The sequence below is a fragment of the Streptomyces sp. NPDC087859 genome (assembly GCF_044742595.1).
Lineage (GTDB): Bacteria > Actinomycetota > Actinomycetes > Streptomycetales > Streptomycetaceae > Streptomyces > Streptomyces canus_F.
The window spans coordinates 57,672-112,572 of record NZ_JBIUUU010000001.1 but is presented as its reverse complement, the minus strand read 5'-3'; the positions used below and the strand labels follow the sequence as shown (position 1 = coordinate 112,572).

The following is a 54,901-nucleotide window of genomic DNA, read 5'->3' as shown; positions in this document are numbered from 1 at the left end:
GTCGGCCAGTCCGGGGACCAGCCGTACCACATCACGTCGAAGGAGTTGTCGACCTTCGCGATCTGGTCGTAGTACGTCGTCGAGTCGACCGGCTTGATGACCGGGGTGAAGCCGGCCTCCTTCAGCGCGTTCTCGATGACGACCTTGGTCTTGTTGTAGGTCGGGTCCTGCGGGAAGGCGTAGACGATCTTCACGCCCTCCTTGCCGGCTTCCTTCAGCAGCTTCTTCGCGGCGGCCGGGTCGCCCTGCGGCTTCTTCAGCTTGCCGTAGATGTCGAACTTCTCGCGGCCCAGGATGTCGGGGCTGAGGATCGTGGTCGCGAAGTCGCCGGAGGACGGGCCGCCGTAGATCTGACGGATCTGCTGGAGCGGCCAGGCCATGTTGAGGGCCTGGCGGACCTTCAGGTCGGTGACGCGCTTGGTGTTGATCGCGTAGTAGTACGTGCCGGTGAGCAGGCCGTTGAAGGTGCGCTTCTTCAGGTCCGGGTCGGTGAGGACCTTCTGGATGCGCTCGGCGGGCACGCCCTTGTAGATGGAGACCGCGAAGGCGTCGTTGCCCTGGGAGGCGATGAGACGGTCCGTGGAGTCCAGGGTCTCGATGCCGAAGGTGAACTCGAAGCCGTCCGGGTAGTTGTTGCGGATGGCGTCGGTCGCCGGGTCCCAGTTCTTGTTGCGGACCAGCGTCATCGACTTGTCGGTCGTGTGGTTCTTGATCTTGTACGGACCACAGGCGGCCGGGTTCTTGTCGTACTTCTCCTTGGTGTCCAGCTTCGGGGACACCGCGGCGTACGAGTGCATCGCCATCGTGAAGTTGAAGTCGGGGCGGGCCTCGGCCAGGTTGAACGTGATGGTCCGCTTGGCCTTGTCCGTCACGATCTCGGAGAGGTGCTTGCCCTTGTAGGGGCCCTCGTAGGCGTCACGCCACTTGCCGCCCTTGCCGGTCAGCGCGATCTGGACGTAGCTGGCGGACTCGATGATGTACGGGGCCCACAGCCGCTCGATGCCGTGACGCACGTCCTCGACGGTGAGCTCGCTGCCGTCCTCCCACTTCAGACCCTCCTTCAGCGTGAAGGTCCAGGTCTTGCCCGCGTTGGACATCGTGCCGGTGTCCGTGGCCAGGTCGCCGACGAGCTTCTGCGAGCCGTCCGCGGCGACCTTGTAGCCGGTCAGGCAGCGGTGCAGGAGCAGCGCGGCGGTCGAGTTGTACGCGTAGTAGATGCGACCCGGGTCCAGGTGCGAGAAGTCGTCCGGGGCCAGACCGTAGATCGTCCCGCCCTTCTTCGCCCCGGCGATCTCCGGCGCGGGGCCGGTCGAGTCCGCCGCGGTGCCGATCGTGACCTTGGAGTACGTCTTGGCACCCTCGGTCGCGCTGCCGCCGCTGCCGCCCGCGTCGCCGCTGCTGCACGCGGACAGCAGCGTCGAGCCCGCGGCCGCGACGCTTGTGGCTATGACGAAGTTTCTGCGGGAAAGAGACATGGCTGACCCGATTTCTTGTGGATAGGGATGGTGCTTGGGGTACTCCGGCCGGGCCCCGTCGCTCGGCGGAGTGGGGTGGCTCAGCGCTTCGTCTTGGGGTCCAGCGCGTCGCGGACCGAGTCGCCGAGCAGGTTGAAGGCGACGACGAAGATCACCATGGAGAGACCAGGGAAGAGCATGAAGGTGATGTCGTCCTGGTAGTACTTGGCGCCGAACTGGAGCATGACGCCCCAGTCGGGCGTGGGGTCGGTGAGTCCCACGCCGAGGAAGGCGAGCCCCGCCTCCGCCGTCACATAGGCGGGCAGCAGGAGCGTCGACTGGATGAGGATCGGCGTCCACAGGTTGGGCAGCAGTTCCTTGAAGATGATCCGGGCCGGTGAGGCTCCGGTGACCTTGGCGGCCTCCACGAACTCCCGCTCGCGCAGGGCGAGGACCTCGCCGCGCAGCAGACGGGCGATGGAGGCCCAGCCGAAGGCGGTCATCACGGTGATGAGGCTGGTGACCGTGAGCCAGATCGGGGTGTTCTCCTCCGGCGACACGAAGATCGCCAGCACGACCGGCCAGAAGGCGATGAAGAACAGCGTCTGCGGGAAGGCCAGCAGGATGTCGATGACCCGGCCGACGAAGTAGTCGGTGCGGCCGCCCAGGTAGCCGGCGGTGATGCCGATGACGACACCGAGCAGGGTCGTCAGGAGCGTGGCGGCGGTGGCGATGAGCAGCGAGTTGCGCATGCCGTAGAGCAGGAAGGTGAGGACGTCCCGGCCGAGCTGGGGCTCGACGCCGAACCAGAAGTCACCGCTGATGCCGCCGTTGGCCTTGACCGGGAAACCGAACTCGTTGAGCAGTCCCGGAGTGTTGATGCCGTACGTCGTGTACGGGTTCTTGCCGTAGAGCTTGGCGATCAGCGGAGCGCCGATCGACACGACGAAGAAGAAGAGGACCACGTACCCGGATATGACGCCTGCGCGGTCCCGTTTGAAACGGCTCCAGGCGAGCCGTCCCGGCGAGCGGCTCTCGTTGCCCTTGAGAGCCGAGGACTTCACCGGTGCCGCGCTGTCTTCGTCGGTCACCTCGAGTGAAGTGACCGGGGAAGGGGTTGGGGGGGTCATGATGCTCCGTGCCCTGTGGATCAAGGACTCCGCAGGGCGGTCCCTACGGGCTACGCCGGACTTTTTCAACGCAATTCATTCAAGGTCAATAAATTCTCGGTCGACTTGGGTGGCTCTTTACTTTCTTTACCTTTCTTTGACTAGCCTGTAGCTACGCGTGTAGCGTGCCGTGATCACCCTGTGTCTTACATCGGACCAACTGCCCCAATCGGTCAATGAGTTCGATATACGGACGTCAGAGTGTCGAAATCCGTACATAGGAGGGTCGCAATCCAACGGTTCGGCATCGGATCGTGAAGATCCATTGCGCCCTCCACGGAAGATCCATTGTGGCGAAGGTCGGACCTTCCCGGGCGTTCCCCTAATGGGGTGAGTGCATGTGCGGTCTGCCTGTTTTGCGCCGATATTGACCGGTAACGGAACAGTGCAGTCACACAGGAGGAACTCCATGCGCGGAGCCACGCACGCCAAATGGGCCGCATGCGCGGTGTCGGTCGCCCTCGCCGCCACGGCCTGCGGGGGCGGGGACAGTGACAGCGGCGGCGGCAGTGGCGACGGCGGCGCGGTGCTGAGCTCCTCCTGGGGCGACCCGCAGAACCCGCTGGAGCCCGCCAACACCAACGAGGTGCAGGGCGGCAAGGTCCTCGACATGATCTTCCGGTCCCTGAAGAAGTACGACCCGGAGACCGGCAAGGCCGAGGACATGCTCGCCGAGAAGATCGAGACGAGCGACTCCCAGAACTTCACCATCACCGTCAAGGACGGCTGGACCTTCAGCAACGGCGAGAAGGTCACGGCCAAGTCGTTCGTGGACGCCTGGAACTACGGGGCCAGCCTCAAGAACAACCAGAAGAACGCGTACTTCTTCGGCTACATCGAGGGCTACGACAAGGTGCACCCCGAGGACGGCAGCAAGCAGACCGCGCAGACCCTCTCCGGCCTGAAGGTGACCGGCGACCGGACCTTCACCGTCAAGCTCGGCCAGAAGTTCTCGACCTTCCCCGACACCCTCGGCTACCCGGCGTACGCCCCGCTCCCGCAGGCGTTCTTCACCGACCACGCGGCCTGGGTGGCGAAGCCGGTCGGCAACGGCCCGTACACCATCGACTCGTACACCAAGGGCTCGCAGATGGCCCTGAAGAAGTGGGACGGCTACCCCGGTGACGACAAGGCGCAGAACGGCGGCGTGACCCTCAAGGTCTACACCGACAACAACACCGCCTACACCGACCTCATGGCCGGCAACCTCGACCTCGTCGACGACGTCCCGGCCGCCCAGCTCAAGAACGTCCAGAGCGACCTCGGCGACCGGTACATCAACACCCCGGCCGGCATCATCCAGACCCTCGCCTTCCCGTTCTACGACAGCGACTGGAACAAGAGCGGGATGGAGAAGGTCCGCACGGGCCTCTCCCGCGCGATCAACCGTGAGCAGATCACCGAGACGATCTTCCAGAAGACCCGCACCCCCGCCACCGACTGGACCTCCCCGGTCCTCGGCGAGGACGGCGGCTTCAAGGAAGGCCTGTGCGGCGACGCCTGCGAGTACAACCCCTCCGCGGCGAAGAAGCTCATCGAGGAGGGCGGCGGCCTTCCCGGCGGACAGGTCAAGATCACGTACAACGCGGACACCGGCTCCCACAAGCAGTGGGTCGACGCGGTCTGCAACTCCATCAACAACGCGCTCGACAACGACAAGGCCTGCGTCGGCAACCCGGTCGGCACCTTCGCCGACTACCGCAACCAGATCACCGACAAGAAGATGAGCGGTCCCTTCCGCGCCGGCTGGCAGATGGACTACCCGCTCATCCAGAACTTCCTCCAGCCGCTCTACTACACCAACGCCTCCTCCAACGACGGCAAGTGGTCCAACAAGGACTTCGACAAGCTCGTCAACGAGGCCAACGCCGAGACCGACACCGCCAAGGCCGTGGGGAAGTTCCAGGACGCCGAGGAGGTGCTGCGGGACGACATGGGCGCCATCCCGCTCTGGTACCAGAACGGCAGCGCGGGCTACTCGGAGCGGCTGTCCGACGTGAAGCTCAACCCCTTCAGCGTCCCCGTCTACAACGAGATCAAGGTCAGCTGACCCGCCATGGGACGCTACGTCGTCCGGCGTCTGCTCCAGATGATCCCGGTGTTCATCGGCGCCACCCTCCTGATCTTCCTCATGGTCAACGTGATGGGCGACCCCATCGCGGGCCTGTGCGGCGACCGGCAGTGCGACCCCGCCACGGCCGCCCAGCTGGAGAAGGAGTTCGGCCTCGACAAGCCGGTCTGGCAGCAGTACCTGACCTACATGGGGAACGTCTTCACCGGCGACTTCGGCACCGCGTTCAACGGGCAGGAGGTCACCGAGCTGATGGCGACGGCGTTCCCCGTGACGATCCGTCTGACGATCGTCGCGATCCTCTTCGAGATCGTCATCGGCATCACGCTGGGTGTCGTCACGGGCCTGCGCCGGGGCCGGCCCGTCGACACCTCGGTCCTGATGCTCACGCTCGTCGTGATCTCCGTCCCGACGTTCGTCACCGGTCTGCTGCTCCAGCTCCTGCTCGGCGTCGAGTGGGGCTGGATCAAACCGTCGGTGTCGACGGACGCCACGTTCGGCGAGCTGATCGTGCCGGGACTCGTTCTCGCGTCCGTCTCCCTCGCCTATGTGACCCGGCTGACCCGTACCTCCATCGCGGAGAACAAGCAGTCCGACTACGTCCGTACGGCGGTGGCCAAGGGGCTGCCCCGCAGGAGGGTCGTCATCCGCCACCTGCTGCGCAACTCGCTGATCCCCGTCGTCACCTTCATCGGCACCGACATCGGCGCCCTGATGGGCGGGGCGATCGTCACCGAGCGCATCTTCAACATCCACGGCGTCGGCTACCAGCTCTACCAGGGCATCCTCCGGCAGAACACCCAGACCGTCGTCGGTTTCGTGACGGTGCTCGTCCTGGTGTTCCTGATCGCCAACCTGCTGGTCGACCTCCTCTACGCCGTACTCGACCCGAGGATCCGCTATGCCTGAGCAGCCGTACGACGACGGAGCGATCGCCCCGACCGGCATGGGCGGCACGATGGACCTCGCGACGGCGGAAGGGGAGACCCTGGAGGAGACACCCGACGGTCCCCAGGGAACGGGCCCGGCGGGCAAACCCCGCTCGCTCTGGTCCGACGCCTGGCGCGACCTGCGCCGCAACCCCGTCTTCATCATCTCGGGCCTGGTGATCCTCTTCCTGGTCGTCATCTCGATCTGGCCGTCCCTGATCGCCTCCGGCAACCCCCTCAAGTGCGACCTGGCCAAGGCGCAGGAGGGCTCACAGCCCGGACACCCCTTCGGCTTCGACGGTCAGGGCTGCGACGTCTACACCCGCACGGTGTACGGCGCCCGTACGTCCGTCACGGTCGGCGTCTGCGCCACGCTGGGGGTCGCGATCCTCGGCTCGGTCCTGGGTGGGCTGGCCGGCTTCTTCGCCGGGTTCTCGGACTCGATCCTGTCCCGCATCACCGACGTCTTCTTCGCGATCCCGGTGGTCCTCGGCGGCCTGGTCCTGCTGTCCGTGGTGACCAGCAACACGATCTGGCCGGTCATCGGCTTCATGGTGCTGCTCGGCTGGCCACAGATCTCCCGGATCGCCCGGGGCTCGGTCATCACGGCGAAACAGAACGACTACGTCCAGGCCGCGAAGGCCCTGGGTGCCTCCAGCTCCCGCCAGTTGCTGCGCCACATCGCGCCCAACGCAGTGGCCCCGGTCATCGTCGTGGCGACCATCGCGCTCGGCACCTTCATCTCCCTGGAGGCGACCCTGTCCTACCTCGGTGTGGGCCTGAAGCCCCCGACCGTCAGCTGGGGCATCGACATCTCCGCGGCCTCCGCCTACATCCGCCAGGCCCCCCACATGCTCCTCTGGCCGGCCGGCGCCCTCGCCCTCACCGTCCTCGCGTTCATCATGCTCGGCGACGCGGTCCGCGACGCCCTCGACCCGAAGCTGAGGTGACGGCGTCATGGTGCGAGCAACACCGGGTGCCCGAGTCCATCCCGCCCGGCGACGCGGTCCGCGAACGCCCTCGACCCGAAGGGACGGTGGGCGCCCGGCCCGTGCCGGGGTCCGCCCCGGCCGGTCGGGCCGTTCCACCGCCGGGACGGTCACCGAATCGGCGTTCGCCGTCCGCCAGGACCTGGTGTGCGACGCCCTCGACCCGAAGCTGAGGTGAGTCGGCGTCATGCTGCTCGAAGTGCGTGATCTGCAGGTGGAGTTCCGGACGCGGGACGGGGTCGCCAAGGCCGTCAACGGGGTCGACTACTCGGTGGACGCGGGCGAGACGCTCGCCGTGCTCGGCGAGTCGGGGTCCGGCAAGTCGGTGACGGCGCAGGCGGTGATGGGGATCCTCGACATGCCGCCCGGGCGGATCACCGGCGGCGAGATCCTCTTCCAGGGCAAGGACCTGCTGAAGCTGAAGGAGGAGGAGCGGCGCAAGGTCCGCGGCGCCGAGATGGCGATGATCTTCCAGGACGCGCTGTCCTCGCTGAACCCGGTCCTGAGCGTCGGCGACCAGCTCGGCGAGATGTTCGTCGTCCACCGGGGCATGTCGCGGAAGGATGCGCGGACCAGGTCGATCGAGCTGATGGACCGCGTCCGCATCCCGGGGGCGAGGGAGCGGGTCAAGCAGTACCCGCACCAGTTCTCCGGCGGTATGCGCCAGCGCATCATGATCGCGATGGCGATGGCCCTGGAGCCCGCCCTGATCATCGCCGACGAACCGACGACCGCGCTGGACGTGACGGTCCAGGCCCAGGTGATGGACCTGCTCGCGGAGTTGCAGCGCGAGCTCAACATGGGGCTCATCCTCATCACCCACGACCTCGGCGTGGTCGCGGACGTCGCCGACCGGATCGCGGTGATGTACGCGGGCCGGATCGTCGAGTCGGCGCCCGTCCACGACATCTACAAGGCGCCGGCCCACCCCTACACCAGGGGTCTGCTCGACTCCATCCCGCGCCTGGACCAGAAGGGCCAGGAGCTCTACGCCATCAAGGGTCTGCCCCCCAACCTCATGAACATCCCGCCGGGCTGCGCCTTCAACCCCCGCTGTCCCATGGCCCAGGACGTGTGCCGGACCGACGTACCCCCGCTGTACGACGTCTCCGAAGACCGCACGAGTGCCTGCCACTTCTGGAGGGAGTGCCTGAATGGCTGAGCCGATTCTGGAGGTCAGCGGGCTGGTCAAGCACTATCCGCTCACCACGGGCATCCTCTTCAAGAAGCAGGTCGGCGCGGTGAAGGCCGTGGACGGCGTCGACTTCGCCCTCGCCCGCGGTGAAACCCTGGGCATCGTGGGCGAGTCGGGCTGCGGCAAGTCCACGGTCGCCAAGATGCTGGTCAACCTGGAACGGCCGACCGCCGGCACGATCAAGTACAAGGGCGAGGACCTCGCCAAGCTCTCCGGCAAGGCCCTCAAGTCGGTGCGCCGCAACATCCAGATGGTGTTCCAGGACCCGTACACCTCCCTCAACCCCCGTATGACGGTGGGCGACATCATCGGGGAGCCGTACGAGATCCACCCGGAGGTGGCGCCCAAGGGGGACCGCAGGAAGAAGGTCCAGGACCTCCTGGACGTGGTCGGCCTGAACCCGGAGTACATCAACCGCTACCCCCACCAGTTCTCCGGCGGCCAGCGCCAGCGCATCGGCATCGCCCGCGGGCTGGCGCTCCGCCCGGAGGTGATCGTCGCGGACGAGCCGGTCTCGGCGCTCGACGTCTCCGTCCAGGCCCAGGTCATCAACCTGATGGACCAGCTGCAGAACGAGTTCGACCTCTCGTACGTCTTCATCGCCCACGACCTGTCGATCGTCCGCCACATCTCGGACCGCGTGGGCGTGATGTACCTGGGCCGCATCGTGGAGATCGGCAAGGACGCGGAGATCTACGACCACCCCACGCATCCCTACACCCAGGCCCTGCTCTCCGCGGTCCCGGTCCCCGACCCCGAGGCGCGGGAACACCGGGAACGCATCATCCTGTCCGGAGACGTCCCCTCCCCGACCAAGATCCCCTCCGGCTGCCGCTTCCGCACCCGCTGCTGGAAGGCCCGGGAACGCTGCGCCCTGGAGGTACCGGCCCTGGCGGTCCCGAGCGAGTTCCGCCTTCTCCCGGGCCCGGCGGCCCATGACTCGGCCTGCCATTTCGCGGAGGAGAAGCAGGTGGTGCCGCCGGACGAGCCACACAGCAACGGACCGGGGTGACATGGCGCACCCCGGTCCGTTTACGGCACCCGCACGGCCGTACGTTCTTTAGACTGGCCCGTCCGTATATCGGGATCGGGTCGGCCAAGTTGCCTGTGTGTTAACGCAGTTCGTGCGTGTTTGTGCGGTTACGGCAGCCCCAACGACCGCTTCAGGAAGTCGACCTGGAGCAGGAGCAGGTTCTCCGCGACCTGTTCCTGCGGGGTCATGTGGGTCACCCCGGACAGGGGCAGAACCTCGTGCGGACGACCGGCCGAGAGCAGGGCCGAGGACAGACGCAGGGTGTGGGCCGCGACGACGTTGTCGTCCGCCAGGCCGTGGACGATCATCAGGGGCCGGTGCGGCTCGGCGGGGGAGGAGAGGCCCTCGTCGGTCAGCAGGGAGCTCCTGGCGTACGACTCCGGTGACGCCGTCGGATCGCCCAGGTACCGCTCCGTGTAGTGCGTGTCGTACAGCCGCCAGTCCGTCACCGGCGCCCCCGCGATCCCGGCGTGGAAGACATCGGGGCGGCGCAGCACCGCGAGTCCCGCCAGCCAGCCGCCGTAGGACCAGCCCCGGATCGCCACCCGGGAGAGGTCGAGCGGATACGACTTCGCCAGTGCCTCCAGCGCCTCGACCTGGTCGTCCAGGGACACCGTGAGGTCGTGGTGGATCGCCTTCTCCCAGGCCGGCGAGCGACCGGGCGTACCCCGGCCGTCCGCGACGACCACCGCGAAACCCTGGTCGGCGAACCACTGCGAGGTGAGGTGCGCGTTGTGGGCGGCCAGGACGCGGGGACCGTGCGGACCACCGTAGGGATCCATCAAAACCGGCAACGGGGTCGCACCGTCGTGATCTTGAGGCAGCAGCACGGCGCATGGGATCCGCCGTGCGCCCCCCTCGGTGAGGATCATGCGCGGGGACATACCGGGATCTTCGGCGTACGACGTGACAGTCGACGTCTGCTTGCCGTCCCGCAGCACCTGCGCCCGCGACCCGGCCCGCCCCGGCGTCGCCGACACCAGCACCGTCACGCCCCCGGCGCGCACCGCCGAGTGCACACCCGGCTCCTGCGAGACGCGCTCCATGCCGAGTTCGTTCACCCGGTACACATGCACCTCGCCGGTCTCCGGCGCGGCCGCGCGCTCCCCGGCCGACGCCGAGATCAGCACGTCGTCGTCGGAGACGTCCAGCACCGCACGGACGTGCAACTGCGGCCCGGTCAGCGGGCGTTCGCCCACCGCGAGGACCCGGGCGCCCCCCTCGTCCGCGATCCGGACGAGCCGCCCGGAAGGGCTCCAGCAGGGCACTCCCGGGAAAAGATCAAGCCAAGTTGGATCTTCGTCGGCATGCACCATCCGCGTCGTCCCCGACCCTGGGTCCACGGCCAGGAACAGCTGGCTGCGCTGGTCCCGGGCCTGCACCAGCAACAGCGGAGCGCCCGCCGCTGACCAGTGCACATGCGCCAGATACGGGTAGCGCTTCCGGTCCCAGGACACCTCCGTGCGCGCCCCGTCGAGGCCGATCACGAAGAGCCGGACCTCCGCGTTCGCGGTACCCGCCGCCGGGTACGCGACGTGCTGTGGATCACGTTCGGGACGGGCCGGGTCGGAGATCCACCAGCGCCGTACGGGAGTGTCGTCCGCGCGCGCGACCAGCAGCAGGTCCGACTCCGGCGACCACCAGAACCCCCGCGACCGCCCCATCTCCTCGGCCGCGATGAACTCCGCGAGCCCGTAGGTGACGTGTTCCGACTCCGGCTCGGCCAGCGCCCGGTCCCCCTCGCCCTCGGCGCCCGTGACGCGCAGGGCGCCCTGTGTGACGTAGGCGACGAACCGGCCGTCGGGGGAGGGGCGCGGGTCGATCACCGGCCCCGGGACGGGGAGTTCACGTGCCGTGCCGGCCCGTAGCTCCGCTGCGAAGAGCCGTCCTGACAAGGCGAAAGAGGCCAACTCGACCGCCGTGTCGGTGGCGTAGCCGACGATTCCCGCCCCGCCCTCACGGCTGCGCTCGCGCCGCGCCCGCTCCTGCGAGGAGAGGTCCTCCGAGGCCCCGCCCAGCAGGGCGCGCGGGTCGGCCGCCACGCGCTCCCCGCCGTCCGCGGGGTCGAGCACCCACAGCGAACTCGCCCGGTCCGTACCGGAGGACGAGCGCAGGAACACGACACGGGAACCGTCGGGAGCCACCGCGAACGCGCGTGGCGCGCCGAGCGTGAACCGCTGGGTCCGGGCATGCCGGCGGGGGAAGGAGTCGGACGTCGTCGTCATGCTCCGACCATATTGGCCATGCGCCCCCTTGTGCGGCAGTGCGCCGACGGATGCGCGCGCACGGATAGTTATGATCACTAGCGCATAGTGGGTATGAACCTGCTGGCGCCTGTATGGATTTATCTGCCCCCCTGGTCCGACCCCCGCGCTTCTGGGATCTTTGGAGGTGAGCCGCCGTGGCACTTTCGATTTCGGCGGTGGTGCTGCTGGCGATCATCGTCTTCCTGCTGGTCAAGAAGTCAGGGCTGAAGGCCGGACATGCGGTGGTCTGCATGTTGCTCGGCTTCTACCTGGCCTCGTCGACCATGGCGCCGACGATCAGCGAGCTGACGACGAACATCGCGGGGATGATCGGCAGCATCAAGTTCTGACGCCTTTAGGGTGGGGTCCATGACGGAACCACCCGCCCGGCGTCTGCTGCTGGTGCACGCGCACCCGGACGACGAGTCGATCAACAACGGCGCGACGATGGCTCGCTATGCCGCCGAGGGTGCCCTCGTGACCCTGGTCACCTGCACACTCGGCGAGCGCGGCGAGGTCATCCCGGCCGAGCTCCAGCACCTCACCGGCACCGCCCTCGGCGAGTACCGGCTGGGCGAGCTCTCCGCCGCGATGCGTGAACTCGGCGTCCAGGACTTCCGTCTGCTCGGCGGCCCCGGCCGCTACCTGGACTCCGGGATGATGGGCCTCGCCGACAACGACGACCCCGCCTGCTTCTGGCGGGCGGACGTCGACGAGGCCGCCGCCCGGCTGGTCGAGGTGATCCTGGAGGTACGCCCCCAGGTGCTCGTCACCTACGACGAGAACGGCGGCTACGGCCACCCCGACCACATCCAGGCCCACCGCGTCGCCATGCGCGCCGCCGACCTGGCCGCCGAAGCGGGCTGGACGATCCCCAAGATCTACTGGAACCGCGTACCGCGCTCGGTCGGCGAGCAGGCCTTCGAGCGGCTGGCCGAGGTGCTGCCGGGGCTTCCCTTCGACAAGCCGGGCGTCCTCGACGACGTCCCCGGTGTCGTGGCCGACGAGCGGATCACCACCGAGATCGACGGTACCGCGTACGCCGCCGCCAAGGCCGCCGCGATGGCCGCGCACGCCACCCAGGTCACCGTCGCCGAGCCGTACTTCGTGCTGTCCAACGACCTCGCGCAGCCCGTCTTCACCACCGAGTACTACGAGTTGGTACGGGGCGAAAGGGCACTCGGAGCGCGCGAGACCGATCTTTTCGCCGGTACGGAGGCGACCTCATGAACGAGCCCGGATCCCTGCTCGCCCAGCCCCTGAAGGTGCCCCCCGCCGGGCGGGCGCTGGTGTTCGCCGGTCTCTTCGTGCTCGGCGCGGTCATCGGCGCCGCCGGGTCGCTGGTACAGGCCGGCTGGTTCCCGGGCGGGCTGCTGCTCGCGCTCGCCGGTGAGGCCGGACTCTGTCTGGGCGGCGCGCGTGCCGTCGGCAGCCGGGGCGGGGCCGTCGCGCCCGCCGCCGGCTGGATGCTCGCCGTCATCCTGCTCACCGCGAGCCGGCCGGAAGGGGATTTCCTCTTCGGCGCGGGCACCGGCTCGTATCTTTTTCTGCTCGGCGGCATGGCCACAGCTGTGATCTGCGCCACGCTTGGGCAGAGGCGGCAACCGGGCGGCGATGCCGTCCGACTTGGCAAGTGACGTACCACTTCGCCGCGACTGGGACGTGCGAGTCCCGTGTGGGTTTCCCCAGCGGTCGTGGGATACGCGCCAGAAGTGGCCAGTATGGTGGTGCGCGCCGCCGAGCCGCCCGCGCAGTTGAGGTCGACACGGCCGGTGGAGCCAACCGGGAGAACCTGCCTTGAGTCGTGAAACTGACAGTCCGTCCTCCGGGCCCAACGGGCGCGGCGGAGCCGCCTACCCTTCGGGCACGCCGCCTTACGGGACCCCCATGGCTTCCGACGACGGTACGGACGCGGTCCGTTCGGGCACGCAGTCCGAGGACCGCAAGACCGAGACCACGCTGACGACCCGGATCCGGATCAACATCCCCGGGTCGCGGCCCATCCCGCCGGTCGTCGTGCGCACACCGGTCGCGGATGCCGAGCCCACCGCGCCCGCCGCGGCCGAGGCTCCGACATCGGGGGCCCCCACGGGGGGCGTCGCGCCTCCGGCCGAGCCCGCGCCGCCCGCCGAGGAGAAGGCGAGCAACTGGTTCGCGCCGCGCAAGTCCGGCCCGCCCAAGGGCGGTCAGGGCGGCGGTGCGACCAACGGGGCGGGTGCGCCCGGTGGTTCGGGCGCGGCGCCCGCCGGTTCCGGTGCCGCTTCCGGCGGTGCGCGTCCCGGTCCCGCTGCCGGACGCCCCGGTGGTGTGGTCGGCGCCATGAGCGTGCCGGGAGGTTCCCGTCCCGTCGGCGGTACGAACGGTGCGGGGCTCCCCGGTGCGACCGGCGGCCCCGTGGCGCCCGGGCACGGCGGCGGCACCGGCTCCTTCGACGTGACCGAGGCGCTGGCCAACGGCTCCCGTCCGGGTGGCGAGCCGCGGCGCGACGATCTGCCGTACTTCGCGGAGAACGGCGACGGTACGCAGAACGGTCAGAACGGGCATGGCGGACAGGGTGGTTACGGAGCCCAGGGCGGCCCGGCCGGCGCGAACGGCTACGGTCCCTCGGACGACTTCAACAGCTCGACGGGCTCGCACAGCCTCGACGGCCTGAACGACTTCAACAGCTCCACCGGCTCGCACCGCTTCGACGCCTCCAACGACTTCAACGGCCCGAACGACTTCGCCGGCCCGAACGGCCGTGGCGGCCCCCAGGGGCCCGCGGGCCCGACAGGCGGCCCGGTCACCGGTGACGGTCCGGTCGTCCCGCCGGTCAGCGGCGGTCCTGGTGGGCCCGGCGGCCCTGGTGGCCCGGGCGCATACGGCGGCCCCGGAGCTCCGGGCGGCCCTGGCGGTCACCGTCGGCCTGGTGGACCTGGTGGACCTGGCGCTTCCGGCGGACCGGCTGGTCCCGGCGGTCCCGGCATCCCGGGTGCCCCTGGCGGCCCCGGCGGTCAGCAGCGGCACGGCGCTCCGGGCGGGCCCGGCGGTCCCGGTGCCCCGGGCGGCTTCGGCGGCCCCGGCGCTCCCGGCGGAATGACCGGCCTCGCGGGGCCGGGTGCGGGCACCCTCCCCGGTGCCGGTCCCCACGGCGGTCCCGGCGGACCAGGTCGTGCGCCCGGCGGCGGTCTCAGCGACGACACCGCGATCCTCACCCCGCAGAAGCCGGCCCCCGAACCGGGAACCCCCGGCTACGGCACCCCCGGCGCCCCGCCGGACAACGTCTCCGGGCACACCGTCACCAGCGGTATCCCGGTCGTGCCGCCCGGCACCCAGACCGCCCCGTTCGGGCCGGGCGCCCCGTCCGACGGGCCGATGCAGCACACGGCGCCGAGGCTCCCCGAGCCGGTGGCGCAGAACGTGCCCGCCTCGTCGAAGAAGGCCAAGAAGAAGGGCCGCAACAAGCTGGTCCTGGTCGGCACCGGGGTGTTCGTCATCGTGGCCGGTGCCTACGGCGCCGGGCTGCTGATGAACCGATCCGACGTGCCCAAGGGCACCACGGTGCTCGGCGTCGACATCGGCGGCGGCACCCGCGACGACGCCGTCAAGAAGCTCGACGCGGAGTTCGGCGACCGGGTGAACAAGCCGCTGAAGCTGTCGGTCGGCGGCAAGACCGTGGAGCTCAAGCCGGACCAGGCGGGCCTCCAGTTCGACGAGACGGCCACGGTCGCCGTGGCGGCGCAGAGCGACTACAACCCGATGTCCGTCATCGGCTCCCTCTTCGGCAACCACCGGGTCGTCGAGCCGAACATGCCGGTGGACGAGGAGAAGCTGACCGCCGCCCTGAAGGACGCGGGCGGCAACTCCGGCTCGGTGACCGAGGGCACGATCAAGTTCACCCCCGCCGGCAAGGCGGTCGCCGTGTACGGCAAGGCGGGCAAGGGCATCGACGTCGCCAAGTCGACCACCGCGGTGGAGGAGGCGTACCGCACCCAGGTGGAGACCGGCAGCGTCGGCGCGGTGCCGGTCGCGACGACCACCCAGCAGCCGTCGATCACGAACGCCGAGGTCGACCGGATGATGAAGGCGTTCGCGAAGCCCGCGATGTCCGAGGTCGTCACCATCACGGGCGGTTCGACGCCGATCCAGTTCGGCGCGGTGTCCCTGCCGAAGATCCTTGGGGTCAAGGCTGTCGACGGCAAGCTCGTCGAGACGTACGACCTGGAGGCGCTGAAGGAGGCGTACGGCTCCGTCTTCGACGGCGTGAAGGTCAAGACCGCGACCGGTGAGCGGGACGTCCTGCCGCAGGATGTCGTCTCCGTGCTGCGCAAGGTGCTGCTCGGCAAGACGACGGCGGAGCGCACCGGGGCGATCGACACGAACCCCAGCTAGCGGTCCTCGCACCCACGAAGGGGCACCCGGCACGCGCCGGGTGCCCCTTCGTCGTGGACGTCGTATGACATCTGTCATCCGGCAGTCGGGATCGCCGACACTGCCGGGCGAGGGGTCCGGAGCGCCACTCTGGATCACATGACAACGACGGCGGTCGAATTCGACCAGGTGCGCAAGGCGTACGGCGAGGTCCGGGCCGTGGACGGGCTGACGCTGGCTCTGTATCCGGGGGAGACCGTGGCCCTGCTGGGCCCCAACGGCGCCGGTAAGTCGACCACGCTCGATCTGCTGCTCGGACTCAGGAACCCCGACAGCGGCAGCGTGCGGCTCTTCGGTGGCGGAGCGCGTGAGGCGATCGTCGCCGGGCGGGTCGGCGCGATGCTGCAGAGCGGCGGGCTGATGGACGAGGTGACGGTCGCCGAGCTGGTGCGGCTCGCCTGTGATCTGCACCCGAGGCCCTACCGCCCCTCCGACGTCCTGGCCCGCGCCGGGATCGCCCAGCTCGCCGACCGCAAGGTCGACAAGCTCTCCGGCGGCCAGGCCCAGCGTGTCCGCTTCGCCCTCGCGACCGCCGGCGACAGCGACCTGATCGTCCTCGACGAGCCCACCACCGGCATGGACGTCACCACCCGCCAGGGGTTCTGGGCCACCATGCGCGAACAGGCCGACCAGGGGCGGACCGTCCTGTTCGCCACCCACTACCTGGAGGAGGCCGACGCGATCGCCGACCGCGTGCTGGTCCTGCACCGCGGCCGGCTCCTCGCGGACGGCACCGCGGCCGAGATCAAGGCGAAGGCGGGCGTCCGGCGGATCTCCTTCGACCTGGAGGCCCCGGTCGACGAGACCGCCCTGCGAGGCCTCCCCTTCCTGACCACCCTCACCGTCTCGGGTCCCACCGTCCGCATCCAGTCCACCGACGCCGACGCCACCGTCCACGCCCTCTACGGCCTCGGCGTCTACCCCCGCAACGTCGAGGTCGCCGGACTCGGCCTGGAGCAGGCGTTCGTCGCCATCACCGAGGCCGAGGAGGCCCGTACGTCATGAACAGTCTGATCAGGCTGGAACTGGCCCGCGCCCTGCGCAACCGCAAGTTCCTGTTCTTCTCGGTGATCTACCCCTCGATCCTGTTCCTGCTCATCGGCGGCAGCGCCGACGGCACGTCCAAGGTCGACGGGACGGGCCTGACCCTGCCGACCTACATGATGGTCTCGATGGCCTCCTTCGGCGCCCTCACCGCCGTCCTGATGGGCAACAGCGAGCGCATCGCCAAGGAGCGGGAGACCGGCTGGGTGCGGCAGCTGCGGCTGACCCCGCTGCCGGGCCGGGGCTATGTCCTCGCGAAGACCGCGAGCGCCGCGGTCGTCAGCCTGCCGTCCATCGTCGTGGTCTTCGCCGTCGCCGCGGCCGTGAAGGACGTACGGCTGGACGCCTGGCAGTGGCTCGCCCTCACCGGCGCGATCTGGGCCGGCAGCCTCGTCTTCGCCGCGCTCGGCGTGGCCATCGGCTACCTCGCGAGCGGGGACGCGGTCCGGCCGATCACGATGATCACCTACTTCGGACTGTCCATCCTCGGCGGCCTGTGGATGCCGACGACGACCTTCCCGGGCTGGCTGCAGGACATCGCCGAGTGGGTGCCCACGCACGCGTACGCTGCCCTGGGACAGGCGATCGAGCAGAGCCAGGCCCCGCACGCCAAGGACATCGCCGTCCTCGCCGTCTTCTTCGCCCTGTTCACCGGCGGTGCGGCCTGGCTGTACCGGAAGGACACGCTGAAGGCGTGAGGACGATGACCGACGACGGGCTGCCCGCGGAGCTCCGGGCGGAGAACTCGATCCGGGTGGGCCAGGCGCCCCGCAACCGGGCGGACGCGGTGCGCAAGCTCGTCTGGATACTGCCCTGGCTGATCTTCCTCGGCTCACCGGTGCGGGACCTGAACTCTGGCGACCACTCGACGGCCGCGACCGCGGCCGGCTGGGTGGCCCTGGCCTCCTTCACCGGCGTCTATCTGACCCTGGTCTTCCGGAACATGGGCCGGCCGTTCTCCGGACCGGCGGTCGGCGCCCTGGTCGCCCTGCTCGGCACGCTCGCGGTGGTCCTGTGCCTCAGCCTCGGCAGCGCCTGGATCGGTCTGTTCGTGTACGTCTCCGTCACGTGCGGCGCCACTCTGCCGCAGCGGATCGCGTACTGGGCGGTCGGGATCAACACCCTGGCGATGGTCCTGGTCGGCCTGCACGTGGGCTCGGACGACTGGAGCCTCATCCTGGTGGTGCTGCTCCTGGGCTTCGCGATGATGGGCGTGAAGCAACTGGTGCGGACGACCGTGGAGTTGCGAAAGGCCCGCGCGACGGTGGCCCAACTGGCAGCGAACGAGGAGCGGTTGCGCCTGGCCAGAGACCTGCACGACCTCCTCGGCCACTCGCTCTCGCTGATCACCCTCAAGAGCGAGCTCGCGGGCCGGATGCTCCCCGACCACCCCGGCAAGGCGGCCCGGCAGGTCGCCGACATCGAACAGGTCAGCCGCCAGGCCCTGGTCGACGTCCGCGCCGCCGTCTCCGGCTACCGGCGAGCCCGGCTGTCCGACGAACTCGCCGGCGCACAGGTCGCCCTGACCGCGGCCGACGTCACCGCGGAGGTGCCCGCCGAACCCGGCCTCGACGGCGTCCCCGAGGAGAGCGAGACCGCCCTCGCCTGGGCGCTGCGCGAGGCGGTCACCAACGTCGTACGGCACAGCGGCGCGACCCGCTGCACGATCGACGTCCTGCGGCGCCAGACCCTCGACGGGCCGGTGCTGGAACTCTCCGTCGAGGACAACGGCTCGGGAGGCTCGGGCAAGGGCCCCGGCAACGGTCTGACGGGCCTGACCGAACGCCTGGAGAAGGCGGGCGGCACCCTGGAGGCGGGCCGTACGAAGCATGGATTCCGCCTGGTCGCCCGGGTCCCCGCCGGCACGTCGGCGCCCGTAGGATCCGGCGCATGAGCCCTACGATCAAGGTCCTCCTCGCCGAGGACCAGTCGATGGTCCGCGAGGCACTCGCCGCCCTCCTCGGTCTGGAGGACGACATCGAGGTCGTCGCCCAGGTGGCCCGCGGCGACGAGGTGCTGGACGCGGTCCGTGCCCACGACGTCGACGTGGCCCTCCTGGACATCGAGATGCCGGGCGCCACGGGCATCGAGGCGGCGGCCCGGGTCCACAGGGAACTCCCGGCGGTCAAGCTGGTCGTCCTCACCACCTTCGGCCGCCCCGGCTACCTCCGCAGCGCGATGGAGGCCGGCGCCGACGCGTTCCTCGTCAAGGACGCCCCCGCGGCCCAACTCGCGGAAGCGGTACGCAAGGTCCTGGCGGGGGAGCGGGTCATCGACCCGACACTGGCGGCAGCGGCTCTGGCGGACGGCGCGAACCCGCTGACCGACCGCGAGCGTGAGGTCCTGAAGGCGGCGGAGGATGGCTCGACGAACGCCGAGTTGGCGACCAAGCTCCACCTGTCCCAGGGAACGGTCCGCAACTACCTCTCGACGGCGATCCAGAAGCTGGCGGTGAGGAACAGGGCGGAAGCAGCCCGGCTGGCAAGAGAGAAAGGCTGGCTGTAACCCACCCCAGGGGCGCGGGGAACTGCGCGACCAGCCACAACGAACCCGAAGCCGCCGAACAACGCGAACCCCTGTGGCGATGGGGCTAATTCAACATCGCCCGAGCCGCCAGAGCCTGCCCTCGAACCCTCTCCGCCGCCCCTTCGTCCACGGCCCCCACCACCTCGGCGTACGCATCCAACTCCGTGGCCCCGCCCAGGAAGTCCCCCCGCTGCACCAACAACTGCGCCCGCTCATACCGCAACCGAGCCGGATGCGAAGGCAACAGCAGCCCCAACTCCACCGCCCACAACGCCACATCCGACCGCTCCGGCCGAGCCGCCGCCCACGCCCGCACGTTGTTGAGGATCCGCAGCACCACATCCAGCGGATCCGCCGGCACCAGCATGGACGGCTCCAACGGCGCCCCCGTCGCCCCCGCCACCAACAGCTCCGCGTCGGACCCGCTCAGCACCCGCCCCCCGTCGAACGGATCGGCGAGCACCTGCTCCTCCTCCGCCCCGAACCCGACGACGAAATGCCCCGGCAGCGCGACCCCGTACACATGAGCCCCGGCCCGCCGCGCGACCTCCATCCACACCACGGACAACAGGATGGGCAGCCCACGCCGCCGCCGAAGCACCTCATGAAGCAGCGAGGACTCCAGCCGCTGGTAGTCGCTGGGAGTGCCCCGGAATCCGAACCGCTCCCCGAGCAGCTCCCGCAGGGACACCGCCCAGGACCGCGGCCCGCCGGGCCGGAAGGGCAGCTGCCCCGCCAGCCGGTCCAGTTCGATCTGCGCCGCGTCCATGCCCGTCTCGTCCAGCGTCCCGTCCGCCTCCGCGCCCACCAGCAGGCACAGCAGCGACAGATCGGGCCGCTCGGACCGCACCTCTTCGGCGAACCGGCGGCGCAGTTCGGCGGAGCGTTCCGGGGGCGGGGGGTAGAGGGGACGCATAGCTGGCTCGTGCCCGGTCACGATGATCCGTACCGGCCGCCGTCGGGAACCGCCGGTTCCCGGTAGTGGTGGTACGCGTGATGCGCCGCGAAGCCCATCCCGGCGTACAGCGCCCGTGCACCCGTGTTGTCCGACTCGACCTGGAGCCATGCGGCGGACGCACCCTCGTCGAGCGCGCGCCGGGCCAGCGCGGCCATCACCGTGGTGGCGAGCCCCCGCCGCCGCTGTTCGGGATCCACCTCGACGGCGGAGAAGGAGGCCCACCGCCCGTCCACGACACACCGCCCGATGGCGGCCGGAGCCGCCCCGTCCGAGGAGCCCGGCACGGTCGCGAACCACACCGAAGGACCGCTCCCCAGCACCTTCAGCGCCACCTCGCTCACGCCCTTGCGCTGGTACCGGGCGAGCCAGGCCTCGTCCGCGTCGCGGGCCAGCAGAACCTCGTCCGCCTCGGCCCGGTCGGCGATCGGGGCCAGGGCGCCGATCCACAGCTCGGCGGTCACCTCGCGCGTCCATCCCCGCCGCTCCAGCTCCGCGCACAGCAGTTCCTGCGTGCCCTCGGCGCCGGTCGCGGTCTGGATGTACGCGGGCAGCCCGCGCTCGCCGTACCAGCGCCGTACCGCCTCCAGCGCCCCGTCCAGCGGTATCCCCGGGTCGCCGATCGGGAGCACCGAGTTCGCCCGCCGGGTGAACCCCGACGCGGCCCGCAGCTCCCACTCGCCGAGCCGCTCGCTCTCCACCGGCCGCCACGCGCGCGTGGAGACGTGCGCGAGTTCCTGGTAGGTGGCGGAGGGGCCGCGGCGGCGGGCCGGGGCGCTCGGCACGACCTTGCCCGCGACCAGCGAGGATTCCGCGATGTGGACGGTCTCGCCACCCTTTCGTGTGATCAGCAGCACACCGCCGTCCCATGATGCGAGAACACCCACCGTGTCGGTGAACTTCTCACCCGGAACCGCAGGATCGTTCATGCGGCGTACGGAGACCCGTTTACCCACGTCAGCAGCGGTGATACGGACCTCAAGGCGCCCTGTCGCAGAGATTTCCACAGGTCAGTTCACCCCTCCTGTTCGGATCATGCCCAAGAACGGAGATACTAGGGGCGGGCATCGACGACGCCGCGCTCCCGCGCGCCAGGCGGCAGGGCCTGAGGAGGCCCGCCAGCGCCCTATCGAGGAGGAACGACAGCGTGACCTACGTCATCGCGCAGCCTTGTGTCGACGTGAAGGACAAGGCGTGCATCGAAGAGTGCCCGGTCGACTGCATCTACGAGGGCTCCAGGTCCTTGTACATCCACCCGGACGAATGCGTCGACTGTGGTGCCTGTGAGCCGGTCTGCCCGGTCGAGGCGATCTTCTACGAGGACGACACTCCGGAGGAGTGGAAGGACTACTACAAGGCGAACGTCGAGTTCTTCGACGAGCTCGGCTCCCCCGGCGGTGCCAGCAAGCTGGGCCTGATCGAGCGCGACCACCCCTTCGTGGCCGGACTGCCGCCGCAGAACCAGTAAGAGCGGCCCGCACTCGCGCGCCGCCTCGGTCCCGTACGGCTCGATCACCTCTGATCGCTGTGCGGGACCGAGGCGTTTGCCGTACGAGTGCTGTACCAGAAAGTGAGCCAGACACCGTGTCCGCAGTCTCCGACCGTCTCCCCACCTTCCCCTGGGACAAGCTCGAGCCGTACAAGAAGACGGCTCTCGCGCACCCCGGCGGCATCGTCGACCTGTCCGTCGGCACCCCGGTCGACCCGGTTCCCGACCTGATCCAGAAGGCGCTCGTGGACGCGGCGGACTCGCCGGGCTATCCGACGGTGTGGGGCACGCCGGCGCTGCGTGACGCGATCACGGGCTGGGTGGAGCGTCGCCTGGGCGCCCGCGAGGTGACGCACAAGCACGTCCTGCCGATCGTCGGTTCCAAGGAACTGGTCGCCTGGCTCCCCACGCAGCTGGGCCTCGGCCCCGGCGACCGCGTCGCCCACCCGCGTCTGGCCTACCCGACGTACGAGGTGGGCGCCCGTCTGGCCCGCGCCGAGTACGAGGTCTACGACGACCCCACCGAGCTGGACCCCGAGGGCCTGAAGCTCCTGTGGCTCAACTCCCCGTCGAACCCGACGGGCAAGGTGCTGGGCAAGGAGGAACTCACCCGGATCGTGGCCTGGGCCCGCGAGCACGGGGTGCTCGTCTTCTCCGACGAGTGCTACCTGGAGCTCGGCTGGGACGCCGACCCGGTCTCGGTCCTGCACCCGGACGTCAACGGCGGCTCCTACGACGGCATCGTCGCGGTCCACTCCCTGTCGAAGCGCTCGAACCTGGCGGGCTACCGCGCCGCGTTCCTGGCCGGTGACCCGGCGGTCCTCGGCCCCCTCCTGGAGATCCGCAAGCACGGCGGCATGATGACGGCGGCGCCCACCCAGGCGGCGGTGGTGGCGGCCCTCGGCGACGACGAACACGTCCGCGTCCAGCGCGAGCGGTACGCGGCCCGTCGCACGGCCCTGCGCGGGGCCCTGGAGAGCCACGGCTTCCGCATCGAGCACAGTGAGGCCAGCCTCTACCTCTGGGCCACCCGGGGCGAGTCCTGCTGGACCACGGTCGCCCACCTGGCCGACCTGGGCATCCTCGTGGCCCCGGGCGACTTCTACGGCGAGGCGGGCGAGAAGTTCGTCCGCGTGGCCCTCACGGCGACGGACGAGCGGGTGCGGGCGGCCGTGGAGCGGCTCGCGTAAGCGACGCGCATACGACGATGGGGTCCAGGGAGACAACCCCGGACCCCATCGCCGTGTCAGCCGGACATCAGCCGAGCGGGAGGCTCTTCACCGGAAGGGACTCGGTCGGCAGGCCGCCCTTGGTCAGGGAGTCCGTCGGCAGACCGCCCTTCGTCGCGGTGGACGCCGTGTCACCCAGGATGTCCCCGGCGGAGCCCGCCGCGTCGCCCGCCGTCTGCTGAGCGGCCGGCGCCGCCTTCTTCGCGACCTTGCCACTGGTCTTGCCCGCGGTCGGAAGCGCCTTCTTGACCGCGTTTCCACCGGTGTTGCCCGCGATCCCGGTGGCGTTCTGCGCCGCTCCGTCGACGGTGTTGCCGACGCTCGCCCCGTCCAGGGCGGTCAGTCCGCCGAGGTTCGAGGTGGGCAGTTCGGCGGGGGCCGCACTGGCGGAGCCGGCCGCACCGACCCCGGCTGCCGCTCCCGCAGCGACGAGCAGCGCGGCACGGGCGATCCTGCGGGTCAGGGGGAGGGACATGATGCTCCTTTGACGGGAGAGAACGGGGAAGTGTTCGACCGTGTCCGGCAGTTGATCACCGGGCTCGGACGCAGTGACTACCGCTCGAAGCCCGCGAAGGTTGCGGCGCCCCAACGTAAAGAGTTGGCAATGCGTCGCATTATCGGCTGCGGATAAAAACGGTCAAAAGGTGTCCGGTCGGAAAGTGTGCCGAATCCTTACAGCCCTTTGTTCTCAAGGGTTTTCGCGAATACGAGGGTGACCGCGCGAAAACCTGCGCACACCGCCGTCCGTGACGGCCGTGCGTAACCCCTGCGGGTGATCATCCGTACTACTGACCAGTCAGGATCCGCACGGATCCCGCGCCCTTCGCCGCCCCGCCGGTTTCCTCCGACGACATCGCCCGCCACTCGCTCTGGGTGTTCCCGGCGGTCCACTCCCGCCCGGCGTACGTGACGCGCTGGATGTGCAGCGCGGAGGCGTTGGCCACCGCCCAGTGCGCGAGCTGCCAGCCGCGCTCCCGGCTGCCGCGGCCCTTGACCGTGCCGGTCACGGGCACGGTCACGGTCCGCCCGGACACCCTGGCCTCCGGAGCGGGCGTCGCCTCGGCGGCCCCCACCTCCTTGGCGGTGGTGTCCAGCGCGTCCCCGCCGAAGTCCCGTACAAGCGCCTCGCGCACCCCCTCCGGACCCGCGGCGAGGGTCGCCTCCGAGCGGCCGTCGCAGGTCAGCGTGGCCGCCGAGGACCCGGTGAGGGCGGCGGCGAGCACTGTCGCGTCCGGCTCGTGCTTGGCGTACGCCTCCGGGTAGCCGCTGCGCTGCACGCGCTGGGCGGCCTCGGTGAGCGGCAGCTTCGTGTAGCCGTCGACCTTGACCAGATGCTTGTAGAACTCCCCGGCCGCGTACGTCGGGTCCATGATCTGCTTCTCCGTGCCCCAGCCCTGCGAGGGCCGCTGCTGGAAGAGGCCGAGGGAGTCCCGGTCGCCATGGGTGATGTTGCGCAGGCCCGACTCCTGGAGCGCGGTCGCCAGCGCGATCGCCACCGCCCGCTCGGGCAGCCCGCGCCCGGTGCCGACAGCCGTGATCGTCGCCGCGTTCACCGCCTGCTCCGGCGTGAACTCGTAGGCCACCCCGTCGTCCCTGCCCGAGACGACCTCGCAGCCCGGGGTGTCCGTGCCCGCGGTGATGTACTGAACCACCAGATATCCGGCGACGGCACACAAAATCACGAAGGCCGCCAGACCACGGAGAAGGCGGCCACGACGACGCTGTTGAGGGCGGGACTGCGCTGGCATCCGTACAAGGTAGCGGAGGCCCCTGTGGTGTCCGAGCCTGGTGTGGACAGAGCGGGCCAAGCCCGGCGCGTTAGGGTCGACGCCATGGCCGATACCCCGCTTGACCTCACGCTGGACGCCGCGCAGCTCACCGCGCGGCTCGTCGACTTCCCCTCCGTCAGCGGCACCGAGAAGCCGCTCGCGGACGCGATCGAGACCGCGCTGCGCGCGCTGCCGCACCTGACGGTCGACCGGTACGGCAACAACGTCGTGGCCCGTACGAACCTGGGCCGCGCGGAGCGGGTGATCCTCGCCGGCCACATCGACACGGTCCCGATCGCGGACAACGTGCCCTCGCGCCTCGACGAGGACGGCTACCTGTGGGGCTGCGGCACCTGCGACATGAAGTCCGGGGTGGCGGTCCAGCTGCGTATCGCGGCGACGGTCCCGGCGCCCAACCGCGACCTCACCTTCGTCTTCTACGACAACGAGGAGATCGCCGCCGAGTTCAACGGCCTCAAGCACGTCTCCGAGGCCCACCCGGAGTGGCTGGCCGGCGACTTCGCCGTGCTGCTGGAGCCGACGAACGGCCAGGTCGAGGGCGGCTGCCAGGGCACGCTCCGGATGCTGCTCAAGTTCAAGGGGGAGCGGGCGCACTCCGCGCGCGCGTGGATGGGCTCGAACGCGATCCACGCCGCGGCGCCGGTGCTGGCGAAGCTGGCCGCGTACGAGCCGCGCAAGCCGATGGTGGACGGTCTGGAGTACCACGAGGGCCTCAACGCGGTCCGTGTCGAGGGCGGGGTGGCCACCAACGTCATCCCCGACGCCTGCACGGTCACCGTCAACTTCCGCTACGCGCCCGACCGCAGCGAGGAGGAGGCGGAGGCGTTCGTCCGTGCGTACTTCGCCGACTGCGGGGTGGACGAGTTCGTGGTGGACGACCACACGGGCGGTGCGCGCCCCGGCCTGAACCACCCGTCGGCCGCGGCCTTCGTGGAGGCCGTCGGCGGCGAGGTCCACCCCAAGTTCGGCTGGACGGACGTGGCCCGCTTCAGCGCGCTCGGCGTGCCCGCGGTGAACTACAGCCCGGGCAACCCCCTTCTGGCCCACAAGGTGGACGAGCGGGTCGAGGTGTCGCTGATTCCCGAGGCGGAGGAGCGGCTGAAGTCCTGGCTGACGGCGTGAAGTGAGCCTCGCGCCGGTCGGACATCCGCATGTCCCCCCTCTGTAACCCGCGTAGATCTACGCTGAGGTGGAAACACCCGCAAGTGGAGGGAGCGCACATGGCTACCGGCAACCCCGAGGGGAAGAAGCAGCCACCGTCGGAGCAGCGCCTGGGACCGGTCCTCCGAAGGCGGGGCCAGGTGACGGCGAGCACGACCGACCAGCGCCTCCTGGACGCGGGCGGCCCGTCCGACTGGGTCCACACCGACCCCTGGCGGGTCCTGCGCATCCAGTCGGAGTTCATCGAGGGCTTCGGCACGCTCGCCGAACTCCCGCCCGCGATCAGTGTGTTCGGGTCGGCGCGGACGGCGGCGGACTCACCGGAGTACGAGGCGGGCGTCCAGCTCGGACGGGGCCTGGTGGAGGCCGGATTCGCCGTCATCACCGGTGGCGGTCCCGGAGCCATGGAAGCGGCCAACAAGGGCGCCTGCGAGGCGAAGGGCATCTCCGTCGGTCTCGGCATCGAGCTCCCCTTCGAGCAGGGGCTCAACCCCTACGTCGACATCGGCCTCAACTTCCGGTACTTCTTCGTCCGCAAGATGATGTTCGTGAAGTACGCGCAGGGCTTCGTGGTCCTGCCCGGCGGCCTCGGCACCCTGGACGAGCTGTTCGAGGCCCTGACCCTCGTCCAGACCCAGAAGGTCACCCGCTTCCCGATCGTCCTCTTCGGCAGCGAGTACTGGGGCGGCCTCGTCGACTGGATCACCAACACCCTGGTCGCCCAGGGCAAGGCATCGGAAAAGGACCTGCTCCTCTTCCACGTGACGGACGACGTGGACGAGGCGGTGGCCCTGGTCTCGAAGGAGGCGGGCCGCTAGAAACCTCCCCGGACGCCGGACGGGCTGTGCGACTCAGCCCGTCCCGCGTTTGAGGACGAGCCCCTTCAGGGCCGAAGCGGGGGTCCGGGGGCGCAGCCCCCAGGGACGGGAAGGGTAGGGGCGGCGGGGGCGAAAAAAGTCCTACGCCAGCCCCCGCCGGGCGACCGCCGGCGGCCGGTGGCCCGCGATGGACGCCACCATGTCCAGCACCTGCCGGGTCTCCGCGACCTCATGCACGCGATACACCTGCGCCCCCAGCCACGCCGACACCGCGGTGGTCGCCAACGTCCCCACCACCCGCTCCTTCACCGGCTTGTCCAACGTCTCCCCGACGAAGTCCTTGTTGGACAGCGACACGAGCACGGGCCACCCACTGGACACCATCTCCCCCAACCGCCGCGTCGCCTCGAGACTGTGCCGCGTGTTCTTCCCGAAGTCGTGCCCCGGATCGATCAGCACCGACTCCCGAGGCACCCCCAGCGACACCGCCCGCTCGGCCAGCCCCAGCGTCACCCGCAGGATGTCGGCCATGACGTCGTCGTAGGAAACCCGATGCGGCCGCGTACGAGGCTCCGATTCCCCCGCATGCGTACACACCAGCCCCACCCCGTACCGCGCGGCGACCTCCGCGAGCCCCGGATCGACCCCACCCCACGCGTCGTTCAGCAGATCCGCCCCCGCCTCGCACACGGCCGCACCGACCGACGCCCGCCAGGTGTCCACGCTGATCACGACATCCGGGAACCGCCGCCGCACCTCCGCCACGAACCCGACCGTCCGCCGCGCCTCCTCCTCGGCGGAGACTTCCTCACCCGGCCCGGCCTTGACCCCGCCGATGTCGATGATCGCGGCACCCTCGGCCACCGCCTGCTCCACGCGCGCGAGGGCCGGTTCGTCACGGAAGGTCGCGCCCTGGTCGTAGAACGAGTCCGGGGTCCGGTTCACGATCGCCATGATCACCGGCTCGTGCTGCCCGAATTCCCGCCTGCCCAGCCTGAGCATCCGCTGTGACCTCTCGTAGTACGACCTGGGTACGGCCGCTTCCTCGGCCGCCTGCGACCCTAACTGTCAGACTCGCATGGCACGATCGGACTCTGACACATTCGACTCCGAGCACATTCACCGAGCGTGGAGACCCTCAGCGATGGTTATGTTCTTGTTCCTCGTCGTCGCGCTCGCCGTCGTGGTCGCCGCGGTGACGCTCGCCGTGGTGGGCGGCGGCGAGACAGGCCCCCTGCCCGAGGCCGCCCCGGAGCGGCTCCAGGACCCCCTCCCGCTGGAGCGCCCGGTCAACCGCGCCGACGTCGAGGCCCTCCGCTTCCCGCTCGCCGCCCGCGGCTACCGCATGGGCGACGTGGACGACGCCCTCAGCCGCCTCGGCGCCGAACTCGCCGAACGCGACGCCCGTATCGCGGACCTGGAGTCCGCCCTCGCCGGCGCCAAGGCCGTCACCCGCGGCGCGCCCGTCTCGCATGTGTCCATGGAGAAGCCCGCCGAGCGTCCGGGGGAGCAGCAGTGACCGACGGCGCCGCCCTCGCCGGCCCGGACGGCGCCCTGCGCTGCCCCTGGGCGCTGTCCACCGAGGACTACGTCGCGTACCACGACCAGGAGTGGGGCCGCCCGGTCCACGGCGACGACGCCCTGTACGAGCGCCTGAGCCTGGAGGCCTTCCAGTCCGGCCTCTCCTGGATCACGATCCTGCGCCGCCGGGAAGGTTTCCGCACCGCCTTCGCGGGCTTCGAGATCGCCAAGGTCGCCCTGTTCACGGACGCCGACCGGGACCGCCTTCTCACCGACGAGGGCATCATCCGCAACAGGGCCAAGATCGAGGCGACGCTCGCCAACGCACGCGTGCTGGCCGACTGGGCTCCGGGCGAACTCGACGACCTCATCTGGTCCCACGCCCCGAAGACACCGGGCCCGGCCCCCAAGGCGCTGGGGGACGTCCCGGCGATCACTCCCGAGTCGACGGCCCTCTCGAAGGCCCTGAAGAAGAAGGGCCTTCGCTTCGTCGGCCCGACCACGGCGTACGCGCTGATGCAGGCGTGCGGCCTGGTGGACGATCATCTGGCCACGTGCGTGGCCAGGCAGAGCTGAAGCTCAGCGCCCCAGGTACTTGGGTGTCTCCTTGTTCACGAAGGCCTGCACGGCGATCGCATGGTCCTTTGAGGAGCCCGCCCGGGTCTGCAGCTCGTCCTCCTTGTCCAGCGTCTCGGCCAGGGAGTGCGAGAACCCGTACGCGACGGCTTCCTTGATCGCCGCGTAGGCCACCGTCGGCCCCTCGGCCAGCGCCCGCGCGACCTTCTCGGCCTCGCCCGGCAGCTCGGTGGACGGTACGAGACGGTTCGCGATACCCAGCTCGTACGCCTCCTGAGCCTTGATGGTCCGGGGGAAGAGCAGCAGATCGGCGGCGCGCCCCGGCCCGATCACGCGCGGGAGGGTCCACGAGACCCCGGAGTCCGCCGTCAGCGCGACCCCCGCGAAGGACGTGTTGAACCCCGCCGTGTCCGCCACCACTCGGTAGTCCGCCGCCAGGGCCAGTCCGAACCCGGCCCCGGCCGCGACGCCGTTCACCCCGGCCACCACCGGCTTCGGCATCTGCGTCAGCGCCCGCACGATCGGGTTGTAGTGCTCCGCGACGGTGCTCATGACCTTCGTCGAGCCCTGGGCCAGCAGCCCGATGTGTTCCTTGAGGTCCTGTCCGACGCAGAACGCCCGCTCCCCGGTGGAGGTCAGCAGCACCGCCCGTACGGCTTCATCGCCGGCCGCGGATTCCACCGCCTCCCGCAGCGCGACCTTCGTCGCGATGTCGAGCGCGTTCATCGCCTCGGGACGGTTGATCGTGATCGTCGCGAGCCCGTCGCTCACCTCGTAGAGCACGGTGTCGGCCATGGTGTGTCCCCTCCTGCGTCCCAGCGGGTTACTTGCGGGTTTCGAAGGACAGCATGGCGGAGATCACCGTCGAACGACCGGAACGGACGTGTGACCTGCGTCAAAGAATGTGCGACCGAAAGAGGGCGCCGGATACGTGTGCGGCCGCGCAGTATCGCAGTCACATCGCCGAATTGAGTGGTTTTGCTCGCGCGCGTTGCCCAAGCGATGCCGACTGATGTTGGTCATCGGGTCCTGAGATGCGGGATAATGGCCTGGAAGCAATGTGTTCGATGCCGGTGTCGCGTGCTCACGCACGACACGCGTGCCCTCCCAGGGCCGTCGGCTTTGACGATGAGCTGGTTTCAGGAAGGGGAACGAGCATGGCGGCCATGAAGCCGCGGACGGGCGATGGCCCGCTCGAGGTGACAAAGGAGGGGCGGGGCATTGTCATGCGCGTTCCGCTCGAAGGCGGCGGTCGGCTCGTCGTCGAGCTGACCCCTGATGAGGCCGACGCGCTCGGTGACGCCCTCAAGAAGGTCGTCGGCTGACGCGGAAGCGACCATACCCCTTCAGCTGCCCCGGCACCGTCATCGGTGTCGGGGCAGGTGTTTACCCAGGTCAGAGTGGTGCAGGGGTCAGCGCTTGACCGCGCAGAGCAGCCCGTCGCCCACCGGCAGCAGCGACGGCACCAGCTCCTGGCTCTCCCGCACCGCGCGCAGCAGTTCGCGCAGCCGCAGTACCTCGGTGGGCTGCGGACCCGAGTCCATCGTCCGGCCGTGCGCGAAGACACCCTCGAAGATGACCAGGCCCCCCGGCCGCAGCAGGCGCAACGATTCAGCGAGGTAGTCCATGACCTCCAGCCGGTCGCCGTCGCAGAAGACGAGGTCGTAGCCGGCGTCGGTGAGGCGGGGCAGGACGTCCAGGGCGCGGCCCGGGATGAAGCGGGCCCGGTTGCTGGCGAACCCGGAGGCGCGGAAGGCCTGCCGGGCGAACTGCTGGTGCTCCGGCTCGGGGTCGACCGTGGTGAGCACGCCGTCCGGCCGCATGCCGTGCAGCAGATGGATACCGGAGACACCGGTGCCGGTGCCGATCTCGGCGACCGCCTTCGCGTCGACGGAGGCCGCCAGCAGCCGCAGCGCTGCGCCCGCGCCGGGCGACACCGAGCGCAGGCCCGCTTCACGGGCCCGGTCACGGGCCCAGCGCAGCACTTCGTCCTCGGCGACGTAGGCGTCGGCGAACGCCCAGCTCGTCTGCCGGTTGGCGGTAATGACCCTCTCCTGTCCCCGTGGTTGCCTGGGCGTGACTGTATCCGTTGGGCCCGGGAACCCGCAGATGGGACCGGGCGTTTAGAGGGGTGGAGACGCACCCGGGGGGACACAGTTGGATCACGATGCCGAGCACGGGCCCGAGCGGGCGGTGACGCAGCCGCACGAGCGGTATCAGCCCAGATCAAATTCTCGTAAAACCGCTTATCCGGAGCTAACGGGCGAGGTGGCTATGGTAGGGGCTCCACTGGACACCACCAGAGCCGACAGGGGAGGTGCGGCCGCGCCTTTGGATCGGGGAGGAGTGCTGCGGCGCTTCCTCGGATCGGCGGGTAGGCCGAAATCCGTGAACGACACCGCTGCTGACCACAGCCACGGCGACTACGCCACCGCGACCTTCTCCACCGACGCGGACGGGCAGGCCTGGACTCCTCCGACGTGGGAGGAGATCGTCAGCACGCACAGCGGCCGGGTCTACCGGCTCGCCTACCGCCTGACGGGCAACCAGCACGACGCCGAGGACCTCACTCAGGAGGTCTTCGTCCGCGTCTTCCGCTCCTTGTCGACCTACACGCCCGGCACCTTCGAGGGCTGGCTCCACCGCATCACCACCAACCTGTTCCTGGACATGGTCCGGCGCAAGCAGCGCATCCGCTTCGACGCCCTCGGCGAGGACGCGGCGGAGCGCCTGCCCAGCCGTGAGCCGTCGCCGCAGCAGGTCTTCAACGACGCGCACTTCGACGCGGACGTCCAGCAGGCTCTCGACACCCTCGCGCCCGAGTTCCGCGCCGCGGTCGTCCTGTGCGACATCGAAGGACTGTCCTACGAGGAGATCGCCGCGACCCTGGGCGTCAAGCTCGGCACGGTCCGCTCGCGGATCCACCGTGGCCGTTCCCAGCTGCGCAAGGCACTCGCGCACCGCTCGCCGGAGGCGCGGGCCGAGCGTCGCTCCTTCGTGCCCCGCGTCGCCGCTCTGGGGGGAGGGGGCGCGACCGCGTGAGTGGATCACGGCCCAATCCCGCCGAAGGGCGGTTTGCTGAGCAGCACCTGGGAGACCGACTCGCCGCGCTGGTCGATGGCGAGCTCGGTCATGAGACGCGCGAGCGCGTCCTCGCTCACCTGGCCACCTGCGCCAGGTGCAAGGCCGAGGCCGACGCCCAGCGCCGACTGAAGAACGTCTTCGCGGAGGCCGCGCCCCCGCCTCCCTCCGAGAGCTTCCTGGCCCGCCTCCAGGGGCTGCCCGGAGGAGGTGACTCGGACGGCGGCTCGCCGTTCGGGGGAGGATTCACCGACGGCTTCTCCGGACGGCCCGGCAGCGCCGGAGTCTTCGGCGTGAAGCGCGGCGAGCGTTTCGCGTTCGACTATGTCCCCGCGACGCCGCACGCCTCCGCGCTCAACCCCTCCGGCGGCGGTTTCCGCATCCATGACGTCAGCCGGCACGAGGCCGACAGATCGGCGTCGCGCGGTATGCGGTTCGCGTTCGTCGTGGGCGGGGCGGTGTCGCTGGCCGCGATCGCGCTGGGCGGCGTCACCACGGTCGCGCCGACCGACACGGACGCCCGTGGCGGCTCGGGCGGCAGCAATGTCACCCCGGCCCGCACACAGGGCGGCACGGGCGCCGCGACACCCGACAGCCAGCGCCGCCGCGCGGTGGGTCCGCTGTTCGCCCAGGACCAGTCCCGGATCGACGCCCCGGTCGCCCCGACCGAGGTGTCCGCGCCGCTGGTTCCCGGCACCCAGGCGCACGAGGCCACGCTGACCGCACCCGTGGTGGCCGGCGCGGCCGCCATGTCCCCGTTGATACGTCCGCTCGGCACGACCCCGCCGCTCACCCTGACCTCCTGGTCCACGTCCGCGGACCTCACCCCGCGGGGCCTGCTCGCCGCACCCGTCCCCCACGCGACCCCCTCCCCCTCCGGCACCGCCCACTGACCCGGCCTCTGCGCGTCGGCACCCGAACCTGGTTGAATCCAGGGAGAGCCGTGCCCGCGCCTGTCCGGCAGATCAGGCCGTGATGGCGGCAGCGTGCCTGACAGGCGCAGGTGAGCGGGGCCGACGTGCCGGCCAGGCCCCGGTGTGGGGAGAGCATGAACGAGGGGAAGCCCACGAAGGCGAAGTGGTGGAGCCGACCGCGTCCGCAGGGCCCTGCGGACCAGGCGGAGGGGGCTCCGGCCGCGCCGGGCGAGTACAGCGTGGGGACCGAGGGGACACCTCCGGTGCCGGGTCCCACCGCCGACGGTGACTATGAGCTGAGGCAGCCTCAGCAGGTGGCCGGCACGGCCGATGCCGAGGGCGACTTCGCGCTGAGGTCGCCGCGGGATGCCGTGCGCGAGGACGGTCCGTCCGTGCCCGAGCCTGAGCCCGGACCTGGACCTGGACCTGAACCTGAACCAGGGCCTGAGCCCGGACCCGAGGACCGGGCTCCCGCAGGGACCCAGGACGACGGTGACTTCGAGCTGAGCCTGCCCCTCTCGCACACCGCCCCGGCGGTGGAGGAAGCCACGGCAGACCCCGCTCCCAAGCCCCTGCACGACCCCGACCCGTACAGCACGCCACCGTACGGCGAGCCCGGCCCCTGGGCCCCGGCCCCGCCCGTACAGCACCCGGCGAACACCCCGTCCCACGGCACGGCGATACCGACGCCCCCACAGGCGCACGGCACCCCCGCGCCGGCCCCCGGCACCCCTTCCTACGCGGACGCACCCCCTCCGGCGCCCTACGCCGAGACCCCGCCCACCCCATCCCCCGCCAACCCCTGGCGGAACTACGACCCCTGGGCCCCCGTCCCCCTCCCCACCTCCCTCCAGCAGAACGGCGCCGCCGTCCCCACCAAGGACGGGCGCCGTAAGCGTGCCAGGAGGGTCCTGATCGTCGGTGCCGTGCTGCTCGCGCTCGTGTCCGGGGGCGTCGGCGGGGCCGTAGGGGCCTATCTGGAGCGCAATGGCGGCGTCGGGGACGTGGAGCTGCCGCAGGCCGACGCCGAGCCCGCAGGGCGGGCGCCGGACAGCGTGGCGGGGATCGCCGCACGGGCGCTGCCCAGCGTGGTGACCCTCCATGTGAGCGGCGCGGAGGAGCAGGGCACCGGCACCGGGTTCGTGCTCGACGACCGCGGCCACATCCTCACCAACAACCACGTCGTCGAGCCCGCCGGAGCCGGCGGCGACATATCCGTCACCTTCCACAGCGGCGACACCGCCAAGGCCACCGTCGTCGGGCGGGACAGCGGCTACGACCTCGCCGTCGTGAAGGTCACCGGTGTCAGCGGACTCCAGCCCATGACCCTCGGCAACTCCGACAGCGTCCAGGTCGGCGACCCGGTCGTCGCCATCGGCGCCCCCTACGACCTGGAGGGCACCGTCACCTCCGGGATCATCAGCGCCAAGGAGCGGCCCATCACGGCCGGCGGCGAGAGCGGCGACGGCAGCGACGTGTCGTACGTCGACGCCCTGCAGACCGACGCACCCATCAACCCCGGCAACTCCGGCGGCCCCCTCCTCGACTCCAAGGCCCGGGTCATCGGCATCAACTCCGCGATCCGCTCCGCCGACGACGGCTCCGACTCCGGCGGCGCCCAGTCCGGCTCCATCGGCCTCGGCTTCGCCATCCCCATCAACCAGGGCAAGCGCGTCGCCGAAGAGCTGATCAACACCGGCAAGGCGACCCACCCGGTCATCGGCGTCACCCTCGACATGGACTACTCGGGCGACGGCGCCCGCGTCGGTACGAAGGGCAACGGCGGAGGGCCCGCGGTCATCGCCGGTGGCGCCGGGGACAAGGCCGGCATCAAGTCGGGCGACGTCATCACCGAGGTCGACGGCCAGCGCATCCACTCCGGCGAGGAGCTGATCGTCAAGACCCGCGCCCACCGCCCGGGCGACCGGCTGGAGCTCACCGTGGAACGCGGCGGTGAGGAGCTGACCATCTCCCTGGTGCTGGGATCCTCGGACGGCGATTGAGCGCCCCCGATCAACAGAAACCTCACAGGCGCGCCCGCAAACCCGGTCCCACAAGGCAAACAACCCTCAAAACCGCTCATGCCCGCGCACTCGGAGGCCTCGGGACAGTACCGGTCGTACCGGATCGCCGGGTACCGTGGACCCGGCCCGGACATCGCAAGGAGCTTCAGGTGTTCAATGACATAGGACCGCTCGAGCTGGTGACGCTCGTTGTCCTCGCCGTGCTCGTCTTCGGTCCGGACAAGCTCCCGAAGGTCATCCAGGACGTCATGCGGACCGTCCGGAAGATCCGGGAGTTCTCGGAGAGCGCCAAGCAGGACATCCGCTCGGAACTCGGTCCCGAGTTCAAGGACTTCGAGTTCGAGGACCTGAACCCCAAGACGTTCATCCGCAAGCAGATGGACAACGACGAGCTGGGGCTCAAGGAGATCCGCAACGGCTTCGACATCAAGAAGGAGATGGCCGAGGTCACCGACGCGGTGCACGGCCGTGAGTCGGAGTCGTCCTCGTCCTCCTCCGGGTCGTCGTCAGGCGGCCGGATCGACATGACCAAGAAGCCCGACGACGGCAAGGACGACCGCCCGGTCTTCGACGCGGACGCCACCTGAACGTCGTACACCCGCAGTCGTACCCATGCTCCTCAGCCGCACGTCAGTGACGTGCGGCTCCGTCGTACGTGACGCGTTTCATATCCCGCCGTGCCTCCGTGCGGCCTGAACCCGACGCCCGGACGCCCCACGCGCCGGGCGCTTTCGCTGCTGGTCCCGGTGGGGTGGCTATGCTGCCGAGTTGTTGTGCGGACCGGACGAGTCGCCCGAAGGGGGGTGGGCCGTTCCGGACCGACGAGGAACGAGGAGGCGTCCGGGCACATGGAGACGACGAGTCAGGCGGTCGCACAGGCCCCGGCGGAGGGCGGACAGCAGGTCCCCTCCGCCCGGCGCACGGTCGACGGCTACCTGCTGGCGCCCTTCCCGTGGTACGGCCTCGACGAGGCTTTCACGGGTCCGCGCTGGCTGATGCAGGTCGGGACGGCGGCGGACGGTGCCGTCGAGCACGGTTCGATCGGGCACGGTGACGAGCCCTCCGTACGGAACGAGGCGTCGGAGGACAAGGAGAAGTTCGCGGTGGTGGTGACCGTCGCGGCGAATCCGTCCCGCAGGAGCGCCGACGGCACGGGGCTTCTCGAGGCGACGTCGGTCTCCTCGGCGGCGTGGCTCGCGGGGGTCGGGCTGCTGTCCTTCACCTGGCCCGGCTCGATGGACCACTCGCTGCGCGACGACTGGCTGGACCAGCAGACGGAGACGGCGTGGGCCCTGGCCGACGACCTCGACGGTTCGGACTGGTCGACCCTGTCGCTCCCCGTGGACGGGGTGCCGACGTCCTTCCACTACCGCGAGTCCGAGTTCGGCTGGGTCCTCGCCGGGTCCACGCCGGAGGGCGTGCACGTGGGGGCGTACGGGAGAGGCATGAGCGCGTACGGGCTCGGCTTCGCCATGATCAAGGACATCTCGGCCTACGCATAGCCGGTCCTACGACGAGGGGGCGCCGACTCCGTGAGTCGGCGCCCCCTCGTCGTAGCAGGATCTAGAACTTGTTCCGCGGGGTGATCCCCAGGGACAGTCCCGCGAGGCCGCGCTGGCGTCCGCCCAGCTTCCCCGCGATCGCCCGCAGCGCCGCGCCCGCCGGGGAGTCCGGGTCGCTCAGGACGACCGGCTTGCCGTCGTCGCCGCCCTCGCGCAGGCGGACGTCGATCGGGATGGAGCCGAGGACCGGGACCGTCGCGCCGGTCGTCTTCGTGAGACCGTCGGCGACCATCTGGCCGCCGCCCGTGCCGAAGATGTCGACCATCTCGTCGCAGTGCGGGCAGGGCATGCCGGACATGTTCTCGACCACGCCGACGATCTTCTGGTGGGTCTGGACGGCGATGGCACCCGCCCGCTCGGCCACCTCGGCGGCAGCCTGCTGCGGGGTCGTCACGACCAGGATCTCGGCGTTCGGGACCAGCTGGGCCACGGAGATCGCGATGTCGCCCGTGCCCGGCGGAAGGTCGAGGAGGAGGACGTCGAGGTCACCCCAGTACACGTCCGCGAGGAACTGCTGAAGAGCCCTGTGCAGCATCGGGCCGCGCCACACCACCGGGGCGTTGCCCGGGGTGAACATGCCGATGGAGATGACCTTCACACCGTGCGCCGACGGCGGCATGATCATGTTCTCGACCTGGGTCGGACGCCCGTCGGCGCCCAGCATGCGGGGCACGGAGTGGCCGTAGATGTCGGCGTCCACGACGCCCACCTTCAGACCGTCCGCGGCCAGCGCCGCCGCCAGGTTCACCGTCACCGAGGACTTGCCGACGCCGCCCTTGCCGGAGGCGACCGCGTACACGCGCGTGAGCGAGCCCGGCTTGGCGAAGGGGACCTCGCGCTCGGTCTGGCCTCCGCGCAGGGCCGTCGCCAACTCCTTGCGCTGCTCGTCGCTCATGACGTCGAGCGTGACCTCGACACCGGTGACGCCCTCGACCGCCGAGACCGCGTCGGTCACACGCTGGGTGATCGTCTCGCGCATCGGGCAGCCGGAGACCGTCAGGTAGACGGCGACCGCGACCGCTCCGTCCGCGCCGATGTCCACCGACTTGACCATTCCCAGTTCGGTGATGGGTCGGTTGATCTCGGGGTCGTTCACCGTCGCCAGTGCCTCGCGCACCGCGTCTTCGCTAGCCATAAGGACGATGGTACGGCTCGGTGGCGTGACCCCGGGATGCCCGTCAGCGGTCTTCTACGTCACGTCCGGGCGACCGTTCTGCCGGGAATACGCCGTGGCCGTCCCCTCGCTCCTCCAGTTCCTTCATCAGGTCCTGCAGCTCGGAGCGGATCCAGTCCCGGGTGGCGACCTCCCCGAGGCCGATCCGCAGGGCGGCGATCTCGCGGGTCAGATACTCGGTGTCGGCGATCGAGCGCTCGTTCTGCTTGCGGTCCTGCTCCAGATTGACCCGGTCTCGATCGTCCTGCCGGTTCTGCGCGAGCAGGATCAGAGGGGCCGCGTAGGAGGCCTGGAGCGACAGCATCAGGGTCAGGAAGATGAAGGGGTAGTTGTCGAACTTCAGGTCGCCCGGCGCGAAGATGTTCCACAGCACCCACACGATGATGACGATCGTCATCCAGACGATGAACCGCCCGGTGCCGAGGAACCGCGCGATGCGCTCGGAGAGCCGTCCGAAGGCCTCCGGGTCCCACTCGGGCAGCAGGCGCCGCCGGGGCGGCCGGGGCTGGTCCAGACGGGCACGCGGGCGCGTGGTGGCGGTGGCGCCCGCGGGGGTGCGCTCGCGGCCCGTCTCACGCTCAGGAGCCATGCGGAGTCACCTCGTCCTCGTCGAGGTGGAACTCGGTCTCCCGCCAGTCCTCCGGCAGCATGTGGTCCAGGACGTCGTCCACGGTCACCGCGCCCAGCAGTGACCCGGAGTCGTCCACGACGGGCGCCGCCACCATGTCGTACGTCGCGAAGAACCCGGCGACGACCGGCAGCGCGGCGTCCGGGTCCAGGGGCTGGAGGTCGTCGTCGATGATCGCGCTGACCAGGGTGTACGGCGGGTCCCGCAGCAGGCGCTGGAAGTGGACCGTGCCGAGGTACTTGCCGGTCGGCGTCTCGTCGGGCGGGCGGCAGACGTAGACCTGGGCGGCGAGGGCCGGCGACAGGTCGGCGTTGCGGACCCGGGCGAGGGCGTCGGCGACGGTGGCGTCGGGCCGCAGCACGATCGGCTCGGTCGTCATCAGACCGCCGGCCGTGTGCTCCTCGTACGACATCAGGCGCCGCATGTCGGCCGCGTCGGCGGGCTCCATCAGGCTCAGCAGCCGCTCCTGGTCCTCCTCGGGGAGCTCGGAGAGCAGGTCGGCCGCGTCGTCCGGGTCCATGGCCTCCAGGACGTCCGCGGCCCGCTCCTCCTTGAGCTTGCCGAGGATCTCGATCTGGTCGTCCTCCGGGAGCTCTTCGAGTACGTCGGCCAGGCGGTCGTCGTCGAGGGCCGCGGCGACCTCCGCGCGGCGCTTGGGGGAGAGGTGGTGCAGGACGTTCGCCAGGTCGGCGGGGCGGAGCTGCTCGAAGGTGGCGAGGAGGCTCTCGGCGCCCTGTCCGTGCTCCTCCAGGGAGAAGCCGGTGACGGCGGACCACTCGACGGTCAGCGTCTCGCCCTTGCGGCGGAACGCGCCGCCCTTGCCGCCCTTGCGTACGAAGACGCGGTCGATCTCCCAGTCCCGGCGGGCCGGCAGCTGCTGCACGGACACGTCGAGGACGGTGACCTCTTCCTTGGCCTCGACGAGCGTCACGCGCCGGTCCAGGAGCTCGCCGAAGACCAGGCGCTCGGTGGGCCGCTGCTCGAAGCGGCGGACGTTGAGCACCCCGGTGGTGATGACCTGGCCGGACTCGATGCTGGTCACGCGGGTCATGGGCAGGAAGATGCGGCGCCGGGTCGACAGTTCGACGACGAGACCGAGCACTCGCGGCGGTCTGCGTCCGACGCGCAGCATGACGACCAGGTCGCGCACCCGGCCCACCTGGTCGCCGTTCGGATCGAAGACGGCGACTCCGGCGAGGTGCGAGACGAAGATCCTGGGGACACCCCCTGCCATGCCTGCGCCTCCTTTTCACGCCGATTGCCCGCTGGGACGGGCTTCAGGCTAGCCCGTCCCGATGCGGTACGCCCTGGTGGGGCGGTCCGGACGGACTGGCTCCGTCGGGCCCTCGGGGCCCCGGTACTCTGCGGTACGCCTCCGATGGACCCTCGTCAGAAAGGCAGCCCCACCTGTGACTGCGATTCCCCAGGGCCGCACCCGCCGGACCGGACTGCTGGGCGCGATGTGCGCCCTGGTCGTGACGGGAACGGGCCTGACCGGGTGCGGTGGTGACGACCCCGACGCGGGCACCAACGGGGTCGGCAAGCTGCCGGCCGCTCAGATCCAGACGAAGACCCAGGCGGCCGCCGAGTCCGCCGACACGGTGCGTCTCTCAGGGAACGTGGTCACCAGCGGGCGCACTTACAAACTCGACATGCGTCTCAAGTCCGACGGCGCCTCGGGCTCGGTCACCTCCGAGGGCGCGACCTTCGGGCTGCTACGGATCGGCGAGCAGCTCTATCTCAAGGCCGACGCGGACTTCTGGGGTCAGCAGGACGGCAAGGGCGACTCCGGCACGGACACCGCCGCCGCCGACAAGCTCGACGACAAGTTCGTGAAAGTGCCGCAGGGAGACCCCTCGTACAAGAAGTTCAGCGGCTTCACCGACAAGGACGTCCTCCTGGAGGGCCTGCTGACCCTGCACGGCGAGCTGTCCACCGACGGCCACCACGAGCAGTCCGGCACCCGCACCATCCGCATCACCGGCGGTGACGGCTCCGGCGGCAAGCTGGACGTCTCCCTGGAGGGCGAGCCGTATCCGCTCCGCCTGGAACGCGCGGGCGGCGCGGGCACGCTGACTTTCTCGGGCTGGGGCAAGCCCTTCAGCCTGAAGGAGCCGGAGAAGGACGAGACGGTGGACTACGGCAAGCAGCTGCCGACGTCCTGACTACTTCCGCCTGCGCCGCTTCAGCAGCAGCCTGGGAAGCCCCGCGGGGATCGGCTGCCGGGTCGTGGCCGTCGTGGGAACCGGCGCCTCGGCCAGATCCCCGTCGGGCAACGGCAGCGTCGAGCCGGTCGGTTCGAGCCGCAGCACCCGGCACTCGCGCGCCCAGCGCCCCGTCATCGCCTCCCCGTCGGGCGCGTTGAGCCGCTTGCCCTTGAGCTCGGCGACGGCCGCGTCCCAGGCCTCGGACCCGGCGGACAGCTCGACGACCTTCGCCGTCCAGGCCACCAGCCGTCCGCCCTTGTCCTTGCTGCGGACGGTCACCTCGGCCTCGGTCCCGTCAATGAGCCCCGGCAGCGGCTGCTCGCCCGGCCCGTCGCCGACCAGACACATCGCACCCTCGTGCCACACGTGCCAGAGCGCCCGGGCCGGACCCTCGGGGCCCCTGACCCAGACGAGGCCGGACTTCTTCGTGGCCTCCTCGACGAGGGCCTGGTCGAGCAGCTCGCTTGTCATGCGCCCAGCCTATCCAGGCGGGGTCACCGGGACCGGGTCACAGCCAGCCGTTGCGCTTCAGCGTGCGGTGGATGCCGAGGCAGATGACACCGGTGATCATCATGATCACGGGGTAGCCGTAGCGCCAGTGCAGCTCGGGCATGTGCTCGAAGTTCATGCCGTACACGCCGCACACCATCGTCGGTACGGCGATGATGGCCGCCCACGAGGTGATCTTCCGCATGTCCTCGTTCTGTGCGACGGACGCCTGCGCGAGGTTGGCCTGGAGGATCGAGTTGAGCAGCTCGTCGAAGCCGATGACCTGCTCCTGGACCCGGGCGAGGTGGTCGGCGACGTCCCGGAAGTACTTCTGGATGTCGGGGTCGATGAGCCGCATCGGCCGCTCGCTCAGCAGCTGCATGGGGCGCAGGAGCGGCGAGACGGCCCGCTTGAACTCCAGGACCTCACGCTTGAGTTGGTAGATCCGGCCGGCGTCCGTGCCGCGCGGCGAGCCCTTGCGCCCCGGCGAGAACACCTCTGTCTCGACCTCGTCGATGTCGTCCTGCACCGCGTCGGCGACCGCGATGTACCCGTCGACGACATGGTCGGCGATCGCGTGCAGCACCGCCGAAGGGCCTTTGGCGAGCAGCTCGGGGTCGTCCTGGAGGCGGTGGCGCAGCGCCCGCAGCGAACCCTGTCCGCCGTGCCGGACGGTGATGAAGAAGTCCCGTCCGGTGAAGCACATGACCTCGCCGGTCTCGACGATCTCGCTGTTGGCGGTGAGTTCGTCGTGCTCGACGTAGTGGATGGTCTTGAAGACGGTGAAGAGGGAGTCGTCGTAGCGCTCCAGCTTGGGCCGCTGGTGTGCCTGCACCGCGTCCTCCACGGCCAGCGGGTGCAGCCCGAACTCGCTTGCGATACCGGAGAATTCGGCCTCGGTCGGCTCGTGCAGACCGATCCACACGAAGCCCCCGTCGCGGCGCACCTGACGCATCGCCTCGTGCGGGGTCAGGGCCGTGGGCATCTGGACGCGGGCCCCGTCGCGGTAGACGGCGCAGTCGACGACGGCCGAGGGCGTCCCGGGGTCTCGCGTGGTGTCGTAGTCGGTGCTGCTGCTCTTGCGCAGCGAGACGCGGGAGGGTCGGACCACGGCACGCAGGTCGCGGATCATCGACATGGCGGGCTCCTTCGCGACAGGCAACGAAAAGCCGCTTCAACGGATGGAACTGCCCGGAATGAGGACGTCCTGACTGCGGATGTTTGGCACGTCCACAAAGCGGGGAGCACCGCACCATTGCGGTAGCGGGTTTCGCTGCTGATACAGATCAAACAGATCAGGCAAAACGAGACGAAGTGCTCTTCCGACGATGAAGACGCGAGCGTGAGAGGCGGCGATCGGCCGAGGGCGGATCAGCTACATCAGTGGCCGGAAGAGCGAGTGGTACTACCAGGTCGACTTCGATCCATGACAGCCCCACCTCCTCCGGTCGGTCCCTCGTAAGGGACGATCCATTCCCCGTAGGGGGAGTCTCACGGCGTCGGGACTCGATAGCGACGCTTCTGCGTGCTGCCCCGAACCACCGGCAAAGAGTATCAGCCGACCGAATAGTCAAGGCGCTGCTTTGCCCGGTACTGACGAGTTCTATGCTCGCGGCATGGCTGATGTTCTTCCCTTGGTCGAGGCCCGGTTGCGTACGGCGCTGGGCGAACCGGACGCGCGCGCCGCGGTCACCTTCCTCGGCACGGATCGCGTCGAGGTGCTGCGTTTCCAGGAGGGCGACATCGTCCGCTACGCCACGCTCGGCATGTCGGCGCAACCGATGGGCGACCCCACCGCGGTGCTCGCCGACCCGGTCAAGGGACCGCGCGCCGAGCTGGTCCTCTCGGTCCGCGCCGGACTCGCCGACACCGACAAGGTGCTCCGCCCGCTCGCCGTACTCGCCGCGTCCCCGCAGGTCGAGGGTGTGATCGTGGCCCCCGGCGCCTCCCTCGACGTCGGTGAACCCCTGTGGCCCGGCGCCCCGTTCACCTCGGTCCTGGTGGCCGAACCCGGCGGTCTGGTCGAGGACCTGGAGCTCGACGAGCCCATGGACCCGGTCCAGTTCCTTCCGCTGCTGCCCATGACCCCGAACGAGGCCGCCTGGAAGCGCGTCCACGGTGCTCAGGCCCTTCAGGAGCGCTGGCTGACGAACGGGACGGACCTCCGGGATCCGTCCCGGAAGTCCGTCCCGCTGGAGTGACTGACGTCACCAACCGGTGGCTGAAAAGCGTCAGTTGACGAAGACGGCCACGCTGTCCTCTGTGGCGTGCTTCGACTCCAGTTCTTCCGCTTCATGAGTGAGCGCGTTCCGTCGTACGACGACCACGAGCGCGCCCAGGACGGCGGTCACCGCCGCCACCACGAACGGCATGTGGATGTCGCTCCACTCCTCGATCTTCGGCGCGAAGTAGGGCGCGGCGGCGGCCGCGAACCAGCGCACGAAGTTGTAGCCGGCGCTCGCCACCGGGCGCGGCGCGTCCGACACGCCGAGCGCCAGTTCCGTGTAGACGGTGTTGTTCACGCCGATGAACGCGCCGGAGAGGATCGTGCAGACGATCGCGACGGTGTGACTGCCGTAGCCGAGGGCGAGTACGTCGACGGCGAGCAGGACGAGCGAGCCGCCGAGCACCTTCAGGGAACCGAACCGCCGCTGCAGACGCGGTGCCACGAGCACCGAGAACACGGCGAGCAGCACACCCCAGGCGAAGAACACGGCACCCGACTTGTACGGGGTCATGTTCAGCACGAACGGCGTGAAGGCCAGCACGGTGAAGAACGTGTAGTTGTAGAAGAACGCCGAGGCGGCGGCGGAGGCGAGACCGCCGTGACCCAGTGCCTTGAGGGGGTCGAGCAGTGAGGTCTTGCGGGCCGGCCTGGGCTGCTCCTTCAGGAACACCGTGATGCACAGGAAGCCGACCGCCATCAGGAAGGCCGTGCCGAAGAACGGGTAGCGCCAGTTGGCGTCGCCGAGCAGCGCGCCCAGCAGCGGGCCGCACGCCATGCCCAGGCCGAGCGCCGACTCGTACAGCAGGATCGCCGCGGCGCTGCCGCCCGCCGCCGCGCCGACGATGACGGCGAGGGCCGTCGAGACGAAGAGGGCGTTGCCGAGGCCCCAGCCCGCGCGGAAGCCCACGAGTTCGGCGACCGAGTTCGAGGTGCCCGCGAGGCCGGCGAAGACGACCACGAACGCGAGGCCGAGCAGCAGGGTCTTGCGCCCGCCGATGCGGCTGGAGACGAAGCCGGTGACCAGCATCGCGACGGCGGTGATGAGGAAGTACGAGGTGAAGAGCAGGGAGACCTGGCTGGCGGTGGCGTCGAGGCCCTGGGCGATGGACGGCAGGATCGGGTCGACCAGTCCGATGCCCATGAAGGCGACGACGGAGGCACCGGCCGTGGCCCAGACCGCCTTGGGCTGTCGCAGGAGGCTGCCCGCTCCCGCGTCGAAGGCGTCCATGGTTTCTCCAATTCCGGCGAGGAGATGGTTGGTATATGCACATAGTAAGTTAGGGCAGCTAAATAATGCAAGCTACACCTACTTTCTCCTGGTGGGGCGCTCCCGAAGGCGGTTCCGTCCGGACGGGTGATCGTCCTTGACGTGGGGGAGCAGGGGTAGGACCGTGGGGCCCTATGAGGGGCGAACCCAGTTGCCCGAAGTGTGGTGGCCGGGTCAGGGCTCCCGGACTCTTCGCCGACACCTGGCAGTGCGATGTGCACGGGACGGTGCATCCGCTCCAGCCGGTGATCCCGCCCAGCGTCGAGGCGCTCGACGTCGTGGTGCACCGCACACAGGTACCGGTCTGGATGCCGTGGCCACTGCCGGTCGGTTGGCTGTTCACGGGTGTGGGCTGCGCGGGCGACGACCGCAGCGGGGGTCGTGCGACGGCGGTGGCGTGCACGGGACCGGGTCCGCTGGGCGGTATCGGGGAGCTGATCCTTGTCGCCGAGGAGCTCGGTGTGGGCCTCGGTGCGCGGTACGCCGGGATCGACGGGCCGGATCCGGGGCCGTACATGAACGTCGAGAAGCCGCCGCAGGTGAAGGTGCTGGCCGCCGGGCGGCCTACGCCGCTGTGGCATGTCTCCGGGGCGCCGGATGATCGTGCGGTCTTCGCCGGTGAGGCTCGCGGACTGTGGCTGTGGGCCGTGGTGTGGCCCGAGCAGTCGGGGCTGCTGATGTACGACGAGCTGGTGCTGACGGATCTGCGGGACGCGGGGGCCGAGGTGGAGCTGGTGCCCTGCGGGGCGTTGTCGCCGCGCTTGCTCGAGCCGTAGCGCCTGCGGGGGTGGGGGCTTCGGTGCGTTGGCGGCTGCGGGCCGTCCGGGGCTCGTCGCGCAGTTCCCCGCGCCCCTGGGTGCGTCTGTGTAAAGGTCGCTCACAGGTTTCGGGTGTGACAGGGGTCCTTGTAAGTCCGGTTATCCTTTAGCGGTCCCTTGTGTTCCGTCGGTGTCTGGAGTTCGTGTCGTGCGCATTGATCTGCACACCCACTCCACGGCTTCCGATGGGACGGACACGCCTGCTGAGCTGGTGCGTAATGCCGCTGCTGCTGGGCTGGACGTGGTCGCGCTGACCGATCACGACACCACTCGCGGGTACGCCGAGGCGATCGCCGCGTTGCCGGAGGGGCTCACGCTCGTCACCGGGGCCGAGCTGTCCTGTCGTATCGACGGCGTGTCCATGCACCTGCTGGCCTACCTCTTCGATCCCGAGGAGGCGGAGCTGCTCGCCGAGCGGGAGCTGGTGCGGGACGACCGGGTGCCGCGGGCGCGGGGCATGGTCGCCCGGCTCAACGAGCTGGGTGTGCCCGTCACGTGGGAACAGGTGATGCGGATCGCCGGGGACGGGTCTGTCGGGCGGCCGCATGTCGCCACCGCGCTCGTCGAACTCGGGGTCGTACCGACCGTGAGCGACGCCTTCACCCAGGACTGGCTCGCCGACGGCGGCCGGGCCTACGTGGAGAAGCACGAGACCGACCCCTTCGAGGCGATCCGGCTGGTCAAGGGCGCGGGCGGGGTCACCGTCTTCGCGCACCCGGGCGCCAGCAAGCGCGGGCACACGGTGCCGGAGTCCGCGATCGCCGAGATGGCCGCGGCCGGGCTCGACGGTATCGAGGTCGACCACATGGACCACGACGACGAGACCCGGGCCGGGCTGCGCGGGCTCGCCGCCGAGCTGGGGCTGCTGGTCACCGGCTCCTCCGACTACCACGGCAGCCGCAAGACCGTCACGCTCGGCGAGTACCGGACCGACCCCGAGGTGTACGGCGAGATCACCCGGCGTGCCACCGGCGCGTTCCCGGTGCCGGGGACCGGCGGAGCCTGAGACTCGCTCCCACGTCCACCTGATCGCTCCCTTTCTCCTCGCAAGGCTCTCCTGTGTTCGACGCCGCCGTTTTCGGCTCCCTGTTCCTGACCCTCTTCGTCATCATGGATCCCCCCGGGATCACCCCGATCTTCCTGGCGCTGACCTCCGGCCGGCCCGCCAAGGTGCAGAAGCGGATGGCCTTCCAGGCCGTCTGTGTCGCCGGCGGTGTCATCGCCGTCTTCGGGCTCCTCGGGCACCAGATCCTCGACTACCTGCATGTCTCCGTCCCCGCGCTGATGATCGCGGGCGGACTGCTGCTTCTGCTGATCGCCCTGGACCTGCTGACCGGCAAGACCGACGAGCCCAAGCAGACCAAGGACGTCAATGTGGCGCTGGTGCCGCTGGGCATGCCGCTGCTCGCCGGGCCGGGCGCGATCGTGTCGGTCATCCTCGCCGTGCAGAAGGCCGACAGCGTCGCCACGCAGGTGTCGGTGTGGATGGCGATCCTCGCCATCCACGTCGTGCTGTGGGTGGTGATGCGGTACTCGCTGGTGATCATCCGGGTCATCAAGGACGGCGGCGTGGTCCTGGTGACACGGCTCGCGGGCATGATGCTCTCCGCGATCGCCGTGCAGCAGATCATCAACGGCGTCACGCAGGTGATCCAGGCGAGCTGATCCCGTGGCCGGACAGCGCAGAGCCCCCGTACGACATCGTTGCCGCACGGGGGCTCTGAAGCCTGGGTGTTACCGCGTATGTGTTACGAGGCCGAGGCCTCGGCCGGGCGGATCCAGAGTCGCTGGCCTATCGAGGCGGCCTGCTGAACGATCCGATTGACGGAGGCGGCGTCCACAACGGTGCTGTCCACGGGCGTGCCGTCGACGTCGTCGAGTCGCATGATTTCGAAGCGCATGGGCTTCTCCCTTCGTCTGGTCATCCTCCTGCGGAGAATTACTGCGTACGTAGGTAGTCAACGGGGTGCGTGTTACAAACATTCCCTACGCTAAAGAAATTTTTCGAACGGCTAACTACTGACCGGTAAGCGACTCCCCGTTGTCTCTTCGGAGACCGACCGGGACCGGTTGTGTTCGCAGCGTGACCGCCGGGACAATGGAAGCGATGAACGACGACCTCGCGGCACTCGCCGCCCGCATCGACCACACCAACGAGCTGCTGACGCGCATGCTCGCCGAAGTGGCGAAGACCCCTTCGACCCATGCCATCTTCGTCGACGCGGGGTATCTGTACGCGGCCGCGGGCCGTCTGGTCGCCGGGACCGAGGACCGCCGGGCCTTCGACCTGGACGCCGAGGGGCTGATCGAGGCGCTCATCGACCGGGCCCGCACGATCTTCGCGGACAGCAGGCTGCTGCGGGTCTACTGGTACGACGGCGCCCGGCGCCGCATCCACACCTCCGAGCAGCAGACGATCGCCGAGCTTCCGGACGTCAAGGTGCGGCTGGGCAATCTCAACGCCAACAACCAGCAGAAGGGCGTCGACTCACTGATCAGGTCCGACCTGGAGTCCCTCGCCCGGCACCGCGCGATCAGCGACGCGGCCCTGCTCGGCGGCGACGAGGACCTGGTCTCGGCGGTCGAGGCGGCCCAGGGGTACGGCGCCCGCGTCCACCTGTGGGGCATCGAGGCGCCCGAGGGCCGCAACCAGGCCGAGCCGCTGCTCTGGGAGGTCGACAGCCAGCGCGTCCTCGACCTCGACTTCTTCAAGCCGTACGTGTCACGGCGTACGTCCGCCGCCTACGAGACCTCGGCGAACCGGCCCGGCCGCGAGGACGTCCGCTTCGTGGGCGCCCAGATCGCGGCGAAGTGGCTGGCGGCGCGGGGGCGGGAGTCGGTGGGCGAGCTGCTGCCGGGGCACCCCTATCTGCCGGGGTCGGTGGACCAGGATCTGCTGGTGGAGGCGGAAGGGCTGCTGCAGTACTCCCTGCGGGGGCAGGTGGATCTGCGGCGGGCGTTGCGGGACGGGTTCTGGGAGCACCTGCAGAAGCAGTACTAGCCGCTCTCGGCGGCCCGGCCCTCCTGGGGTGAGCGGGCGCTGTCCCAGAAGTCGGCGAGGGCACGGGCCGTCTCCAGGGGGCGGTCCGTGTTGGGGGAGTGCTCGGCGCCGGGGATCACGGTCCTGAGGGCGCGCAGGCGGACGGCCATGTGGTCGAGCAGCGGCACCGGCCAGGTGTCGTCGTGCGAGCCGGACAGCACGTGGAACGGCAGCGGTACGGCGGCCAGTTCGGCCACCCGGTCCGGCTCGGCGCACAACTGGCGCCCGGTGGCGATGAGTTGGGCGGGCTGGGTGGCCATCCACCGTCGGCGCAGGTCCTCCCGGTCGTCGAGCCCGGAGTCCAGCTCGCCGCCGGTGTCGGTCTCCTCCGGCGGTTCCATGGCCTGGATCGCGTCCCACACCTCCGCCATGCCCATCACCGTCAGCGCGTCCCGGAGCAGCTTCACGCGCTGCTGCTGGGAAGTGGAGATCTGGGCGGGGCCCGAGGACATGACGGTGAGGGAGCGGAAGGGGCCGGGGTCCAGGAGGACGGCGGCCCGCGCGATCTGCCCGCCGAGGGAGTGCCCGACGAGATGCACGGGCCCGCCGACGGCCGCGGCCTGCGCGAGCACGTCCTTCGCCAACTCGTCCTGCGCGTACGCCGATTCGTCGTCCGCCGGACCGTCGGACTCGAACTGTCCCCGTCCGTCCACCGCGACCGTGCGGTACCCGCGTGCCGCGAGCGGCACATGCAGGGGGTTGAAGTCCTCCTTGCTGCCGGTGAACCCGGGCAGCAGCAGAGCCGTTCCCCTGGGGGCGACGCCGTCCGCCACGGGCGCGTCGACGACGGCGAACTCACCGCGAGCAGTGCGCAGGGAGTGGGCGCGGGCGCCGGGGGGCGGGGCGAAGGTGGGGGGCCTGCTCATGCGATGAGGCTATCCGGCGGGGCGCGTGGAGGGCGGCGGTGGCTGTGTGAGGTGGGCCATGTGGGGCCCTGGCGGGGCGTGTGGCGGGCCGAGCGGCCGTCGCGGCTCACGAGGGGCCATGTGGGTGTGTGAGCCGGGCTCGCCCTTCCGGAGGGGGGCCGGAAACGCCGACGGCCCGGCCCACGTGACGTGGGCCGGGCCGTCGGGTGAGCGGTCAGCTTTCCGCGGACTCCGCGGCGGCCGCGACCTTGCGGGTACGGCGACGCGGCTTGGCCTCCGGCTCCTCGGCGGCCTGCGCCGGGATGTCGGCGGCCGCGGCCGTCTTCCGCGTGCGAGCCGGCTTGGCCTCGGTGGCGGCAGCCGTCTTGCGGGCGCGCGTCGGCTTGGCCTCGGTCGTCTCCGTGGCGGCGGCCGTCTTGCGGGTGCGACGCGGCTTGGCCTCGGTGACCTCCGGAGCCGCGGAGGCTTCGACGGTCTCGGCGACCTTGCGGGTGCGGCGGGCCCGGGGCTTGGCCTCCGTGGCCTCGACGGTGTCGACCACGGCCTCGGCGGCCTCGGCGACCTTGCGCGTACGGCGACGCGGCGCGGCGGCGGGGGCCTCGGCCGTGTCGACCGCGGTCTCGGCGGCCGCGGCCGTCTTGCGGGTGCGGCGCGGCTTGGTCTCCGTGCCCTCGGCCGTGTCGACCGCGGTCTCGGCGGCGGCAGCCGTCTTGCGCGTACGGCGCGGCTTGGTCTCCGGCTCCTCCGCGGCCTGCGCCGGGATCTCGGCGACCGTCGCGGCGGTCTCGGCGACCTTGCGGGTGCGGCGGGTCCGGGGCTTGGCCTCGGCGGCCTCGGCCGTGTCGACCACGGTCTCGGCGGTGGCGGCCGTCTTGCGCGTGCGGCGCGGCTTGGTCTCCACGGCCTCGGCAGTGTCGACGGCGGCCTCGGGAGCGGCAGCGGCCTTGCGGGTGCGGCGCGGCTTGGCCTCCGTGCCCTCGGCCGTGTCCACCGCGGTCTCGGCGGCGGCAGCCGTCTTGCGCGTACGGCGACGCGGCGCGGCGGCGGGGGCCTCGGCCTCCGCGACCTCGACGACGGCCGGCGTCTCGACGGCGACCGTCTCCGCGGCCTTGCGGGTCCGGCGGCGGGGCCTCGTCTCGGTGGCCTCGGCGACGGGCGCCTCGGGCTCCTTGACCTCGGCGACGACCTCCGGGACCTCGACAGCGACCGGCGCCTCGACGGCGGCGGTCTCCGACCTGCGGCTACGGCGGCGGCGCGGCTTGGTCTCCGCGGCCTCGGCCGTGTCGACCGCGACCTCCGCGGCCTCGGACGTCGTGGCCGTGGCCGGCACCGACTCCAGCGAGGCGGCTCCGTTACGGGTGCGGCGACGGCGACGCGGGGTGCGGGACGCGGACGCGTCCTCGGTCACCGCGGTCTCCTCCGGCGCGGTCGTGCCCACCGGAGCGGCGGCCCCGTCCAGCGGTGTGCCATTGCGGGTACGACGGCGACGGCGAGGCGTACGGGCCGGGCGCTCGCGGTCGGCGGAACGGGACTCGTCCCGGCCACCGCGGCCGCCTCGGTCACCCCGGTCGGTGCGACCGCGGCCACCACGGCCACCGGTCTCGCCCAGGTCCTCGACCTCTTCCGCGGCGAGGCCCGCGCGGGTGCGCTCGCCACGCGGCAGGACACCCTTGGTGCCCGCGGGGATGTTCATCTCCTCGTAGAAGTGCGGGGAGGTGGAGTACGTCTCCGGCGGGTCGTTGAAGTTGAGCTCCAGCGCCTTGTTGATGAGCTGCCAGCGCGGGATGTCGTCCCAGTCGACGAGGGTGATCGCGATGCCCTTGGCGCCCGCGCGGCCGGTACGGCCGATGCGGTGCAGGTACGTCTTCTCGTCCTCGGGGGACTGGTAGTTGATGACGTGGGTCACGCCCTCGACGTCGATACCGCGGGCGGCGACGTCGGTGCAGACGAGGACGTCCACCTTGCCGTTGCGGAAGGCCCGCAGCGCCTGCTCGCGCGCGCCCTGGCCGAGGTCGCCGTGAACGGCGCCGGAGGCGAAGCCGCGCTGCTGGAGCTGGTCGGCGAGATCGGCCGCCGTGCGCTTGGTACGGCAGAAGACCATGGCCAGTCCCCGGCCGTCGGACTGCAGTATGCGCGCGACCATCTCGGGCTTGTCCATGTTGTGCGCGCGGTAGACGAACTGCGCGGTGTTGCGCACCGTCTGGCCCTCGTCGTCCGGCGCGGTGGCGCGGATGTGCGTGGGCTGCGACATGTAGCGGCGGGCGAGACCGATGACCGCGCCCGGCATGGTCGCCGAGAACAGCATCGTCTGACGGCGGGCCGGCAGCAGGTTGATGATCTTCTCGACGTCGGGCAGGAAGCCCAGGTCGAGCATCTCGTCGGCCTCGTCGAGGACAAGGGCCTTGATGTGCTTGAGGCTGAGCTTCTTCTGGCCCGCGAGGTCCAGCAGCCGGCCCGGGGTGCCGACGATCACGTCGACGCCCTTCTTGAGGGCCTCGACCTGCGGCTCGTACGCCCGGCCGCCGTAGATGGCGAGAACGCGTACGTTACGGACCTTGCCCGCGGTCAGCAGGTCGTTGGTGACCTGCTGGCACAGCTCGCGCGTGGGGACGACGACGAGGGCCTGCGGGGCGTCGGTGAGGTCCTCGGGCTTCGCGCGGCCGGCCTCGACATCGGCGGGGACGGTGACGCGCTCGAGGAGCGGGAGGCCGAAGCCCAGCGTCTTGCCGGTGCCGGTCTTGGCCTGGCCGATGACGTCCGAGCCGGAAAGGGCGACGGGGAGCGTCATCTCCTGGATGGGGAAGGGGTTGATGATGCCGACGGCCTCGAGGGCCTCGGCGGTCTCGGCAAGGATTCCGAGATCTCTGAACGTCGTAGTCAGGGTTTTGCCTCTTCTGTGTGCGCGGTGCGAGGCGAGCTCGGGGGTCGTCTAGGACCGTGCTGGGGACGTCGACTGCCTTACGGGGCTAGCCGTAATGGCACGGGACCTCTGCCGACGCTCAAGCGCTCGAACCGCTGAGGGTCCCTCCGGATGCCGTACGCACAGTGCCGTACGGCCAAGGAGAGCTGTCAGGTCGGAGCCGATCGGGCCACCGACCGGGCATCCTCATACGTGCGGCCTGTGGAGATACGCGGCCGTCATAGACGTGCGTACTCAGCAGGCGCATTACCACCATACCCCGGAAACGCGCACATGCGATGGCCGATTTGGTCACGTAGTCGTCGTCACACTGCTTCACCAGGGACTTCCACCGCGCGGGGAGCGGGCTATTGTGCGCTTCATGACGACGCCTGACAACACCTCCGACGCTTCTCCCGAACCCACCGGAGTCGCCGCCCAGGACTGGGCGAAGGCCTCCGCCGAACCGCAGTACCGGGCCGCTGTCGTGGACCTGCTCGGCGCGCTCGCGTACGGGGAACTGGCGGCGTTCGAGCGGCTCGCGGAGGACGCGAAGCTGGCGCCGACGCTCGCGGACAAGGCGGAGCTGGCCAAGATGGCGTCGGCGGAGTTCCACCACTACGAGAAGCTGCGCGACCGGCTGACCGAGATCGGTGCGGAGCCGACGGCGGCCATGGAGCCGTTCGTCGCCGCGCTGGACGGCTTCCACCGGCAGACGGCGCCCTCGGACTGGCTGGAGGGGCTCGTCAAGGCCTACGTCGGCGACTCGATCGCCAGCGACTTCTACCGGGAGGTCGCGGCGCGGCTGGACTCGGACAGCCGTGAGCTGGTGCTGGCGGTGCTGGACGACACCGGGCATGCCGGGTTCGCCGTGGAGAAGGTACGGGCGGCCATCGACGCCGATCCGCGCGTGGGCGGGCGTCTCGCTCTGTGGGCGCGGCGTCTCATGGGGGAGGCCCTGTCGCAGTCGCAGCGGGTCGTCGCGGACCGGGACGCGCTGTCGACGATGCTCGTGGGCGGGGTGGCCGACGGGTTCGATCTGGCCGAGGTCGGGCGGATGTTCTCGCGGATCACCGAGGCCCACACGAAGCGGATGGCCGCGCTGGGGTTGGCGGCCTGACGCTCCGCGGGGGTGGCTCGGGTTGTTGCGCGACCGCCGGTAGTCGGGGCTGGTCGCGCTCCCCGCGCCCCTGCCGGGCCGGTTTCCTCAGGCTCTACGCCGGTGCCGACCTACGGCGGAGTCTTCCCGCCGGGCGGAGGAGGAGCGAGAGGGACGCGGCCGAGACGACCGCCGCGCCGATCAGGTTCACCAGGATGCTGCCCGCGCCCAGCGCGCTGTGCGTCACGAACGCGCCGAACAGGGCTCCGGCCACGCCCGTTGCCATGACCAGGGAGCGGGCCGGCAGGCGGTGGGCCAGCCGGTGCGCCGCCGCCGCGGCCAGGACGAGACCGAGCAATGCGGAACCGAGCGCTTCCAGCAACATCATTTAGGGTCCCTCCCACACGGTCACGCTGCGCATTGCGGTCGTAGCCCGTCATACCCGTGACCTGCGGAATGCAACCCTCCTCTGTGGGTGACTTGTGCTCCATATGTGGAGAAAAAATCTTGCGGGCCCTGTCCGTACGACGAGAAGGGCCCGGCGACTTCATGTCGCCGGGCCCTTCTCGTATGCGTCCGTCTACAGCGCGCCGAAGCCCACCTTGCGCGGGGCCGGTTCGCCGAGCTCCACGTAGGCCAGGCGTTCCGCCGGGACCAGGATCTTGCGGCCGTGCTCGTCCGTGAGGCTCAGCAGCTGCGACTTTCCGGCAAGTGCCTCGGCCACTACGCGCTCGACCTCCTCGGCACTCTGACCGCTCTCCAGAACGATCTCGCGGGGCGCGTGCTGCACGCCGATCTTGACCTCCACGGCTATGTCCCTCCGACGGTCAGTGAAGTGCGCGACCTTGCGCGCCGTACCCAGCACACATTAGCCCGGTGAGGGGACGTTCACGCTCCGCGCAAGAACGCCAGGAGCGAACAGCGGGCGGGAACAAAGTGTCGGGTCAGTGGTGATCGATGCCGTGCAGCGGGAAACCGGCGATCCCCCGCCACGCCAGGGACGTCAGCAACTGGACCGCCTGATCGCGCGGCACGCTGCGGTCGCTGTGCAGCCAGGAGCGGGCCACGACCTGCGCGAGACCGCCCAGGCCCGAGGCCAGCAGCATCGACTCCGCGCGCGAGAGCCCGGTGTCCTCGGCGATGACGTCGCAGATCGCCTCGGCGCACTCGTTCGTCACCTTGTCGACGCGCTCGCGCACGGCGGGCTCGTTGGTCAGGTCCGACTCGAAGACCAGACGGAACGCGCCGCCGTCGTCCTCGACGTACGCGAAGTAGGCGTCCATGGTCGCCCGTACGCGCTGCTTGTTGTCACTCGTCGACGCGAGCGCGTGCCGGACGGACTGGATCAGGGACTCGCAGTGCTGGTCCAGCAGTGCGAGATACAGGTCGAGCTTGCCCGGGAAGTGCTGGTAGAGCACCGGCTTGCTGACCCCGGCGCGCTCGGCGATGTCGTCCATCGCGGCCGAGTGGTAGCCCTGCGCCACGAAGACTTCCTGTGCGGCGCCCAGCAACTGATTCCGTCGGGCACGGCGCGGCAGGCGCGTACCTCGAGGGCGTGCCGCCTCTGTCTGCTCGATGGCTGTCACGCCGCCTCCCATAACTCGTCCACTCGCGGTGTGCGCCGCGCCGCCATCGTACTTTTCGGTAACCGTGGTGTGCGCGGTGCGAGCGCAGAATTTCACGTACCGGACGGCGGCGAAAGCCCCGCGAAGGTTTCAAAGGGGTACTTAGCGGGCAACGCCCGTCGCACTCCTGCTCGGTGCTGGAGCCCGGGGCGTCACCGATAGTCCTCCTCGTCGATCTGCACGACGCGAGCCTGTTCGATGAGGTCGGCCTCGTCGGCCTGGCCTGTGTCGACCTCGGTCAGCGGGTCGTCGCGGTTCTGGGAGACGGCCGTCTGCTGCTCGGCGGCGTCCCCCTCGGGGGCCTCGACGTCGAGTTCGACGTCACCGCCGCTGTCCTCGAAGGTGTCGGGGTCGCTGGGGTCGTAGGCCATTGCGG

Annotated in this window: 55 protein-coding genes (1 of these 55 running past the window's edge); 32 read left to right on the top strand and 23 right to left on the bottom strand. The window is 70.2% G+C overall.

Annotation, left to right across the window (positions count from 1 at the left end):
* On the bottom strand, positions 1-1,475 hold the 5' portion of the coding sequence (locus tag ACIOHP_RS00510) for an ABC transporter substrate-binding protein (protein WP_361479978.1). 304 nt of this gene lie to the left of the window's left edge; only the first 1,475 of its 1,779 coding nucleotides appear in the window; its start codon is at positions 1,473-1,475; its stop codon lies off the left edge, out of view.
* 80 nt (positions 1,476-1,555) lie between these two features.
* The gene (locus ACIOHP_RS00505; RefSeq protein ID WP_327719209.1) at positions 1,556-2,584 is read right to left on the bottom strand and encodes an ABC transporter permease; all 1,029 of its coding nucleotides are present in this window, start codon (positions 2,582-2,584) and stop codon (positions 1,556-1,558) included.
* A 448-nt stretch (positions 2,585-3,032) separates the two neighbouring features.
* Here ACIOHP_RS00505 and ACIOHP_RS00500 point away from each other — a divergent pair, with 448 nt between their 5' ends.
* From ACIOHP_RS00500 to ACIOHP_RS00480, 5 genes are all read left to right on the top strand, one after another.
* Positions 3,033-4,673: an ABC transporter substrate-binding protein gene (locus ACIOHP_RS00500; RefSeq protein ID WP_401881939.1), complete on the top strand. Its 1,641-nt coding sequence runs from the start codon at positions 3,033-3,035 to the stop codon at positions 4,671-4,673.
* Positions 4,674-4,679: 6 nt separating this feature from the next.
* Complete coding sequence (locus tag ACIOHP_RS00495) at positions 4,680-5,603, top strand: ABC transporter permease (protein ID WP_361542682.1); 924 nt, start codon at positions 4,680-4,682, stop codon at positions 5,601-5,603.
* Positions 5,596-6,573, top strand: a complete 978-nt coding sequence (locus ACIOHP_RS00490; protein ID WP_361542679.1) for an ABC transporter permease — start codon at positions 5,596-5,598, stop codon at positions 6,571-6,573. The genes ACIOHP_RS00495 and ACIOHP_RS00490 overlap by 8 nt, the downstream gene beginning before the upstream one ends.
* Positions 6,574-6,799: 226 nt before the next feature.
* A complete protein-coding gene (locus ACIOHP_RS00485) occupies positions 6,800-7,774 on the top strand; it encodes an ABC transporter ATP-binding protein (RefSeq protein ID WP_384171538.1) in 975 nt (324 codons plus the stop codon).
* Positions 7,767-8,819 carry a dipeptide ABC transporter ATP-binding protein gene (locus ACIOHP_RS00480; protein ID WP_361542673.1) on the top strand — a complete coding sequence of 351 codons (1,053 nt, stop codon included), beginning with the start codon at positions 7,767-7,769 and terminating at the stop codon, positions 8,817-8,819. Before ACIOHP_RS00485 ends, ACIOHP_RS00480 begins: the two co-directional genes overlap by 8 nt.
* 128 nt (positions 8,820-8,947) lie before the next feature.
* Here ACIOHP_RS00480 and ACIOHP_RS00475 read toward each other — a convergent pair whose 3' ends face one another.
* A complete protein-coding gene (locus ACIOHP_RS00475) occupies positions 8,948-11,065 on the bottom strand; it encodes a prolyl oligopeptidase family serine peptidase (protein ID WP_401881934.1) in 2,118 nt (705 codons plus the stop codon).
* Positions 11,066-11,241: 176 nt separating this feature from the next.
* On the opposite strand from ACIOHP_RS00475, the gene ACIOHP_RS00470 reads away from it, so the two are divergent.
* The 8 genes from ACIOHP_RS00470 to ACIOHP_RS00435 all read left to right on the top strand — a co-directional run bounded on the left by ACIOHP_RS00470 (position 11,242) and on the right by ACIOHP_RS00435 (position 19,045).
* Entirely contained in the window at positions 11,242-11,436 is a 195-nt protein-coding gene (locus ACIOHP_RS00470; protein ID WP_266888429.1) for a hypothetical protein, read from the top strand.
* Positions 11,437-11,455: 19 nt separating this feature from the next.
* The gene (gene mshB, locus ACIOHP_RS00465; RefSeq protein ID WP_361542667.1) at positions 11,456-12,316 is read left to right on the top strand and encodes an N-acetyl-1-D-myo-inositol-2-amino-2-deoxy-alpha-D-glucopyranoside deacetylase; all 861 of its coding nucleotides are present in this window, start codon (positions 11,456-11,458) and stop codon (positions 12,314-12,316) included.
* Positions 12,313-12,723, top strand: coding sequence for a DUF6113 family protein (locus ACIOHP_RS00460; protein WP_361542664.1), 411 nt, complete (start codon positions 12,313-12,315; stop codon positions 12,721-12,723). Before mshB ends, ACIOHP_RS00460 begins: the two co-directional genes overlap by 4 nt.
* A gap of 250 nt (positions 12,724-12,973) precedes the next feature.
* Positions 12,974-15,457 carry a hypothetical protein gene (locus tag ACIOHP_RS00455; RefSeq protein WP_401881929.1) on the top strand — a complete coding sequence of 828 codons (2,484 nt, stop codon included), beginning with the start codon at positions 12,974-12,976 and terminating at the stop codon, positions 15,455-15,457.
* Between the two features lie 138 nt (positions 15,458-15,595).
* Positions 15,596-16,501: an ABC transporter ATP-binding protein gene (locus tag ACIOHP_RS00450; RefSeq protein ID WP_401881927.1), complete on the top strand. Its 906-nt coding sequence runs from the start codon at positions 15,596-15,598 to the stop codon at positions 16,499-16,501.
* Positions 16,498-17,238 (top strand): ABC transporter permease, encoded by a 741-nt coding sequence (locus ACIOHP_RS00445; protein WP_401881924.1) that lies wholly within the window; start codon positions 16,498-16,500, stop codon positions 17,236-17,238. Before ACIOHP_RS00450 ends, ACIOHP_RS00445 begins: the two co-directional genes overlap by 4 nt.
* 5 nt (positions 17,239-17,243) lie before the next feature.
* Positions 17,244-18,434, top strand: coding sequence for a sensor histidine kinase (locus ACIOHP_RS00440; protein WP_401883081.1), 1,191 nt, complete (start codon positions 17,244-17,246; stop codon positions 18,432-18,434).
* Entirely contained in the window at positions 18,431-19,045 is a 615-nt protein-coding gene (locus ACIOHP_RS00435) for a response regulator (RefSeq protein WP_401881921.1), read from the top strand. The genes ACIOHP_RS00440 and ACIOHP_RS00435 overlap by 4 nt, the downstream gene beginning before the upstream one ends.
* Before the next feature lie 85 nt (positions 19,046-19,130).
* On the opposite strand, the gene ACIOHP_RS00430 is transcribed toward ACIOHP_RS00435, so the two are convergent.
* Together ACIOHP_RS00430 and ACIOHP_RS00425 are read right to left on the bottom strand one after the other, a co-directional pair.
* Positions 19,131-19,982: a tetratricopeptide repeat protein gene (locus ACIOHP_RS00430; RefSeq protein ID WP_401881918.1), complete on the bottom strand. Its 852-nt coding sequence runs from the start codon at positions 19,980-19,982 to the stop codon at positions 19,131-19,133.
* A 17-nt stretch (positions 19,983-19,999) separates the two neighbouring features.
* The gene (locus tag ACIOHP_RS00425) at positions 20,000-21,028 is read right to left on the bottom strand and encodes a GNAT family N-acetyltransferase (protein ID WP_401881915.1); all 1,029 of its coding nucleotides are present in this window, start codon (positions 21,026-21,028) and stop codon (positions 20,000-20,002) included.
* Positions 21,029-21,168: 140 nt separating this feature from the next.
* On the opposite strand from ACIOHP_RS00425, the gene fdxA reads away from it, so the two are divergent.
* Together fdxA and ACIOHP_RS00415 are read left to right on the top strand one after the other, a co-directional pair.
* Positions 21,169-21,489, top strand: a complete 321-nt coding sequence (fdxA, locus tag ACIOHP_RS00420) for a ferredoxin (RefSeq protein ID WP_006346810.1) — start codon at positions 21,169-21,171, stop codon at positions 21,487-21,489.
* Between the two features lie 116 nt (positions 21,490-21,605).
* Positions 21,606-22,700, top strand: a complete 1,095-nt coding sequence (locus ACIOHP_RS00415; RefSeq protein WP_361542643.1) for a bifunctional succinyldiaminopimelate transaminase/glutamate-prephenate aminotransferase — start codon at positions 21,606-21,608, stop codon at positions 22,698-22,700.
* A 67-nt stretch (positions 22,701-22,767) separates the two neighbouring features.
* Here ACIOHP_RS00415 and ACIOHP_RS00410 read toward each other — a convergent pair whose 3' ends face one another.
* Complete coding sequence (locus tag ACIOHP_RS00410; RefSeq protein WP_351689528.1) at positions 22,768-23,214, bottom strand: ATP-binding protein; 447 nt, start codon at positions 23,212-23,214, stop codon at positions 22,768-22,770.
* Positions 23,215-23,524: 310 nt separating this feature from the next.
* Complete coding sequence (locus ACIOHP_RS00405; protein WP_401881911.1) at positions 23,525-24,487, bottom strand: heavy metal transporter; 963 nt, start codon at positions 24,485-24,487, stop codon at positions 23,525-23,527.
* Positions 24,488-24,571: 84 nt separating this feature from the next.
* Between ACIOHP_RS00405 and dapE the strand changes: the two genes are divergently transcribed.
* Both dapE and ACIOHP_RS00395 read left to right on the top strand, forming a co-directional pair.
* Entirely contained in the window at positions 24,572-25,651 is a 1,080-nt protein-coding gene (gene dapE / locus ACIOHP_RS00400; RefSeq protein ID WP_361542637.1) for a succinyl-diaminopimelate desuccinylase, read from the top strand.
* Between the two features lie 98 nt (positions 25,652-25,749).
* Positions 25,750-26,508, top strand: a complete 759-nt coding sequence (locus ACIOHP_RS00395) for a TIGR00730 family Rossman fold protein (protein ID WP_361542634.1) — start codon at positions 25,750-25,752, stop codon at positions 26,506-26,508.
* A gap of 141 nt (positions 26,509-26,649) precedes the next feature.
* On the opposite strand, the gene folP is transcribed toward ACIOHP_RS00395, so the two are convergent.
* Positions 26,650-27,510, bottom strand: coding sequence for a dihydropteroate synthase (folP, locus tag ACIOHP_RS00390; protein WP_327719231.1), 861 nt, complete (start codon positions 27,508-27,510; stop codon positions 26,650-26,652).
* A gap of 148 nt (positions 27,511-27,658) precedes the next feature.
* Here folP and ACIOHP_RS00385 point away from each other — a divergent pair, with 148 nt between their 5' ends.
* Both ACIOHP_RS00385 and ACIOHP_RS00380 read left to right on the top strand, forming a co-directional pair.
* Entirely contained in the window at positions 27,659-28,027 is a 369-nt protein-coding gene (locus tag ACIOHP_RS00385) for a DivIVA domain-containing protein (RefSeq protein WP_401883079.1), read from the top strand.
* The gene (locus ACIOHP_RS00380) at positions 28,024-28,605 is read left to right on the top strand and encodes a DNA-3-methyladenine glycosylase I (RefSeq protein ID WP_401881907.1); all 582 of its coding nucleotides are present in this window, start codon (positions 28,024-28,026) and stop codon (positions 28,603-28,605) included. Before ACIOHP_RS00385 ends, ACIOHP_RS00380 begins: the two co-directional genes overlap by 4 nt.
* Before the next feature lie 3 nt (positions 28,606-28,608).
* Here the strand turns inward: ACIOHP_RS00380 and ACIOHP_RS00375 are convergent, their stop codons facing one another.
* Positions 28,609-29,400, bottom strand: a complete 792-nt coding sequence (locus ACIOHP_RS00375) for an enoyl-CoA hydratase-related protein (protein WP_361542626.1) — start codon at positions 29,398-29,400, stop codon at positions 28,609-28,611.
* Positions 29,401-29,762: 362 nt separating this feature from the next.
* Here ACIOHP_RS00375 and ACIOHP_RS00370 point away from each other — a divergent pair, with 362 nt between their 5' ends.
* The gene (locus tag ACIOHP_RS00370; RefSeq protein WP_003966491.1) at positions 29,763-29,930 is read left to right on the top strand and encodes a DUF3117 domain-containing protein; all 168 of its coding nucleotides are present in this window, start codon (positions 29,763-29,765) and stop codon (positions 29,928-29,930) included.
* Positions 29,931-30,017: 87 nt separating this feature from the next.
* Here the strand turns inward: ACIOHP_RS00370 and ACIOHP_RS00365 are convergent, their stop codons facing one another.
* Complete coding sequence (locus tag ACIOHP_RS00365) at positions 30,018-30,650, bottom strand: O-methyltransferase (protein WP_361481321.1); 633 nt, start codon at positions 30,648-30,650, stop codon at positions 30,018-30,020.
* A gap of 301 nt (positions 30,651-30,951) precedes the next feature.
* On the opposite strand from ACIOHP_RS00365, the gene sigE reads away from it, so the two are divergent.
* The 5 genes from sigE (at position 30,952) to ACIOHP_RS00340 (ending at position 36,126) form a co-directional block, all read left to right on the top strand.
* Complete coding sequence (gene sigE / locus ACIOHP_RS00360; protein WP_046260588.1) at positions 30,952-31,647, top strand: RNA polymerase sigma factor SigE; 696 nt, start codon at positions 30,952-30,954, stop codon at positions 31,645-31,647.
* Positions 31,644-32,579 (top strand): anti-sigma factor family protein, encoded by a 936-nt coding sequence (locus ACIOHP_RS00355; protein ID WP_401881905.1) that lies wholly within the window; start codon positions 31,644-31,646, stop codon positions 32,577-32,579. The genes sigE and ACIOHP_RS00355 overlap by 4 nt, the downstream gene beginning before the upstream one ends.
* A 155-nt stretch (positions 32,580-32,734) precedes the next feature.
* Positions 32,735-34,603: a trypsin-like peptidase domain-containing protein gene (locus ACIOHP_RS00350; protein WP_401881902.1), complete on the top strand. Its 1,869-nt coding sequence runs from the start codon at positions 32,735-32,737 to the stop codon at positions 34,601-34,603.
* A 170-nt stretch (positions 34,604-34,773) separates the two neighbouring features.
* The gene (locus ACIOHP_RS00345) at positions 34,774-35,211 is read left to right on the top strand and encodes a sec-independent translocase (protein ID WP_361542617.1); all 438 of its coding nucleotides are present in this window, start codon (positions 34,774-34,776) and stop codon (positions 35,209-35,211) included.
* A gap of 261 nt (positions 35,212-35,472) precedes the next feature.
* Positions 35,473-36,126, top strand: coding sequence for a hypothetical protein (locus ACIOHP_RS00340; protein WP_361479896.1), 654 nt, complete (start codon positions 35,473-35,475; stop codon positions 36,124-36,126).
* A 61-nt stretch (positions 36,127-36,187) separates the two neighbouring features.
* Here ACIOHP_RS00340 and ACIOHP_RS00335 read toward each other — a convergent pair whose 3' ends face one another.
* From ACIOHP_RS00335 to ACIOHP_RS00325, 3 genes are read right to left on the bottom strand one after another with little or no spacing between them, the layout of a single operon-like run.
* A complete protein-coding gene (locus tag ACIOHP_RS00335) occupies positions 36,188-37,321 on the bottom strand; it encodes an Mrp/NBP35 family ATP-binding protein (protein WP_361542614.1) in 1,134 nt (377 codons plus the stop codon).
* Positions 37,322-37,364: 43 nt separating this feature from the next.
* Complete coding sequence (locus ACIOHP_RS00330) at positions 37,365-37,949, bottom strand: DUF1003 domain-containing protein (protein WP_401881898.1); 585 nt, start codon at positions 37,947-37,949, stop codon at positions 37,365-37,367.
* Positions 37,939-39,222, bottom strand: coding sequence for a magnesium transporter MgtE N-terminal domain-containing protein (locus ACIOHP_RS00325; RefSeq protein ID WP_307026206.1), 1,284 nt, complete (start codon positions 39,220-39,222; stop codon positions 37,939-37,941). The genes ACIOHP_RS00330 and ACIOHP_RS00325 overlap by 11 nt, the downstream gene beginning before the upstream one ends.
* 175 nt (positions 39,223-39,397) lie before the next feature.
* Between ACIOHP_RS00325 and ACIOHP_RS00320 the strand changes: the two genes are divergently transcribed.
* Positions 39,398-40,153, top strand: coding sequence for a hypothetical protein (locus ACIOHP_RS00320; protein ID WP_361542607.1), 756 nt, complete (start codon positions 39,398-39,400; stop codon positions 40,151-40,153).
* Here ACIOHP_RS00320 and ACIOHP_RS00315 read toward each other — a convergent pair whose 3' ends face one another.
* Together ACIOHP_RS00315 and ACIOHP_RS00310 are read right to left on the bottom strand one after the other, a co-directional pair.
* Entirely contained in the window at positions 40,154-40,666 is a 513-nt protein-coding gene (locus ACIOHP_RS00315; RefSeq protein ID WP_401881894.1) for a hypothetical protein, read from the bottom strand. It lies immediately after the preceding gene.
* 37 nt (positions 40,667-40,703) lie between these two features.
* On the bottom strand, positions 40,704-41,822 hold the full coding sequence (locus ACIOHP_RS00310) for a magnesium and cobalt transport protein CorA (protein ID WP_361542601.1): 1,119 nt from the start codon (positions 41,820-41,822) through the stop codon (positions 40,704-40,706).
* A gap of 478 nt (positions 41,823-42,300) precedes the next feature.
* On the opposite strand from ACIOHP_RS00310, the gene ACIOHP_RS00305 reads away from it, so the two are divergent.
* Complete coding sequence (locus ACIOHP_RS00305; protein WP_361479876.1) at positions 42,301-42,885, top strand: suppressor of fused domain protein; 585 nt, start codon at positions 42,301-42,303, stop codon at positions 42,883-42,885.
* A 30-nt stretch (positions 42,886-42,915) separates the two neighbouring features.
* Here ACIOHP_RS00305 and ACIOHP_RS00300 read toward each other — a convergent pair whose 3' ends face one another.
* Positions 42,916-44,139: an MFS transporter gene (locus tag ACIOHP_RS00300; protein ID WP_361542595.1), complete on the bottom strand. Its 1,224-nt coding sequence runs from the start codon at positions 44,137-44,139 to the stop codon at positions 42,916-42,918.
* A 173-nt stretch (positions 44,140-44,312) separates the two neighbouring features.
* On the opposite strand from ACIOHP_RS00300, the gene ACIOHP_RS00295 reads away from it, so the two are divergent.
* The 3 genes from ACIOHP_RS00295 to ACIOHP_RS00285 all read left to right on the top strand — a co-directional run bounded on the left by ACIOHP_RS00295 (position 44,313) and on the right by ACIOHP_RS00285 (position 46,661).
* Positions 44,313-44,954: a DUF6758 family protein gene (locus tag ACIOHP_RS00295; RefSeq protein ID WP_361542592.1), complete on the top strand. Its 642-nt coding sequence runs from the start codon at positions 44,313-44,315 to the stop codon at positions 44,952-44,954.
* A gap of 190 nt (positions 44,955-45,144) precedes the next feature.
* A complete protein-coding gene (locus tag ACIOHP_RS00290; RefSeq protein ID WP_401881888.1) occupies positions 45,145-46,002 on the top strand; it encodes a PHP domain-containing protein in 858 nt (285 codons plus the stop codon).
* A 53-nt stretch (positions 46,003-46,055) separates the two neighbouring features.
* A complete protein-coding gene (locus tag ACIOHP_RS00285) occupies positions 46,056-46,661 on the top strand; it encodes a MarC family protein (RefSeq protein ID WP_401881886.1) in 606 nt (201 codons plus the stop codon).
* A gap of 83 nt (positions 46,662-46,744) precedes the next feature.
* On the opposite strand, the gene ACIOHP_RS00280 is transcribed toward ACIOHP_RS00285, so the two are convergent.
* The gene (locus ACIOHP_RS00280; RefSeq protein ID WP_095046964.1) at positions 46,745-46,897 is read right to left on the bottom strand and encodes a hypothetical protein; all 153 of its coding nucleotides are present in this window, start codon (positions 46,895-46,897) and stop codon (positions 46,745-46,747) included.
* 206 nt (positions 46,898-47,103) lie between these two features.
* Between ACIOHP_RS00280 and ACIOHP_RS00275 the strand changes: the two genes are divergently transcribed.
* Positions 47,104-47,997, top strand: a complete 894-nt coding sequence (locus ACIOHP_RS00275) for an NYN domain-containing protein (RefSeq protein WP_401881882.1) — start codon at positions 47,104-47,106, stop codon at positions 47,995-47,997.
* On the opposite strand, the gene ACIOHP_RS00270 is transcribed toward ACIOHP_RS00275, so the two are convergent.
* Both ACIOHP_RS00270 and ACIOHP_RS00265 read right to left on the bottom strand, forming a co-directional pair.
* Entirely contained in the window at positions 47,994-48,902 is a 909-nt protein-coding gene (locus ACIOHP_RS00270) for an alpha/beta fold hydrolase (protein ID WP_401881879.1), read from the bottom strand. The genes ACIOHP_RS00275 and ACIOHP_RS00270 overlap by 4 nt on opposite strands.
* A 214-nt stretch (positions 48,903-49,116) precedes the next feature.
* Positions 49,117-51,690: a DEAD/DEAH box helicase gene (locus tag ACIOHP_RS00265; protein WP_401881876.1), complete on the bottom strand. Its 2,574-nt coding sequence runs from the start codon at positions 51,688-51,690 to the stop codon at positions 49,117-49,119.
* A gap of 493 nt (positions 51,691-52,183) precedes the next feature.
* Here ACIOHP_RS00265 and ACIOHP_RS00260 point away from each other — a divergent pair, with 493 nt between their 5' ends.
* Positions 52,184-52,921: a ferritin-like fold-containing protein gene (locus ACIOHP_RS00260; protein ID WP_266888354.1), complete on the top strand. Its 738-nt coding sequence runs from the start codon at positions 52,184-52,186 to the stop codon at positions 52,919-52,921.
* Between the two features lie 94 nt (positions 52,922-53,015).
* Here ACIOHP_RS00260 and ACIOHP_RS00255 read toward each other — a convergent pair whose 3' ends face one another.
* From ACIOHP_RS00255 to ACIOHP_RS00240, 4 genes are all read right to left on the bottom strand, one after another.
* Positions 53,016-53,285 (bottom strand): hypothetical protein, encoded by a 270-nt coding sequence (locus ACIOHP_RS00255; RefSeq protein ID WP_351689572.1) that lies wholly within the window; start codon positions 53,283-53,285, stop codon positions 53,016-53,018.
* 195 nt (positions 53,286-53,480) lie between these two features.
* A complete protein-coding gene (locus ACIOHP_RS00250; protein ID WP_046262201.1) occupies positions 53,481-53,708 on the bottom strand; it encodes a DUF3107 domain-containing protein in 228 nt (75 codons plus the stop codon).
* A gap of 136 nt (positions 53,709-53,844) precedes the next feature.
* Complete coding sequence (locus ACIOHP_RS00245; protein ID WP_266822312.1) at positions 53,845-54,486, bottom strand: TetR/AcrR family transcriptional regulator; 642 nt, start codon at positions 54,484-54,486, stop codon at positions 53,845-53,847.
* Between the two features lie 191 nt (positions 54,487-54,677).
* Entirely contained in the window at positions 54,678-54,896 is a 219-nt protein-coding gene (locus ACIOHP_RS00240; RefSeq protein ID WP_361542572.1) for a hypothetical protein, read from the bottom strand.
* Positions 54,897-54,901 lie beyond the last annotated feature (5 nt).

Coding starts and splice junctions, on each gene's coding strand:
- ACIOHP_RS00505 (WP_327719209.1), bottom strand. CDS start 2,584: ATGACCCCCCCAACCCCTTCCCCGGTCACTTCACTCGAGGTGACCGAC.
- ACIOHP_RS00500 (WP_401881939.1), top strand. CDS start 3,033: ATGCGCGGAGCCACGCACGCCAAATGGGCCGCATGCGCGGTGTCGGTC.
- ACIOHP_RS00495 (WP_361542682.1), top strand. CDS start 4,680: ATGGGACGCTACGTCGTCCGGCGTCTGCTCCAGATGATCCCGGTGTTC.
- ACIOHP_RS00490 (WP_361542679.1), top strand. CDS start 5,596: ATGCCTGAGCAGCCGTACGACGACGGAGCGATCGCCCCGACCGGCATG.
- ACIOHP_RS00485 (WP_384171538.1), top strand. CDS start 6,800: ATGCTGCTCGAAGTGCGTGATCTGCAGGTGGAGTTCCGGACGCGGGAC.
- ACIOHP_RS00480 (WP_361542673.1), top strand. CDS start 7,767: ATGGCTGAGCCGATTCTGGAGGTCAGCGGGCTGGTCAAGCACTATCCG.
- ACIOHP_RS00475 (WP_401881934.1), bottom strand. CDS start 11,065: ATGACGACGACGTCCGACTCCTTCCCCCGCCGGCATGCCCGGACCCAG.
- mshB (WP_361542667.1), top strand. CDS start 11,456: ATGACGGAACCACCCGCCCGGCGTCTGCTGCTGGTGCACGCGCACCCG.
- ACIOHP_RS00460 (WP_361542664.1), top strand. CDS start 12,313: ATGAACGAGCCCGGATCCCTGCTCGCCCAGCCCCTGAAGGTGCCCCCC.
- ACIOHP_RS00455 (WP_401881929.1), top strand. CDS start 12,974: ATGGCTTCCGACGACGGTACGGACGCGGTCCGTTCGGGCACGCAGTCC.
- ACIOHP_RS00450 (WP_401881927.1), top strand. CDS start 15,596: ATGACAACGACGGCGGTCGAATTCGACCAGGTGCGCAAGGCGTACGGC.
- ACIOHP_RS00445 (WP_401881924.1), top strand. CDS start 16,498: ATGAACAGTCTGATCAGGCTGGAACTGGCCCGCGCCCTGCGCAACCGC.
- ACIOHP_RS00440 (WP_401883081.1), top strand. CDS start 17,244: ATGACCGACGACGGGCTGCCCGCGGAGCTCCGGGCGGAGAACTCGATC.
- ACIOHP_RS00435 (WP_401881921.1), top strand. CDS start 18,431: ATGAGCCCTACGATCAAGGTCCTCCTCGCCGAGGACCAGTCGATGGTC.
- ACIOHP_RS00430 (WP_401881918.1), bottom strand. CDS start 19,982: ATGCGTCCCCTCTACCCCCCGCCCCCGGAACGCTCCGCCGAACTGCGC.
- ACIOHP_RS00410 (WP_351689528.1), bottom strand. CDS start 23,214: ATGTCCCTCCCCCTGACCCGCAGGATCGCCCGTGCCGCGCTGCTCGTC.
- ACIOHP_RS00405 (WP_401881911.1), bottom strand. CDS start 24,487: ATGCCAGCGCAGTCCCGCCCTCAACAGCGTCGTCGTGGCCGCCTTCTC.
- dapE (WP_361542637.1), top strand. CDS start 24,572: ATGGCCGATACCCCGCTTGACCTCACGCTGGACGCCGCGCAGCTCACC.
- ACIOHP_RS00395 (WP_361542634.1), top strand. CDS start 25,750: ATGGCTACCGGCAACCCCGAGGGGAAGAAGCAGCCACCGTCGGAGCAG.
- folP (WP_327719231.1), bottom strand. CDS start 27,510: ATGCTCAGGCTGGGCAGGCGGGAATTCGGGCAGCACGAGCCGGTGATC.
- ACIOHP_RS00385 (WP_401883079.1), top strand. CDS start 27,659: ATGTTCTTGTTCCTCGTCGTCGCGCTCGCCGTCGTGGTCGCCGCGGTG.
- ACIOHP_RS00375 (WP_361542626.1), bottom strand. CDS start 29,400: ATGGCCGACACCGTGCTCTACGAGGTGAGCGACGGGCTCGCGACGATC.
- ACIOHP_RS00370 (WP_003966491.1), top strand. CDS start 29,763: ATGGCGGCCATGAAGCCGCGGACGGGCGATGGCCCGCTCGAGGTGACA.
- ACIOHP_RS00350 (WP_401881902.1), top strand. CDS start 32,735: ATGAACGAGGGGAAGCCCACGAAGGCGAAGTGGTGGAGCCGACCGCGT.
- ACIOHP_RS00340 (WP_361479896.1), top strand. CDS start 35,473: ATGGAGACGACGAGTCAGGCGGTCGCACAGGCCCCGGCGGAGGGCGGA.
- ACIOHP_RS00335 (WP_361542614.1), bottom strand. CDS start 37,321: ATGGCTAGCGAAGACGCGGTGCGCGAGGCACTGGCGACGGTGAACGAC.
- ACIOHP_RS00330 (WP_401881898.1), bottom strand. CDS start 37,949: ATGGCTCCTGAGCGTGAGACGGGCCGCGAGCGCACCCCCGCGGGCGCC.
- ACIOHP_RS00325 (WP_307026206.1), bottom strand. CDS start 39,222: ATGGCAGGGGGTGTCCCCAGGATCTTCGTCTCGCACCTCGCCGGAGTC.
- ACIOHP_RS00315 (WP_401881894.1), bottom strand. CDS start 40,666: ATGACAAGCGAGCTGCTCGACCAGGCCCTCGTCGAGGAGGCCACGAAG.
- ACIOHP_RS00310 (WP_361542601.1), bottom strand. CDS start 41,822: ATGTCGATGATCCGCGACCTGCGTGCCGTGGTCCGACCCTCCCGCGTC.
- ACIOHP_RS00305 (WP_361479876.1), top strand. CDS start 42,301: ATGGCTGATGTTCTTCCCTTGGTCGAGGCCCGGTTGCGTACGGCGCTG.
- ACIOHP_RS00300 (WP_361542595.1), bottom strand. CDS start 44,139: ATGGACGCCTTCGACGCGGGAGCGGGCAGCCTCCTGCGACAGCCCAAG.
- ACIOHP_RS00295 (WP_361542592.1), top strand. CDS start 44,313: ATGAGGGGCGAACCCAGTTGCCCGAAGTGTGGTGGCCGGGTCAGGGCT.
- ACIOHP_RS00280 (WP_095046964.1), bottom strand. CDS start 46,897: ATGCGCTTCGAAATCATGCGACTCGACGACGTCGACGGCACGCCCGTG.
- ACIOHP_RS00275 (WP_401881882.1), top strand. CDS start 47,104: ATGAACGACGACCTCGCGGCACTCGCCGCCCGCATCGACCACACCAAC.
- ACIOHP_RS00270 (WP_401881879.1), bottom strand. CDS start 48,902: ATGAGCAGGCCCCCCACCTTCGCCCCGCCCCCCGGCGCCCGCGCCCAC.
- ACIOHP_RS00265 (WP_401881876.1), bottom strand. CDS start 51,690: ATGACGCTCCCCGTCGCCCTTTCCGGCTCGGACGTCATCGGCCAGGCC.
- ACIOHP_RS00260 (WP_266888354.1), top strand. CDS start 52,184: ATGACGACGCCTGACAACACCTCCGACGCTTCTCCCGAACCCACCGGA.
- ACIOHP_RS00255 (WP_351689572.1), bottom strand. CDS start 53,285: ATGTTGCTGGAAGCGCTCGGTTCCGCATTGCTCGGTCTCGTCCTGGCC.
- ACIOHP_RS00240 (WP_361542572.1), bottom strand. CDS start 54,896: ATGGCCTACGACCCCAGCGACCCCGACACCTTCGAGGACAGCGGCGGT.